The sequence below is a fragment of the Providencia sp. PROV261 genome, assembly GCF_028477945.1.
GTDB lineage: Bacteria > Pseudomonadota > Gammaproteobacteria > Enterobacterales > Enterobacteriaceae > Providencia > Providencia stuartii.
This window is the reverse complement of record NZ_JAMPMC010000023.1, coordinates 57,672-115,342: the sequence shown is the minus strand read 5'-3', so window position 1 is coordinate 115,342 and position 57,671 is coordinate 57,672. Positions and strand designations below refer to the sequence as shown.

The following is a 57,671-nucleotide window of genomic DNA, read 5'->3' as shown; positions in this document are numbered from 1 at the left end:
TGCTAATAAGCTTGGTAACACGATAGGTTGCAAGGCTCCCATAATGTCCATGCTCATGATCAGTGATAAACCATCTTCACCTAATGAAGGAAGCTTAAAGAAACCTTGGTACTTAACGGCAGGGTCAAAAATTAACCCTATGATTGAAATAGCAATAATCACCAACAGAACACCACCGGGCACGCGACGCTTCTCTAAGCCAAAAATAACCGCTAAACCCGCTAATGCCATTAATACAGGGAAAGAGGTAAAATCGCCAAGTGCAACAGGTAGCCCTTCATTTGGGTTTTTAACGACCAGCCCGACACCATTTGCGGCTATCAGTAATAAAAATAACCCAATACCAATCCCAGTACCGTGCGCAATCCCCATAGGCATATTACGCAGGATCCAGCTACGAATTCCTGTCACCGAAATAATAGTAAACAGGCACCCCATAAGAAACACGGCCCCTAAAGCAACAGGGATACTGATTTTCTGGCCTAACACCAAGCTAAAAGCCGTAAATGCGGTAAGTGAAATCGCACAACCAATCGCCATTGGCAGGTTAGCCCACAGCCCCATCAATAGTGAGCCAAAACCCGCCACTAAACAGGTCGCAATAAAGACAGCTGTAGGAGGGAACCCTGCCTGCCCTAACATTCCCGGAACGACAATGACGGAATACACCATCGCCAAAAATGTCGTTAACCCTGCAATAATTTCACGGCGAACCGAAGAGCCACGCGCAGAAATTTTAAAATATTTATCCAATTTGCAATTGGTTGAAGCCTGTTGGCCAGACATGGAAATACCCCTGCTAAATATGACAAAAAGCGCCTAATCTCACTGACGAAAACGATTACGTTTTTAGAAAAAACTGATTGAGCGAGTGATTTACTCACTCCCCACTCTCACGCAATCGTTTGGCTTTAACAATAGAGATGGCAGACTATGAAGCGGGCAATTATCAATCGAAATCGACGTATTGATCAAGTGTTTTCAAGTTACATGGGGCAATCGCACACAACAAAGCAAACTTAACATAAATTTTTAGATTTTATCCCTAGCGCAGTGAGGAGGTTTTACCGAATTTGGCATCCTTACTATCCGACTTATTAGCCCTCTCTATTGTGAATGGATTTTCTTTTCGTTTAGCTACAGTTAATAAATATTTTGTTAGAGTTAAGTGTTGCTTCGCTAAATAATAGTGAGGGGTATTAGCGAGAGGATGACAAATAACTTATTTTTTAAATCGCATTTATTACATAGAATATAATGCTGCAAAAATATAATCTGACAACGAGAATTTAAATAAAAATCAACTTTAATTTCATCATGTTAACAATTTTTATGTGTAAACATTAATTATATTTGATCTCGTTAAAATTAAATATCACATAAAATTATTAATTACTGACATATATTCACTGCAAGAACAATGCAAAAAAAATTAACACCTAATCAAAAGTCATTAATTTTATTTATTGGCTTTCTCGCCATCTATCTTTTACCTGGTATTTACGGGCACACTCCGTGGAAGCAAGATGAAAACTATAGCTTTGGTATTATCCAAACTATGTTCGAAACAGGTAATTGGCTCGTACCAACGAATGCTGGCGAACCGTTTATGGAGAAGCCACCACTGTACTATTGGGTCGCCACCATCAGTGCCCATTTGCTATCTGGCTTTATGCCGCTTTATGATGCGGCGCGCAGTGCGACATTGTTATTTTCAGTGATTAACTTTTCATTTTTTATTCTACTTGCTCGCCGAGCCTTCAATACAGACCATATTAGTGATAAACGCATTTGGATTGCATTCGCACTCTACCTTTGCGCCCCCGGCATTTTAAGGCATAGCCATGATATGTTTACGGATGTTGCACTCATTACAGGTGCTACTATCGGTTTGTACGGCATTCTTGGGCTAATACGCCAAGAAAAGGTTGCGATGTCCGCATTATGGCTAATGTTTGGCACAGTGATCACCATGCTATCAAAAGGGGTGTTTATTCCGGGTGTGTTATGGTTAAGCTTACTGCTAGCCCCGATTTTTCTACCACACTGCCGCCAAAAGCTTTTTTGGCTACCTGCAATCATCGCCGGTCTCGCTGCTCTTATCTTGATTTTACCTTGGCCTATTTTACTCTATCGCCAACATCCCGATCTGTTTATGACTTGGTTTTGGGAAAATAATATCGGTCGTTTTCTAGGCTTCTCTGTTGAAAAATTAGGTGCCAAAGCGAACTTAACACGTGTTCCAGCATCCGTACTGCTATTTGCACTGCCAGCAGGCATACTGGCTACCCTCTATTTTATTAGAAATCCGTTAAAACGATTACGTAGCCGTAACGAGTACTTAGTCACCATTTTCCCGCTACTTGGGATTGTATTTTTACAAATTTCAGCAACAGGTAGAGCGCTCTATTTGCTCCCTTTCATCGCCCCACTTGCAATCTTAGGGACCCAAACCGTGCTTGCGCTTCCTGAAAAAGTGCTACGCGGTTTCTCATGCTTTGCGGCTACGCTATGGTCACTACTTATTATTTTCCTGTGGGTTTGCTATTTTATCGCCCTTTCGGGTCAGACGCAGGTGTGGCTTACACCTTTTAGTAAATGGCTACCGATGAGTTACCAAATGCCATTTTCGATAGTTGCTTTGCTAGTCGCGACAATCCTCACCGCCATCTGGTTTTTACGCAGAGCGTTATTGAGCCGACAGATTACCTTACGTGCCATGCAAAACTGGACGCTAGGCATGTGTATCGTATGGGGGATCACATTCAGCTTATTTTTGGGCTGGATAGACTATACCAAAGGGTTTAAAGATGTCTTTGTCGATTTAGAACAACATCTAAAAGGCCATTATCATGCTAATGACTGTATGGCATCCGATAATATCGGTGAATCCGAAGCCCCTATGCTGTACTACTACACAAAGATCTTACATCAACGGCAAGATCGCTTTGAAAAACCAGAGCAGTGCCGCTGGTTAATTGTGTTATCAAAACAGATCAAGCCAGCTCCCGCGGGTATGACGCTATTTTGGAGCAACCACCGCCCCGATGAATTCACCGAAAACTTAGTTGTTTATAAAAGCATTGAGTAGAGAAATGAAAAATCTGTGCCAGTTTATCACCACTGGCACACTATTTTTTAGTTAAGCTTGTTGCGTGCTTTGGGCGCTATATTTTTCACGCGTAAACCACAAAAACGCTGTAGCAATAAAAATGAGTAATACGGGTAACCCCGCCAGCGAAAGAGATGTCGCGACGCCAGCTAATAACGGCCCGGACAAATTACCAATTCCCCATAACATAGCCGCAGCGGCATTCGCAATAATTAGGTCATTGCCTTTAAAATATTGACCAATTTGCACAAGCGCAATGGTGTAAATAGCACCGGCTGTTGCCCCCAAAACAAATAACAAGACCCAAATTAAATAATGGTGAGTTATCAAGAAAGGTAATAAACAACTCGCTCCTAATGTGACAACGCCGCAAATCCGATACAGTTTTTCACGGTTCATATGGTCCGCTAACCATCCAAATGGCATTTGCATCACCGCATCCCCCGCTAAAATTGCACTGATCATCATCGCGGCAATCGCCTCAGTATGCCCCATTCCCATACCATAAATAGGGAACATCGATAAAATCGTGCCATCAAAAAAAGCGAAAAATAGAATACCAGCACAAATACCCGGAGCGACTTTAACAAACTGAATAATTGAAAAACGTGATTCACTGGCTGTCGCGGAAATACGGTCACCCACCTTTTGTTCCATAATTAAAAATAGTGCTATAGATATCAGGTGAAGTAAGGTGCAAATCAATAATGGAGATTTATCTTCTACGCCATAGTAAGCAATAAAAGAGGGGCCGAGTAGTTGGCTCACGGTAAAAACAGTGGTGTAGATGGCGAGGATACGGCCTCGCTTGCTTTCCGGGCTAAGTTCATTAATCCATGTTTCCCCTAAACAAATCAGTACACCGCTGGCTAACCCTGTAATCAAACGTAATGGAAAGAGCAGCCACAATGGTAACGAACTCAGTAACGGTAGCAAACTTATTGCAGAAATAATGGTTGCGATAAGCATTGCTTGTCGTTTCCCACACCAACGAACAATCCGTTGCACCATAGGGGCAATTAAAAGCATCCCTAAAGCAGGTGCAGCTGAAATAATGCCAATATAGAGTTCGCTAACACCATAGTTATTTAATCGCAAAGCGACCATTGGGATACTTAAACCAATAACGATACCAATGACAGCAATACTGGTTGTAATGGTAAAAATAGCGAACGAAAGGGTACGACGAAAATGCTGTAAACGCTGATTATCAGAGCTCATTTTGATATTAATCTGCTTTCATTAATGAAAGCTTCCATTTTAAATTCTATTTATTAACGTTAAACACAATATAAAAACCCTTCATCATCTGGAATTACCGAAGATGACGAAAGGTAATTGTATCATGCTTTATATTTTATACTGATAAATCTTTAACAGTGACGTGAGTTACAAAATAAAAAAATAACGATATAGCAAGGCAATACCTGAAATTAAAATAATAATATTGATAATTTTCAGGAAAGATTCTCGCGATATTTTCAAGGTAATATGGCGCCCAGCCCAAATACCAATCAACATTGCGGGTGAGAACGCTAATGCCATCAGCAGAATATCGACATTCACATAGACACCCATCACTAAAAAGATTGTGACACGCGTTAACGTGCTAAAGCCTATTAATGTCATTTGGGTGATGCGAAAGCGCTGTTTATCGGCTATGCGGCTTGATAAGTACATAGCATAAATAAAGCCACCGCTACCAAATAACGCACTAAAAATACCGCCGATCAAGCTGAAAGGAACAACTAATATCTTAGAAAAATGCGATTGGCCTTTCTTTGAAAAAAAGGCGTTCATAACATAAAAAATCACAAATATACCAAGTAATAAAATCAGAATATCTGGGCGTGTTTTTAGTAAGATAGCCGCACCAATTAAACTCCCCACAACCATGAGTGGAATAATCCATTTTATTTCTTGATAATCCGCGTTTTTACCATCTTTTACTAGATTGATCAGCGCCGCCGTTAAATCAATCAGTGCTAATATAGGCACGATCATATTTAAAGGAAGATACATTGCTAATACAGGCGTGGCTATCAAAGCGGATCCAAACCCAGCCATCCCAAAAACTAAATAAGCGCACAGTAGTGTAAAAAAACAGATCGCCATTTCTAGCGAGAAAAAATCAAACGGCATAATTAGCCCTTACAGGGAGTATTTTTGTTCACTATAATTTTTTCTGAATAAATAAAAAAGCCCTGTTTTTATTACCTAAGTGAACGGATTGATTATTAAATCAGGTTGCCATCTTCATTTTCTTCCATTGTCAAAATATTATGCCTTTATCAGTACGTTTCTGACATAACGTTGTTATGATGGTAGAATTAGCAGCATAATTTAACTTTCAAGGAAGACACAGGGTGGATAAAAAAATCAACATTAAAATTGGTCAAAAAGTACGCTTACTCCGGCAAGCAAGGAACCTCTCCTTGAATGAACTAGCACGTTTATCAGGGATCTCAAAAGCGGCTCTTTCTAAACTGGAGTCTGGCGATTCAAACCCAAGAGTTGATACCTTAGAAGCCATCGCCATCGCATTACGCTTCCCATTGAGTGATCTATTTACATTACAGCATGAAGCCTACCCCTACTTTGTGAAGTCAGCTCCTCAGCAAGGGGATTATTCACAACAATTTAAATTTCGTATCAATATGGGCAATATTTCTGAAATATGGCAGTTGAATATGAAACGAGGCGCCATCATTAATAGCCCCGCACATATGAGCGGAACTCATGAACATATCATGCTGCATACTGGTTCATTGATGTTACGCTTAAAAGATGAACAAACCGTGTTATTAGAAGAAGGGGATTTTTATGCCTTTAGTTGTGATTTTCCCCACTCCTATCTCTGCATGGAGGGGGAATTAAATGCAACAGTCGTGATGACGTACTCGCATCTTAGTGACAGTATCTAAACTTCGACATGCTTCGCATCATAACTGATCCGCAAGATCCCTTTTTTATATTTCATCGACTTAATCACAAACTGGCAAATTTTACCGAGTGAATCAACATGAGTGCCGCCACAAGGCACCTCATCACCTTCAGAAACGCGACAAAGGCGTAACTCTCCTCGTTGTTCAACAGATACAGGATAGTCACTGTGCAAGCGTTGATTGACTAAAGCTTCTATTTCCCTTTCATCTAGTTGTTCAATGGGGGTGGGGTTATCACTAATTGCACTAAACTCTACTCGTGACTCATTCGGAAAATGGTGCCCTTTTTGCCCCTTCCATCCAAAACAAGCCATTTCCCAACTTAATAAGTGCCCCGTCGTATGCAAAGCCGCATGATATTGGCGCTGTGCCTTATCAATTTTCGCACTGACAGCATCACCAACATTCAAATTCTGATCCGGCGCTAAATAAGCAATTATCCAGCCATTTGGGTGTTTCTTAATACGAACAGGCTGATCATTGATCCACCCGGCATCGGCTGGTTGACCTCCGCCTTGTGGATGAAAAATATTATCCCTTAGCGCAACCCATTGCCCCTCATCATCTTGGCCTTTTTCAAGTACAGTTGTTTGAATTTCATAGCGATAAGTATCAGTCAGATAAATATTATTCTGCATAAAATGCCCCACTTATTTGTTGATGCTTTACAGCGTAATGCTGAGTTTGTTATACCACCATTGTTCACTTTAAGAAACAATAGAACATTAAAACAAACAAATGTGCTTAAATTGTGCGTTCAAACCAAATAAAAAATTCAACCTACAGGATAAATGTAGGTTGAATATAGAGAGCCAGTGGCGATGCAATGTTATTGCAAATAGTTTTGCATTGTCTCAAATAGTCTTAGGTCATCACTAAAACGGACTTCCCTAACATCTTCTAGTTTTTCAACTTGATTCACCATTTGTGACAAGCGCTCATCTTTTTGTACTAATAGCCAAATTCGGCTTTCATCTTTATCTTTTATTGGCATACATAAAATGCCGTCCACATTAAAAGCACGACGCGCAAACAGGCCACAAATATGCGACATAACACCAGGATGGTTGCGGACAATAAGTTCTAATGCAATTGGGTGATGTTCAAAAACCATAATTACGCTCCGATCATATCAATATTTGCTGCACCCGGTGGAACCATTGGATAAACCTTTTGATTCACATCGATCAGGGCATGAATTAAGCAAGGACCTTTCGTGTTCATAATCGCTTCTAATGCCATTTCAGGATCCGCTTCCGTATTTAAATCACAGGTTTTCAAACCAAACCCCGCCGCAATTTTAATAAAATCTGTTTGATATGGATAAGCTGCGGCATATATGCGGTTATCAAAAAACAGCTCTTGTTGCTGATACACCATACCCAATGCTTGGTTATTCATCAGAACAATTTTGATATTTAATTGGTGCTCAACTGCGGTGGCAAGCTCTTGAATATTCATCATCAAGCTGCCGTCACCAGAGAAACATACGATGGTTTGCTCTGGGTTCGCCAATGCCGCACCAATCGCGGCAGGAAGGCCAAAGCCCATCGTGCCTAAACCGCCAGATGTTAACCACTGGCGAGGACGTGATAGCGGATAAACCTGTGCCGCCCACATTTGATGCTGCCCAACGTCAGTGGTCACTATCGCTTCTTCGCCCGCGGCTCTTGCAGCAGCAAGCACTAAGCCGTAATGGCTTAATGGATTATCGGCTTCGCTTAAATTTAATGGGTAGTCCTGCTTTAATTGATTAACTCTTGTCATCCACTCTTCACGTTGATTTTTTTCAACTAACGGCAGTAATAACTCGAGAATTTGCCCTGCATCTGCATTGATAGCAATATCAGGTCGTTTAATTTTACTGATCTCTGCTTTATCAATATCTACATGAATAATTTTGGCATTAGGACAGAATTTTTCTGCACGACCTATCGCTCGGTCATCAAAGCGAGCACCGATAACAATTAGCAAATCAGCTTCTTCCATCACCATATTCGTGCTACGCGCCGCATGCATTCCTAACATTCCCAAGTAGAGCGGGTGGCGCATAGGAATAGTTCCTAATGCCATCAGCGTCATCGTCGTTGGTAATGTCGCTTTCTCTGCAAACGCAATCGCCGTCTCTGTGGAGCCTGAACTAATCACGCCGCCCCCAAAATAAAGTACAGGACGTTTCGACTGATTAATCATTTCCGCCGCTTGGATCACTTTTTCCATCTCAAAGTTCGGCGCCTTATCTTTTGGCTGAATATCTGGCAATGCGTCTAATTCGATCGTTGCCGTCTGCACATCTTTAGGAATATCAATCCATACTGGGCCGGGACGCCCGGACTCTGCGATTCGGAAGGCGTCACAAATTACTTGCGGTAATTCATTGATGTTACGAACTAAATAGTTGTGTTTTGTGACAGGAATAGAAATCCCATAAGTATCAACTTCCTGAAAAGCATCGGTGCCAATCATTGAAGAAGGAACTTGGCCTGTAATACAAACCAGTGGAATAGAGTCAAGCTTAGCGTCCGCAATGGCCGTGACTAAATTCGTTGCCCCTGGGCCACTCGATGAAATACACACTGCCGCTTTTCCGGTTGTACGCGCAATACCTTGTGCAATAAAGCCAGCACCTTGCTCATGACGCGCCAAAATATGGCGGATTTGCTTGCTTTTACCTAAAGCATCATAAAAAGGGAGGGCTGCACCGCCAGGGATCCCTGAAACAATGGTAATGCCATGTTTTTCTAACAAATGGACTATCAGTTCTGCACCTGTGTAGCAGGTTTTATCTGATGATGTTGTACCCGATTCGCTCATAATCTTATCCTTCACACTAGCCGGTGAGATTCGAGCGGCGATTCATAAAAAAACCCCGCTCGGTTTGCGCCGGCGGGGTTTTTAATCTGCGTTGATTGTTCCCGTTACGGCGCTAAGCCCACGACCACCACCACACGCACGACCACCGCGGCACGTGGCGCGGTTAGTAGTAGGTTTGAATGATGAAGAGTCATGTTCACGGGTTATTCCTGTCTGTCGATATTAATTTGGTTTAAATTATTAATCATTATTTTGTGTAAGTGCATTTAAGAAAACACATCTTGTTCACAATGACAATCATTTTTTCCATTTTTATTCATCTCACATTTAAAACGCGATCAATATCACACTACTAACTTACCAGAGCATTTAACTGGCAATTAGTTATTTTTTGGTTTTATCCACTCGTTAAACCGAGATAACAACCAGGCTCTTAAATTGACTGATATTCCCTCTTGACTTCAAGTTGGCTTGAAGTTGTAAGCTGCACATTTCCTGTATTTCACAACAATAAATTGGCAAAGCAAACTCAGCTTAACTGATTATTTCTATTAGTTTATTTTATTTTTAGAGGGTATTATGCCTAAAAATGTTTGGTGGTTAGCTATCGCATTAGCACTGTTTACAACGGGGAATGCTATTGTACTTTCAGTGGCAGTCGTGATCGGCGAGAAACTTTCCGTAGATCCGACTTACTCTACGGTTCCACTCCTGAGCCAATATATTGGTTTAATTATGGCAACCATTCCTATTGCATATTTAATGCAGAAATACTCAAGAAAACTCGGCTTTATACTGGGGAGTTTTTCTGGGATGATCGGAGCCATTCTATCCATTGTTGGTATTATTTATTACAACTTAACCTATTTCTCAATTGGCCTATTCTTTACAGGAATTGCCATTGGTACAGCACAACAATTTCGTTTTGCAGCGCTCGAAGAAGCTCCTAAAGCTTTACATGCTAAAGCGGTTGGGTTAGTGATGAGTGGAGGAATTGCAGCCGCCTTAATCGGCCCAACGTTGGCCGTTATGACACAGCGCTTTTTCACTGAATACCCTTTTGCTGGCCCCTTTAGTGCATTAACGCTCATCTATGTTATCGCTTTTATTTTATTATTAAGAGTGCCTTTGAAAAAAGTCGAACAACAAAGGCAAAACCATAGCAAAGCGAAACGTAGTTATAAACAACTGTATTCACAACCGATATTAAAATTAATTACTATCGTAAGTGCGGTTGGCTATGCGTTAGTGGTATTGACTTTCGCTTCCATTCCACTCTCTATGAAACAACACAATTTCCCCTTCTCTTTAATAGCTCTTGTATTCCAGTGCCATGTACTCGGTATGTTCGCACCCTCTTTTTTTACAGGGCACCTTATTCATCGTATTGGAACAAAAAAGATCATCGTTATCGGTATTTTGTTGCTGTTTCTCTCTGCCACAATAAACCTACTGGGAAGCCAATTTTATCACTATCTACTATCAGGCATATTCGTTGGTGTCGCGTGGAATTTTATTTTAATCAGTACCACCCAACTATTGCCTCTCGGCTATGAAGATCACGAAAGAGCAAAAGTGCAAGGTATGACAGATTTTCTTATTTATTCTTTTGGTGCTTTAGGTAGCCTTGCAGCCGGTGTGTTATTTTTCTCGCTCGGTTGGCAATTGATGAATGTCCTGTCAATGGTCATTTCAATTTTCATTCTTGTTTTTTGTATTGTTTTAAAAAAACATATTACGCAATGAATTAAACAATAAGATAGGTATTTAATTTTATATATACAGGTGTAATCGTCGTCTGCCATAGTGGAATACACTGTATTATAACCTGTTTAAGTTTTATTTATTCAAAAGCTATCCGATGAGTAATATGCTTATAATCTAACAAATAGGAAATGTATTATGTATAATAAATTACCCATTTCATATAGCAGAAAACATACTCAATTTCAGTCCTCTATTATCTCTGAAATCCTAGTTTGGATAGAAGGAAACCTTACTAATCGATTATCATTAGATGATATTGCACAACATTCTGGATATACCAAATGGCACTTGCAACGGGTATTTCGTAAAATTGTCGGTATGCCTTTAGGGGAATATATACGCCGTCGACGGATCTGTGAAGCGGCGAAAGAGCTACAAACCACAAACCTTCAAGTAATTGATATTGCATTGAAATACCAATTTGACTCCCAACAATCCTTTGCCAAAAGGTTTAAAGCTTATTTAGGTATTTCACCTTCTTTATATCGTCTTTCCGACACTGGTTATAATGACCTCTTGTTACTAGAGCCTAAGGTCGCTTAACCATTGAATATGAAAAGACATCGAAATTTGACGCATTACTGTATTACTGACTAATATGCTCCTAGTAATAATACTTACTGGAGCTTTATTTTTATTTAAATCCATTTGTTATCCTTTTTCCTTTTGATTGAATATTAAGAAACCCTTAATGTTCATCCTCGATAAATATTTTATAATTGATATAAAAAGACAAATTTTCATTATTAGGTTAAATAAAAAACCATACTAATTAGAAACTTTTTATATTTAGGTGTTTTTCTAGACCTATTGCATACGGTGATAATATTAGTGTCATTTTCTACATTCAAATCACAATAATATGATACTCAGTATTAATTTCCTATATTGTAATAGCTTCCCCCATTGGATCATCGGCATATTAAGCGATATTGTTTATCAATGCTATAAATCCCTAAAACCCCCTTACTCTGCCATCACTCGTTCAATTGTTACCAATTAAGTAAAACATCCTTGTTCCACTACGTGGTATTTAGCCCTGCTCTTTCTCAATTACCGCTTGATAACGGACTGGCCGTTTGAATTTTTTTACTAAGCCATCTTTTTCTGCGCGCTTCAACCACTCATTTAATTGTGATTTGTGTAATTCTGTCTTTGCAATAAGTTCATCAAGTGAAATTGGTTCTTTAGCCAACCCTTGAAGTTCCATTGTGAATAATTGATAAAAATCCACAGGGGTTGAACGCAGCTCCTCAATCTCTATAGACTGCTTTGAAACGGCCAAACTGTCTGTTTGCTCCACACCACTTGATACATTGCTCTCTATCTCTGGCAGGTTGGCTTCTAATATTGGATTAGGCTCTGCAAATAATTCTGGTTGTTCAGGAACGGCAGATGAAAAAAGATCAGGCTGTTCTTCTTTTACCTGCTCAACACTATTGACGTCATTTCTAATGAGTTCTGCAATATTAGAGTGTTGCACATCATCCGTTAACCAGCGCGCGCCTTTAGCGACCAAATCAGCATTAGCAGCACTTTTGTCAATTGTCGGCTTGACCCATAGAGGCACCCACATTTTTTTTAGATTTTCTTCAGCACCACTTAACGTGCCCCCTTTTTTACCTGAATGGATCACAAGAGCGCTATCTGCTAAACAGTAAATATACTTATTGCGAGCCATCGCATTACCGGTGCTAAAACCCGCTTCTGGATAAAAAGGTGATACTAATACCGCATGCCCCTCCATTAGCCCTTTACGCCATTTACTACTCGTTGCGGCTTTTAGTAAATTATCCGCCACCACACCAATAATTACGCCACCTTGCCGCATAGCGCCTAACATTGCCGTTTCATCGACACCACGTGCTGCCCCTGAAATAATCGCGACATTATCGGATGCTGCTTTAGCACCAATTTGATCTGTATAAGTGAGATCAGACACACTTGCATTACGTGAACCAATAACGGCTAATCCCCCCATATTCAATAACGCTTTATTCCCACAACCAAATAACACGGGGGGAGAATCTGTTTTTAACCGCTGTTTTAAACGTTTTGGGTATTCAGGATCAGAACGCGTAACCACCCACAAACCCGCCCGTTGCCATTTCTCTATGGCAAGAGCAAGGCTATGCCCACGGTTCAATAGCTCCACAATCCGTTCTGTACTAATACGAGCATCGTGCCACCCACTGAGTAGTGCCTTCGGATCAGAGACTAAAAGGTCTGCTGGTGTCGTTGATTTTTCTTTCAACCATAACGCAAACCGCCCCCACTCCGTATTAGTGAGCGGCTTGACGGCTTCACTACTCGCCTTGGAAAAATAGCTAGTTAGTAATAAAGTCGCTTGCGCTGTTGGTGACAATGAGCTAGATACATTCATGAGTCTTTTACCGAAGAAGAGGCAAGTGCAACTGGATATACCATACCACTACCTGCCTGCTGTAATAATGCCGCGATGACTGTTAGCGTCCAGCCGGAGTCCACAATGTCATCGACCAAAAGTACGGGCTGCCCACATAATAATTCTGTAATAGCAAATGCGCCATCCAAATTCTGGCACTGGTGGAAACGATTTTGCTGACTTTTTTGTGGCTGGTTATCTTTAATTTTGCTCACAGAATTCACAAATGGCAAGCCTAGTCGCGAGGCTAAACGGCGAGCAAAACTTGGTACTAATTCTGGATGGTTTCGCGATGGTACACAACAGACCCATTGTGGTGCAGGGGTTGGTTTCCAGCGGTTTTGGATCATTTCTGCCATCGCTTCGACTAATTCATCACTAAAATACCCAGCATATTTGTTGTTTGCAACTAAACGCCCCCAACCAGCATCCCCCCAACGTGATAAAACCCGTCCTTCTTGAGCACGGAGATTTTGTGGCAGACTACCTTTAAAGCCATACTCCAAGAAAGCATTAGCGGCAACCTGTGCTTTAGGTTTAATCGCCATCTCGGCGTGCTTAAGAAAAGTTCCCGCCCGATGAACCAAAGCGGGGTCGATGGCTTGGTTGACAACTGGGCGTGCTATACAGGATGCACACTTACCGCAAGGAGTCGGGTCATGGTCGTCTAGAGCTTTGCGCAGAAAGGTCATCTTGCATCCACTGTCTTTCAAATAGGCCTGTACTTCTTGCCACTCTTGAACACGCTGTCCTGTTAAATGTTCAATACGCGCATGATCCATTTGGTAATGTACAGGCGTCCTTACCCAGCGGCTACCATTTTTAATGACGGGCGCCGGGTTTTCCACGCTCAATAATTTAAGTACCTTCTCAATCTGCCCGTAGCGCAGGTTAGTTTTCTCCTCGATATTACGTATTGATAAACCATCACCCTGTTCTAGCGCCTGTAAAACCTCATTGACTTGCATTTCAGATGGAAACGCTGAGCCCCAGAAAAATTCATGAATGTCCCGATCCTCTACACCAGACATTAATACGCCTACTGCATGGTCAATACCACGGCCAGCACGCCCTACTTGCTGATAATAAGCGACAATAGACCCCGGAGCTTGATAGTGAATGACGAAACTTAGGTCGGGTTTATCATAACCCATGCCTAACGCGGTCGTCGCCACCAACACCTTTAATTGATTATTAAATAGTAATTCCTCTAAATGTTGACGGTAAACATTACTATTTTCAAAATCATCACTTTCAACGCTGCTATGATAAGCCTTCGCATCGATACCGTTACGATTTAGCCATTCAGCAACTTGTTCAGCATCACGTACTGTTAATGTGTAAACGATGCCTGTACCCGGCAAATTGGGAATTACCTGAGCTAGCCATGCTAGACGAGAACTTTGATCGGGCAGAACCATGGTTTGCAATGCAAGGCTCTCTCGGATCAATGAACCACGCTGGATCCGGATATGACCAAGTAAGGCCTGAATATCATCGACAACACGATTATTAGCCGTCGCAGTGGTGCCTAATACTGGGGTGTTTGCAGGTAACTGACGCAAAATATTCACAATGCGACGGTAGTCAGGGCGGAAATCATGCCCCCAATCGGAAATACAATGAGTTTCATCAATCACCATCAAAGCGATACGATCTGCAATAGGCTGAAGTACTGTTTCAATAAAACTATCATTAGCTAACCGTTCAGGTGAAATCAACAAACAATCAATTTGATTATTGTGAATACGCTGCGTAACACTTTGCCAATCATCTTGGTTAGTTGAGTTCATCGTCTCAGCCACAATCCCCAAACGTTCCGCTGATTCAATTTGGTTGCGCATCAAGGCCAACAATGGCGATACAATAATCGTTGGCCCCATACCTCTATCGCGGAAAATCTTCGTACTGATAAAATAAACCGAACTCTTCCCCCAACCTGTTCGCTGTACAACGAGTAACTTCTGTCGATGATTTACTAGTGTATCAATCGCTTCCCACTGACCATCTCGAAATTCGGCAGTAGGGCTAGCTAGAGCGGTTCTTAGTAGTTGTAGGGCTTCGGCACGGTTCATTATTACTCCTTAATTTATTCGGTAAGTTCACCGTTGATAAGTTTGGGTAGCAACAAGTCGTGAAATTGCATAATGTTCGCTATATTCAAACAGCCTGATAATTTAGAGCATCGATTTTCAACCTGAATATCACGTGTATTCATTCAAGCTAATAGGAAACAAAAAATATCAACTGCATTAATATTATTTATATTTAAAGGCAATAGCACGACTTCCATTATTATTTTCTCGCTTCATGAACTGCATAATAAAGCCACATTTTACCTTTTCCAGCCGGAGGTAAAAAACTGCGAACGTTCTCAAATTTCTGTTCAATTTATTGATATTAAAATGCTTCTGAAACAATAAATTCATTTGGTAAAAGCACAAACACTCTTTCCGTATTGTTAGCCATTACATATAGCTTCTTTTAGGGAATTATCTTTCAGTCTAATGGAATGATTCTGATTGGTGAAAAGAGAGGGAACGACCACTATTTACCTAAATAAAAAATAATATTTTTAGTATTTATTCAACACCCAACATTTGTCTAAAACAAAAAACCTTCTAAATGCTCTCACACTTAGAAGGCTGAAGTTTGTTTTCTGCACTTTGTAAATCAGACGGCTAAAAAAACCTCAGATCTACTTTAATTCGAATTTTTATTCCAATCAGAACGGAATATCGTCATCGAAGTCCATTGGTGGTTCGCTGCTTTGTGGCGCAGGTGCTGGTGAACGCGCTGGGGCGCCGCCACCACTGAATTGCTGAGCCGCTGGTTGCTGAGGCTGACCCCAACCGCTTTGACCACCTTGGCTTTGGCCTGATGATTCGCCACCACGACCGCCTAACATTTGCATTGAGCCACCGATGTTAACCACAACTTCAGTGGTGTAACGGTCTTGACCACTTTGGTCTTGCCATTTGCGAGTCTGCAAAGAACCTTCAATATAGACTTGAGAACCTTTTTTCAGATATTCACCAGCAACTTCAGCTAATTTGCCGAAAATCACGACACGATGCCATTCTGTTTTCTCACGCATTTCACCAGTTTGCTTATCGCGCCAGCTTTCAGAAGTTGCCAGAGTCAGGTTTGCAACAGCACCACCGTTAGGCATGTAACGGATTTCAGGATCTTGCCCTAAGTTACCGATAAGAATTACTTTATTTACGCCTCTGCTGGCCATTTAAACACTCCTGATCCATTAAATTTAATCTCTGTATTAGTCGTGAAGTTTAGCACGACCAACCCATAATGCATACGAATTGCATACTAAAATAGATGTAGCTTGCTCAAGTTGCGAGCAGCTTTGAAAATTTAAATTGTATCGTTCTTGAAGGTTCACAAACTGACAACCTGAATAATTTACTGTGCAGCTACGCGATACATTAATAATTCGACAATGCAAACACCAGCCTTGTTCAGTGCGAATGAATATAATCAACAACGCGACAACTCAATATCACATGATTATAATCTGTTTTTTAATAAAACACTGTATATTCATTCAGTCTGAATTGTGCGATAATGATTCACTTATGATTGTTCACTATCAAATCATCCGGGAAGTGGTAAATGGATAATATCGAAGTACGCGGTGCCCGCACTCATAATCTGAAAAACATCAATCTCATCATCCCCCGAGACAAACTGATAGTTATTACGGGGTTGTCAGGTTCAGGGAAATCATCATTAGCTTTTGACACACTCTATGCAGAAGGTCAACGGCGCTATGTAGAGTCCTTATCCGCCTATGCAAGGCAATTTCTCTCATTGATGGAGAAACCCGATGTTGATCATATAGAAGGGTTATCACCCGCTATTTCGATTGAACAAAAATCCACCTCTCATAACCCAAGGTCAACGGTGGGCACAATCACCGAAATCCATGACTACTTACGTTTATTATTTGCCCGTGTAGGTGAACCACGCTGCCCAGATCACGATATTCCGCTAGCGGCTCAAACCGTGAGTCAAATGGTCGATAACGTGCTAGCACAGCCTGTTGATCGTCGCATGATGTTATTAGCCCCTGTCGTGAAAGACCGCAAAGGTGAACATGTCAAATTGTTAGATAACTTGGCCTCTCAGGGCTATATTCGTGCACGTATCGACGGTGAAGTGTGTGATCTGTCCGATCCTCCAACGTTGGAGTTACAAAAGAAGCATACCATTGAAGTTGTGGTTGACCGCTTTAAGATCCGTGATGATATCGCACAGCGCCTCGCTGAATCTTTCGAAACCGCTCTTGAGCTATCCGGCGGTACCGCGATTGTTGCCGATATGGATGATCCCAACGCAGAAGAGCTAGTGTTTTCAGCCAATTTTGCCTGCTCGGTATGCGGCTATAGCATGGTGGAATTAGAGCCTCGCTTATTCTCCTTTAATAACCCCGCCGGGGCATGTCCGAGCTGTGATGGCCTTGGTGTTCAACAATTTTTTGATCCTGAAAGGGTGATCCAAAATACCGAGATATCACTCGCAGGTGGGGCTATTCGCGGCTGGGATCGCCGGAACTTCTACTACTTCCAAATGCTGCAATCCCTTGCTGAGCATTATAAATTTGATGTTGAAGCCCCTTATGATTCTCTGAGTCCTTCCATTCAGAAAATTATTCTGTACGGCTCAGGTAAAGAGACGATTGAGTTCAAATATCGTAATGATCGCGGCGATATTACGGTTCGTCACCACCCTTTTGAAGGGGTGCTCAATAACATGGAACGCCGCTATAAAGAAACGGAATCAACGGCGGTACGGGAAGAACTCGCCAAATACATTAGCAATCGCCCTTGTGTGACATGTCACGGAACACGTTTACGTAAAGAGGCGCGTTTTGTTTTTGTCGAAAATACCACGTTGCCTGAAATTTCTGACTACAGTATTGGTCATGCGATGGCGTTTTTCCAAAATCTTAAACTCAGCGGGCAACGGGCAAAAATTGCAGAAAAAGTCCTTAAAGAAATTAGTGACCGATTAAAATTTTTGGTGAATGTTGGTCTTAATTACTTAACGCTTTCTCGTTCGGCAGATACTTTATCGGGCGGTGAGGCGCAACGTATCCGTCTCGCTAGTCAAATTGGTGCAGGCCTTGTCGGGGTCATGTATGTTCTGGATGAACCGTCGATCGGTCTCCATCAACGCGATAATGATCGCTTGTTGGAAACCCTCATTCATCTACGCAATCTAGGTAATACCGTTATTGTGGTAGAGCACGATGAAGATGCTATTCGCGCCGCAGATCATATCATTGATATTGGTCCGGGGGCTGGCGTCCATGGTGGTCAAATCGTTGCACAAGGCACCTTAGAAGATATTGTCGCCAATACAGACTCTTTAACAGGCAAGTTCCTAAGTGGCGAACGGCGCATTGATATCCCTAAAAAACGGGTTCCCGTCAATAAAGACAAGATGCTCAAACTGTTTGGCGCTAAAGGGAATAACCTGAAAAATGTGACCTTAAAGCTTCCTGTTGGCCTATTTACCTGTATCACTGGGGTATCGGGTTCAGGGAAATCCACATTGATCAACGATACCTTATTCCCTATCGCACAACGTCAATTGAATGGTGCCACCACAATTACACCAGCACCTTATCTTGATGTTGAAGGGCTTGAACACTTTGACAAAGTCATCGATATCGACCAAAGCCCTATCGGGCGAACGCCTCGCTCAAATCCAGCGACTTATACAGGGGTGTTTACACCGATTCGTGAGTTATTTTCTGGTGTACCGGAATCTCGTACTCGTGGCTACAATCCAGGTCGTTTTAGCTTTAACGTTAAAGGGGGGCGCTGTGAAGCCTGCCAAGGTGATGGTGTTATCAAAGTTGAAATGCACTTCTTACCTGACGTTTATGTGCCCTGTGATCAATGTAAAGGTAAGCGCTATAACCGCGAAACATTAGAGATAAAATATAAAGGCAAAAGTATCCACGAAGTGCTTGATATGACTATCGAAGAGGCTCGTGATTTCTTTGATGCTGTGCCAGCACTGGCTCGTAAGCTGCAAACCTTGATGGATGTGGGGTTATCCTATATCCGCTTAGGCCAATCAGCGACGACCTTATCCGGTGGTGAAGCACAACGTGTGAAACTGGCTCGTGAGCTATCGAAACGCGGTACTGGGCAAACCATCTATATCCTTGATGAGCCAACCACTGGGCTGCATTTTGCCGATATTCAGCAGCTCTTGACGGTACTGCATCAATTACGTGACCAAGGCAATACGATTGTCGTCATTGAACATAACTTAGATGTGATCAAAACCGCTGATTGGATTGTTGATTTAGGCCCTGAAGGGGGAAGTGGTGGCGGTGAAATCTTGATTTCTGGTACACCTGAAGAAGTGGCTGAATGTGAAAAATCGCATACTGCTCGTTTCTTAAAACCCATCTTAGCACGGGGCTACTAACCACAAGCGTGACAGCGCCTTATTTTGAAATCGAAAAACGCGGGCAAAACCCTAATGCCGATCAGTCAGTTAAGAACTCAATAATAGGTTGAACGATCCTACAGTGCTGTAAAAATCCGTAATCATCCCAAGATTACGGATTTTTTTATGTTACTTAGTCAAGCTCTCAAGACTGTTCAGGCTTTCTCGCCAAAATAATTTACAGCCCTTTCTGAGCTCCTTTCCGCTGAACTCATTGACGAATGTCTCGTGGATACTGGGGCTGTTACAATAAGAAAACGCCGTCTTCCGATGGGAATGATGGTATGGGCTGTAATGGAAATCTCTCTTTTTCGTTCTCTTTCCATGGCTCAAGTCTAAGCCTACTTTCCGCAGTAGCTCCGGGGAAAATACCGAAATTCATCAATGAGATATTGGCTATGGTTGGAAGTTTTGTACTACCTAGTAGGCGACAAAGGCATTACCCCGAGCAGTAAAGAAAAAGCCGTAACGGTATCCGTTACGGCAATATTAATAACTCAACTGACAAGCATTACGGGCTAACCCCGGCTTTCTTTAATAAGGGGGTTCCAATGAAAGGCCAAGCAAAGAAAGGAGGGGAATTAGGCGTCAATGGCGAGTATTACAAAGGTGGTCAATTTATGCCGAGGAGTGCCAGTACCGTTAAAGGCGAGCACTGTTCAACGAGTCGTAAAACGGGAAAGAAACGACGTGTGCTGATCGAACCTGGCATTCTCGTCGAAGTTAACCATGACGAAAACGCCATTTTTGCACGTATCAGTGCATTCGTTGCTGTTGAGAACGGTTTTATGCGCCAGACCGCCAGTGCGCATACGGTCACCTATTATGGTTTGGAAACGTCCTTGCCAGATCTTATCCGCCATTATAATGCAGGTGAACGGTATTGTTGATTGTTCGATATTGATAAAAATAAGAACGGGTTTATACTAATAGTTAATAATAGTTGGTAACTAGTAGGGATTTTAACCATGTCAACGAGTGTAGCTTTAAGCCCTTACTTTGAGGAATTTATCCAAAGTCAGATTAAGAGCGGGCGATATAATAATACAAGTGAAGTGATCCGTGCAGGACTTCGCGCTTTAGAAGAGCAGGAAAATCAATTAAAACTTGCCGCACTTCAAACGGCAATAGTTGACGGTATTAATAGCGGTGAAAGTAAAGATGCGAGCGCGGTATTTAGCCGTTTATCAAGTAAGTATGCCACATTGGCTGAGGATAACGGTAGCAAATGAAATTGGGTATATCACCGCTGGCAGTACAGGATTTAGAATCGATCGGTGACTGGATAGCAAAGGATAATCCCATTAGGGCCCTGAGTTTTATTGAAGAGCTGTATCAAAAATGTCTTCTTATTGCAGACTCTCCGACCCTCTATGCTGAACGCCCAGAAATTTTGCCAGGCTTGAGAAGCTGTGCTTATGGCCGATACCTGTTATTTTTCCGCGTACTGGAAGCTGAAGTACGCATAGAGCGCATACTCCACGGCTCCAGAGATATTCCTGCGCATTTCAGTTAACGATATACGCGGAACAGTGGCTTTTCTCGTTGTGGAAAATGGGATAATGGGGAAGACTGCAAGTGAAAAGGCCATTGCCTATCATGGGCTTACTGAGTCGTTACCGGACCTGATCAAACGGTTCAATGCGGTCGAACGATACCGATGAGGGTGACCCCTCACCAAAGCTGTCATGACAGTTGCTATCTTATCTTTTTATGAATGAGAAATAACAATATTAGCAAAATAGGAGTGCCAAAAATAACATAAGCCATTGCAGTGTCATGATTCATTCGCAAACTCTCTACGAAAGCGCGCCAAACGGTAACTGGATCATCATTACCTATCACTGTGTAGTTGTATGTAAAGCTTGAACTAAACCCGAATTCAAAAATGCCCAAGCCTAAATAAAATAATAAAACCAACAAAATAGTCAAAAACCATCTTAAAAACGTTCTATTTATCATAAGTGCTACCCAAGACATCGCCACCCATTTCACCACCATCAAAACTTGTTGCCTCTCCGCCTATTTTCGCTGACGATGTGGCAAATTCAAAAAATAGAATCATAGTCCCTTTATCTGATGGCGTGAGATTGTCGATATTTGGATACTGTTTATGGAAATCACTTGTGACTTCAATGACATCAAACTTATTAAAATTATCCTTCTTACCATCCAAATAATTCAGGAATGAAACAGGCACCGTGAACGCCTCTTCTCGTTCGATCGGATACTGCGTTCTCATTGGTGTATAACTCTCTTCAAATATCCCTGTGCCAGATTGCTTTAACCCTTTTACACCCCAAGCACGCAAAAAGTGGGCTAACTCCCCAATGACATTGAAAGCCCGATTGATAACAAAAAATATCAATGGAAAGGGGGTTCAGATATTAACATCAATGAGTGAGCCACTTCGATACCCCAAAGCCGATATTGCAGACCTTTATAGGCATCGTTGGGAAATAGAGCATGGCTTCAGGGAAATGAAGCAGCATATGTTGAATAATGAACTCACATTGAGGAGCAAAAAGCCAGCATTGGTAAATCAAGAATTATGGGGAATAGTACTCGCGTATAACTTACTGCGATTTATGATGGCACAGATGGCATACAGCCTGAAAGATACAGAACCGTATCAGATAGGATTTAAACAAACTGCGCTATACCTGAGTGCTCAACTAAGCCTACTTCCCGCAGTCGCTCCGGGGAAAATACCGAAATTCATCAATGATGATATTGGCTATGGCTGGAAGTTTTGTACTACCTAGTAGGCGACAAAGGCATTACCCCGAGCAGTAAAGAAAAAGCCGCAACGGTATCCGTTACGGCGATATTAATGACTTAACTGGCAAGCATTAGGGCAAAACCCGCGTTTTTTAATCAATAATTCACGAATTATTTGCTTACAGCAGCGAACGCTTCAACAATACGTTGAACATTATGACGGTTTACACCAGCCATACAAACACGCCCCGTACCCACTAAGTAGACAGCAAACTCATCTTTCAAACGCGCAACCTGCTCTTTTGAGAAGCCTGTGTAACTAAACATACCGCGTTGTTTTAACAGATGGTCAAAGTTTTTTTCTGGTAGTGCTTTTTTCAGTTCATCCACCAGAACAGTACGCATTTCTAAAATACGTACGCGCATCTCTTCAACTTCCTTCAACCATTGTGCTTTCTGTTCACTGTTTGTGAGAACTTGCGCCACAATTTTAGCCCCATTTGACGGTGGGCTTGAGTATAGGCGACGTACCCCTGCTTTTAATTGGCCTAATACGCGGTCACGTTCTTCTTGGCTTTCACAAATAACTGACAAACCACCAGCACGTTCACCATAGATACCAAAAATTTTAGAGAATGAATTACTCACAAACACAGGCAAGCCTGCTTTTACCATCGCACGGATAGCATAAGCATCTTCTTCAATACCTTCCGCAAATCCTTGATATGCAATATCCAAGAATGGGATCAGTTTTTGTGCCTTAGCCACTTTAGTCACTTCATCCCACTGCTCTGGCGTGAGATCTGAACCGGTTGGGTTATGGCAGCAAGGGTGCATTAAAATGATGCTATTTTCTGGCAATGTCTTAAATGTTGCCAGCATTTCAGCAAATTTTACCCCTTTGCTCTTTTCATCAAAGTAAGGGTAATAGTGAACTTTAGTACCTGCTCCAGAGAAAATTGATGCATGGTTTTCCCATGTAGGGTCACTGCACCACACCTCTGATTTAGGGAAGTAATAGTTGAGGAAATCCGCACCCAATTTTAGTGCCCCTGAACCACCGATAGTTTGTACTGTCGCGATACGTTCTTGCGCAATAAGAGGACAATCAGCACCGAAGAGTAATTTTTGGATCTCTAGACGATAATCTTTGAGACCTTCCATCGGTAAATACAGTGACGCGCTTGCTGGTAACTTGTTTAATTCCGCTTTCGCATGACCAACAGTTTTCAGCTCAGGTGTTTTACCTTCCCCATCATAGTATAAGCCGATACTCAGGTTGATCTTGTTTTCACGAGTATCTTTATTAAATTCATCCATCAGCGATAAGATCGGATCGCCCGGGTAAGAATCAACATGTTGGTACACAGTACATCTCCATAATCAGATAAAAATAATATTTTTTTGTTTCGTCTTTTGAAAATAACCCTTTGTTTGCTATTCGTCTACATATTCCATGACAACTCTTGAGGTTAATTTAGTCAGTAACTCATAATTGATAATGCCTGTTTGTGCGGCGATTTCTTCAACTGGCAGAGATTTCCCCCATAAAATCACCTCATCACCCACTTTATCATTGGCATTTGGCCCAAGATCAACGGTGATCATATCCATTGAAACTCGTCCTACAATAGGCACTTTTCGCCCATTTACCAAAACTGGCGTACCTGAAGGCGCGCTTCGAGGATAACCATCACCATAACCTATCGCAACAACGCCCAACCGAGTGTCACGCTGGCTACACCATGTTGCACCATAACCCACACATTGCCCAGCAGCATGCTCCCTAACAGCAATCAATGTTGATTTTAGTGTCATCACACTTTGTAAGCCAAAATGCTCGGCGGATGTGCCTTCTTGAGGGGAGGCACCATACATGATGATCCCCGGCCTAACCCAGTCATAATGGGCATCTGGCCATAATAAGATCCCTGCCGATGCCGCAATCGATTTTTCTCCGGCCTTATTGGCAATAAACTGTTTAAAGCAGTGAATTTGATTTGCTGTTGTCGGTAATTCAGGCTCATCAGCCTGACAGAAATGGCTGATAATATTGATGGGGTGTTTGACGTTTTTACACGCTTGCAAGCGCTGATAGAATGCTTCCGCATCTTGAGGCAACACGCCTAAGCGGTGCATGCCTGTGTCGAGTTTCATCCAAACTTTAATCGGGTTCGCCAATTCGGTTGCTTCCAGCATTGCAAGCTGTTCAACACAGTGGATAACCGTATCGATTTGATGTTCCACTAACAAGGGGAGATCAGAATGTTCGAAAAAACCTTCAAGTAATACAATAGGAGCCGTTATCCCTCGTTCCCTCAGTGCCAGAGCTTCTTTAAGTCGGGCGACACCAAAACCATCAACGAGATCTTCAAGGGTGGTGCTGACTTCGGTTAATCCATGGCCATAAGCATTTGCTTTAACAATGGCAATTAAACGGCTGTGTGGTGCGAGTTCTCTAACTCGTTGCAGATTATGTCGCAGAGCGCGGCGGTTAATTAAAGCGGTTGCCGCTTTCATTATGTCCTCTTTTTACTTTCTTATAAATCATCCAAGATGCAGCTCAGCGCCAAAGATAGATAAGCCGCTTGCTGCATACATACGCATCTGACTAGCCCACATGAGCCAAGTCAACAACACTGCCGCTTTTAGTATGACAGATCACTCATCGTCATAGGCAGGCCCCGCATAGTTATCAAAGCGAGACCATTGACCATTGAACGTTAATCGAACCGTACCAATCGGACCGTTACGCTGTTTACCGATAATGATTTCCGCCACCCCTTTCAAGTCACTGTTATCGTGATAAACCTCATCACGATAGATAAACATAATAAGGTCAGCATCCTGCTCAATAGAGCCTGATTCACGTAAGTCTGAGTTGACTGGACGTTTATCCGCGCGTTGTTCCAAGCTCCGGTTAAGCTGTGATAGCGCCACAACAGGCACATTAAGTTCTTTAGCTAATGCCTTCAGTGACCGAGAAATTTCAGCAATTTCAAGTGTACGGTTATCCGATAATGCAGGGACTCTCATTAACTGTAAATAGTCAATCATAATCAGACTTAAACCACCATGCTCTCGATAGATACGACGCGCACGGGAACGTACTTCTGTTGGTGTTAAGCCAGAGGAGTCATCGATGTACATGTTGCGCTTTTCTGACAGAATCCCCATGGTGCTAGAAATACGCGCCCAGTCCTCGTCGTCAAGCTGGCCTGTACGAATACGTGTTTGATCAACACGCGATAAGGAGGCCAACATACGCATCATGATCTGGCTACCGGGCATCTCCAAACTGAAGATCAACACGGGTTTTTCTTCCGTCATCGCTGCATTTTCACACAAGTTCATCGCAAAAGTGGTTTTCCCCATTGATGGACGAGCTGCAACAATAATAAGGTCAGAGCCTTGTAGACCCGCCGTTTTCTTATCGAGATCTTGGTAACCTGTCGACACCCCTGTCACACCATCGTGAGGTTGCTGATACAGTTTTTCTATTTTTTCAATGGTTTCAGCCAAAATTGCTTCAATATCTTTTGGCCCTTCGTCCTTATTCGCTCTCGACTCTGCAATTTGGAACACCTTCGTTTCGGCAAAATCGAGTAAATCTTCACTGCTACGCCCCTGTGGGTCGTAACCCGCATCGGCGATATCATTCGCGACTTTGATCATGTCACGCACAACAGCACGTTCGCGGACGATGTCGGCGTAAGCATTGATATTCGCGGCACTTGGGGTATTTTTTGATAACTCGGCAAGGTAAGCAAACCCCCCGACATCATCCAATTTACCTTCCTGTTCAAGGGATTCGGATAATGTGATCAAATCGATGGGTTTACCCTGCTCAAGCAGAGTTTGCATTTGAGCAAAAATGGTACGATGCGGATGACTGTAAAAGTCTGCATGGGTGACACGCTCGGAAACAGTATCCCAACGGTCATTATCCAGCATCAACCCTCCCAATACAGACTGCTCGGCTTCGATAGAGTGTGGTGGAAGTTTTAAGCCTTCCATTTGCTGATCGCGCGGCGCACTGTACTTGTTTTCTGAAGGGTATTTCTTAGCCATACTTTCTTATCCACATCCATAATTAACTAGCACATTAGTATACGCCAAACTTGTTACTGACGTTGGCTTTCTTTGTGTTTTTCTAACGGGTATTGTGCCTTTCGTCGTTGTGGCACTAACCAATAATTCTATCATCAAACCATAGCGTTATTATTGCGTGATTGATATGGTAGGCAAATCAAACGTGAAATCATTTGTGTTGTTTGTTGAAGGCAAGTGAAATTATCCCTATTGAGCCAGCGATGAGAAAATGGGCGTTGTCTGCCCATCATCCAGCCGGTAATTTGATTATACGACAAGTACAAGCAGACTGTTCCTATCGGAGATGATCATGGTAAAACGTATTGAATTTGCACAACATGGTGGCCCAGAAGTTCTCAGCTATTCCGATTTCGACCTAAAAGAGCCTGCCGATAACGAAATTCAGATAGAAAATCATGCAATCGGCATCAACTATATTGATACTTATGTCCGTAGTGGGTTATACCCCGTCGCGAGTTTACCATCGGGGCTTGGTACTGAAGCTGCGGGCATTGTGGTAAAAACCGGCTCCCAAGTGACAGGTTTTCGCCCAGGTGACCGAGTGATGTATGCTCAAGGCCCGCTAGGTGCTTATAGTGAAGTTCATAATGTTCCTGAACATGCCGTTGCCCATCTTCCTGATGGAATTTCATTTCAACAGGCTGCCGCCTGTGGCCTGAAAGGTATGACTGTCTATTATCTGCTGAATCAAACCTATCAAATCAAACGAGATGAAATCTTTTTATTCCATGCGGCTGCGGGTGGTGTAGGCCTGATTGCTTGCCAATGGGCAAAAGCGCTTGGCGCTAAAATGATTGGTACCGTTGGCAGCGCTGAAAAAGCCGAGCGCGCTAAAGCGGCGGGGGCATGGGAAGTCATCAATTATCAAACAGAAGATATCGCGGCACGAGTCAAAGAGATCACTCAAGGTGAAAAGGTGAATGTCGTGTACGACTCAGTGGGCCAATCAACTTGGATTGCCTCATTAGATTCACTAAAACGCCGAGGTTTAATGGTGAGCTTTGGTAACGCATCCGGCCCTGTGACCGGCGTGAACTTAGGGATTTTAAACCAAAAAGGCGGCTTATACGTCACTCGCCCATCATTAGGGGTCTATGTCACTAATCGGGCGGAGTTAGATCAGGCAAGCCATGCGCTGTTTGATATGATCTTAAGTGGCAAATTGAATGTGGATGTCCCTGAAAAACAGATCTTTGCCTTGAAAGATGTGCAAACGGCCCACCGCACATTAGAGTCGAGAAAAACCCAAGGCTCTAGCCTGCTAATCCCATAATTTTGAGTGAGATGCCAACGACGGTTGGCACCTCACACTACATTATTGGTCGCGGGTGACGAATGCAAGAGCCTGCTCGACCACCGCCAGATCAGCCCCTTTCTTATGGGCATTTTCACTCAGATAGCGCCGCCATTGGCGAGCACCGGGTATTCCTTGAAATATCCCTAACATATGACGAGTGATATGACCAAGATAAGTGCCTTGTGATAACTCTTTTTCGATATACGGGAACATTTGGCGAACAGCATCCACCGCATTCACCACGGGTAATTGGCTATCGAATAATTGGTTATCTACCGCGGTCAAAATAGAAGGATTTTGATAGGCTTCACGCCCTACCATCACGCCATCAAGGTGACGTAAATGCTCTTTTGCCTCTTCCAGTGTTTTTATTCCCCCGTTAATCGCCATGGTTAAGTGGGGAAAATCCCGTTTTAGCTGATAAACGCGCGGATAGTCCAATGGAGGAATTTCACGGTTTTCTTTCGGACTTAGGCCGGATAACCACGCCTTACGCGCATGGATGATAAACATTTCACAACCGCCTTTAGTTGAGACGGTATCAATAAAATCACACAGGAATTCGTAGCTATCTTGCTCATCAATGCCAATGCGTGTTTTCACTGTGACAGGTATCGACACAACATCCTGCATCGCTTTCACGCAATCAGCCACAAGCTGAGCATCCGCCATTAGGCAAGCGCCAAAACGACCATTTTGTACGCGGTCTGAAGGGCAACCAACATTGAGGTTGATTTCATCATAACCACGCTCTTGCGCCAACTTTGCACATTGCGCTAATGCCTCAGGGTCGCTTCCCCCCAGCTGTAATGCTACTGGCTGCTCTTCTTCACTAAATGCCAGATAATCGCCCTTACCATGAATAATGGCACCTGTTGTAACCATTTCAGTATAGAGCAACGTATTTTTACTCAATAAGCGATGAAAATATCGGCAATGGCGGTCAGTCCAGTCGAGCATCGGCGCAACGGAAAATCGATTTATGTTTTTATAGCCTGTCATACCTTGAAAAACCTTGTTTTCAGTCATTTTTATATTTGACGTGTTTCGGTGTATCTTAACCTATTTAATCTGTTTTTGCTGTATTGGAAACACGACTAAGGACACCATGGCTTTGGTGTCCTCAACAAATGACGGCTCCCCGCCGTAAAACTGATTTGCTGCCATAAAGCACGCCGATTTTTTTAGAGTAGAAACTTTCATTACCTACGGTCGAGTTTACCCTATTTACGGATTCATTAACTTAACCAGTTGATCGGCAAGTTCAGGCGTTGAGGCACTCAATAGGCTGCCACTAAACATGACGTTATCGCGCTCACCACTTAACGAACACACATCACCCCCCGCTTCACGAATACATGGTATCAATGCTGCGCTATCCCACGGTTTCATAATCGTATCAATGGCCCCATGTAGACGCCCTGTTGCCACCATGGCATGCTGGTAAGCATCGTTGGCAAAAATAAAGTCGCGAGCGCAACTGACGACACGGTCAAGATGGTAAATCGTTGTACCTTCTCGTTGATTGTAAGTGCTACTGTGGATCCCCGATGCGGAAATGACGGCATTAGCGACCTCTTTAGGCGCATCAGTACCTAATGTTAGCCGCCGAGATAAACCGTTATGTGTTTCCAAGTAGCAACCTTGCCCTTTTGCTGCGTAAACTACCGTTGAAATGGCAGGGAAGCTGATCACCCCAACGATAGGCTCCCCCTTTTCAACATAAGCAATCAAAGTGCTAAAGAGTGGAATGCCATAAATAAAGGCGCGCGTGCCATCAATCGGGTCAATCACCCATCCAGATTCGAAAACAGTATCGCCTTCAAGGCCAAATTCTTCACCAAGGATCGGCACATCCGGTGTGTGTTGGGCAAAGTGCTCACGCAATGCCGACTCAACACGTAAATCTGTTTCCGTGACCACTGAACGGTCGGGCTTATAGTCAAAACTGCCCGCACCTTGAAATGCTTCTACGGTCATCGCTCTGACTGATTTTGCCGCTTCAAGCGCAATCGCCAGCATACTGTGGGCTCCTATTTAAAATATAACATTATGGCAATCATAACCCATGATTATGCTTGGGTTTTATGCAGTTTGACCTCACCAAAGGTCATAAAAATCAATGTGCTTCCTGCGACCCCACGATAAGCCCCTTGTTGCTGATTCAATTCGCAAGCAAGTGCCGTAAATAGCCATGCTTCATTTTCCGAGATGTCACACATCGCATCGGTAAGCTGCTCATAACCTTTGCGTTCAGCAAATTCTTGTACAGCCAATGCGTCTTGTAACAATGGCTCCTCAATCGAGCTATTTGCCCATCCCCACATCCAACTCCCTTGGTTTTGATCATAAGTACCAATGATTTGCACGGGAGCAACAGCAACGAGACCGTCTGGAGCATGAAAAACAATTGTGCCCTCTTCTTGATCGACTGACCAACTTGCCTGATCAAGATGCCAAGTATCACAGTGGAATTGGCTTTTATGCTGTAGAGCATTCATACTTCGCTCGATTAACGTATCGTAAGGTAAATCTTCAAGTTCTTGATTCATCCATATATTCCTTAAACTACAGCGTGATTATCGAACGTCAGTTTTTTATCTTATTTATCCTATAAACTGTCTTATTCACTAACCAATATTTTTTAATGCATCGACGACCAATTGCCAAAACTTAGCATGATCGAGTTTGACGGCAACCTGAGTATGGCAATCTTCAGGAGCCGGATGGCGGAAATCGGCCACAGTCATTCCAAGGGTGAGAGTTCCTGTCAGTTCAATATCTACAGGTACGCGCTGTGTCGTCATGACGGAAGGGTCGATAACATAGGCAACGGCACAGGGATCATGCACTGGTGGAGCATCAAATCCTTGTGCTTGTTTATACATTTTGCCAAAGAAATCGAGTAATTCGACGACAAATTTCGCGCAAGGTGTTCCCACGTCAGCAATGTTAGCAACGATATCTGTGGTGGCAAGCGCTTGATGGGTGAGATCTAAACCAACCATCGTTAGTGGCCATTTTTCATTAAAAACAATATGTGCCGCTTCTGGAACAATTTTGATATTAAACTCAGCCACAGGACTCCAATTCCCTACATGGTAGCCTCCGCCCATCAACACGACTTCTTTGACGCGTTCGACGATACGTGGCTCCAACCTTGCGGCTAATGCGATATTGGTTAGCGCCCCAGTAGGCACTAAAGTGATTGTTTTGGGTGGGTGCGACATGATCAATTTAATGATCAATTCTACCGCATGGCAGTTTTCCAAAGTCAACGATGGCTCAGGTAGTTGAGGACCATCTAACCCAGAGTCACCATGAATATCGGGGGCAATTTCAACTTCACGTACCAGTGGTCGTGAGGAGCCGGCAGCAAAAGGAATACCACGAATTTTTGCCATTTCAGCAACGGCTAAGGCATTGCGAGTCACTTTTTCAAGCGTTTGGTTACCAGCAACGGTCGTCACTGCCAGTAAGTCAATTTCAGGGTTGCCATAAGCTAATAGCATCGCAATTGCATCGTCATGTCCGGGGTCGCAATCAAGGATGATTTTCTTTGCCATACACCTTACCTTATTGAATTAAAAGGGAGCCTTTTATTAAAGCTCCCAATGTAACCAGCTAACAAAGTAAAATCTATGAGCTTTCGCCGATTTAAAAAATGTTTACTTCAAAACATGCGCATAGACACGTTTTTGTCCATCTTCTGTTTTCGGGATATATACCCCTTGTAGCTCAGGCGCAAATCCCGGAAGCAAGTTGATCCCCGCCTCCAAAGCTTGGAAGTAACGCAAGACAGGCCCTTCCCAAACTTCACCGGGCACCACACACAGTACGCCCGGAGGATAAGGCAGCGCCCCCTCAGCGGCAATACGCCCTTCTAGCTCACATAGAGGAAGCAGCTCCACGTTGCCGCGAATAAACTCAAGGTGCGCTTGTTGTGGGTTCATTTTCACTGTCGGAAAATGCTGCTTACGGAACATCTCTTTTTGCAATTGCTTAATATTGTACTGAACACTCAACTGGTGCATTTCTTGGCACAAACGACGTAATGTGTAGCCTTGATAATGCTCTTGGTAGCGTTGATAAACGGACGGTAACACTTCTTCCAGTGAAGCATCTTCATCCAGTAATTGTTCAAAACGAACCAAATGGGTAACTAGTAGCTCTAATTTCTCTTTACTCTCTGCGGGGGTGAGTAAAAATAAGATGGAATTTAAGTCACATTTCTCGGGGATCACACCATGTTCACGTAAGAAATGCGCCAATATAGTCGCCGGAACGCCAAAGGATTCGTATTCACCACTTTGAGCATCGATACCCGGCGTTGTTAGCATCAACTTACAAGGGTCAACAAAATATTGATTTTCCGCATACCCTTCAAACGCATGCCAACGTTCATTAGGAATAAAATTAAAGAAGCGCTGTTCAGAAGCAATTTGCGCCGTTGGGTACTCTTGCCATGGTTTTCCGTCGACAAATTCAGGCACAAAGGGTCTAAAATAATGGCAGTGGTTGATAATGGCTTTTCTAACCTCAATGCCAAGTCTTACGCACTCCATCCACATCATTTCCCCTGCATCCCCTTGATGCATACGCGCATTGACATCTAACGAGGCAAACAGCGGATAAAATGGACTGGTAGACGCGTGCATCATAAAAGCGTTATTCAGCTTTTTATGCGAGACAAAGCGCTCTTGCCCTTTAATATGGTTATCTTTTTTATGGATTTGCGACGCTTGCGAGAACCCTGCCAATTGTTTATGCACCGATTGAGTCACCATAATACCAGGATCATTTTCATTTAATTCAAGTAATAGTGGCGAACATTGGCGCATCATAGGGATAAATTGTTCGTAGCCAACCCACGCAGAATCGAACAAAATATACTCACATAAATGACCAATTTTATCGACAACCTGCCTTGCATTGTAAACCGTGCCGTCATAAGTACCGAGCTGGATCACCGCTAAGCGGAATGGACGTTCACGCGTATTTTTTTCAGGCATGACGTCATTAATCAATGAACGCAAGTAGTCCTCTTCAAAACAATGCGCATCGATTCCCCCGATAAAACCAAATGGGTTACGTGCCGTTTCAAGGTAAACCGGTGTTGCGCCCGCTTGGATCAGGGCGCCATGGTGGTTTGATTTATGATTATTGCGATCGAATAAAACCAAGTCTCCCGGTGTTAGCAAGGCATTTAACACGACTTTATTGGAAGAAGAGGTGCCGTTTAGTACAAAATAGGTTTTATCTGCATTAAATACGCGAGCCGCAAATTTCTGTGCTTCTTTCGCAGCCCCTTCATGGATCAGCAGGTCTCCCATCGCGACATCAGCATTACACAAGTCGGTACGAAACAGGTTTTCGCCATAAAATTGGTAAAACTGTTCGCCAGTTGGATGGCGGCGAAAAAATTGTCCACCTTGATGGCCCGGACAAGCAAAAGTGACATTATGCCCCGCAGCATAATCCATCATTCGCGCAAAAAATGGCGGTAATAGCTGTTCAAGATAGTGATTTGCCGCTGCAAATAATTGACGACTATTTTCACTACGCTCAGCCGGTGCAGGCGGTAAAATTCCCGTTAAATAAGGAGGATGAGGGATATCATCTGGAAGCTGTTTATCACTAATGATAAACAGCGGAATACTGAGTTTACTCTCTGCAACCCTTTTCCACAGCCCTTGATTGGCATCCAACTCGGATAGCACAACAGCAGCAATATTGTTTAACTGTGCATCGCGAATATCTACCCATTGGAATTCTCCCGTAAAGTAGATAGCGACCCCCTGGCTACATGCCACATTGATTTTTTTCATAACAGTCTGGCTCTTAGTTAGCTGAGGAAAAGAGGCCGACAATATACTTGATAGGAAATCAGATTGGAATTGCCATAAAGTGCGGGAATAATTCTAATTTTTCGGGAGGAGATAATATTTGATAACCTACTGTTTAATAGCATAAAAAATTTCTATGCCATTTTTAAGTTATCAGCATTAAACAAGGAAAAATGGGTGCGAAATTCATTAACCGACTAACATTAAGCCTATTAGCAGAATATTAGTCGGCCAATTTCTCTAAACTGGGAGCTTAGTTGTTTTTTTCCATATACAGTGTCTGTGTAGGATAAGCGAAGTCCGCACCATGCTGTTTGACGATTGCAATTATTTTTAAATAGACTTCTTGTTGTGCGGCTAACCATTCGGCCCACACGGTAGTTTTCGTAAAACAATACACCATAATATTCAGTGACGAATCCGCAAACTCATCAAAATAAACTAATAATGTTTGCCCAGTATCAATACTTGGCTCTTGTTGCAACATAGTCCGAATATCACTCACAATAGCGCCGATTTTATCGGCATCTTCATAGCGCAGACCTAATGACGTTTTGATTCGGCGGTTAGTCATACGCCCAGGGTTTTCAACGCTTATCGACGAAAAGAGTGAGTTAGGGATATACAAGGGTCGATGGTCAAAGGTGATAATTTTAGTAATTCGCCAACCAATCTCAACCACCGTACCTTCAATGTTTCTGTCGGGTGAGCTAACCCAATCGCCGATATTAAAAGGCCTATCAAAGTAAAGCATGATCCCTGAGAAGAAGTTACTCAGAATATCTTTACCGGCCATACCGATAGCAATGCCGCCAATCCCGCCGAAGGCCATCAACCCCGATAGGCTCATGCCGAAATGTTCGCCAAATAGTAAAACCATTACGACAAAAATGGTGGTTTTAAAGACTCGAGCGATAATACGTGCAGAGGTTGGATCACTTCCTCTTTTTATTTGCGTTTTTTCAAGTCTATTGACGAGCTGAAACAGCTTACGCACGAGAATGATCGCAATGATGGCAACAGTGATGAAATTAATCAGCGGAGTTGAAATAAAGGTTAAATTAAAATCCGTTGCCGCCATATCCAAATATTGAGCGGCAACCATCACCATACTACACAGCACAGCGGTCTGAATAACATGAATAAAAATACTTTTATTCTTATGCTTATGCCTACGTTTTTTACTTATCATCTCGAAAATAATAGCCACGGCTAAACACACCGCAACGATAGTAACGCCAATGGCATATTTTTCGAGTAATGAATCAATCATATCTCACCGCTCCAAGCTGCCCATTTTACTTTTTAATAAAACTTATATGTCTACTACGCTATTTTCGATAAACTCTTGATGGATCAAACGCAGCAATAAAAAAACCTCACTAAGATAGCAACTTTAAACGTGATTTTCTCAACAATTATCAACTGTTTTTTTAGACTATCTAATATGGATATAACGCATAATGTTTACCCCTGATCCCAAAGAAATTGATACTGTACTTCGATTAAATCTACAACAAAAATACCGCTATTTTGTCAGTAAAGTTGCCGATTGGGAGGAAGTTTGGGTGATTTTCTGCCAAGAGGAGCTTGTTACCATGCGAGATAATAATAGACGCTTATTATTACCTGTTTGGCCTGCTCAAGCCTATGCACAGCGTAATCTTAATGGTCAATGGACCAAGTGTACGGCAACCAAGCTAACACTGACCCACTTTATGACAGAAATATTGCCAGATATGGATGGCGCAAATATGACAGTTGCCATGATGGTGGACAGTCAATGCCAAACTTATGTGATTGCCGAAGCGAAGTCGCTATTACAAGATTTAATTGAAGCGTGTAAGCACCGCAGCTCATCGATTTAGGCTGATAATTAACCATAAGGAATAAAACTTTCTCACATGAGTCAGCCTTATGAGCTTATCAGCCTAATTGCCACTCTCGCTCTTAGCGATTCACGATTTAAGCTGCACGAATTCAGCAAACTCTTCAATACTTGGATAAGAGGATTGCGTTCCTTTACCTGTCACACTAAATGCAGAAAACATGACAGCCTTTTTCAAAGCTTCCGCGATATTGCCTGTATGCACATAATAATGAGAGAAACAGCCAATAAAAGCATCTCCTGCACCACTGGTATCCACCGCATTCACTTTAATGGCAGGGATCAACAACTCGTTATCGCGAGTCATCCAGAGTGCACCTTTATCACCCAACGTGACGATAAGATTTTTCAACCCTTTATCGAGCAAAGACTTGGCTGCACGGCGGATGTTTTCCATCGAATCAACAGGCATATTAGTGAGGATCTCAAGCTCAGTTTCATTCGGCACAAAGAAATCACAACGACAAGCAAAATCAAGATCTAACGTACGCTGTGCTGGTGCAGGATTCAGCAATACAGGAATGTTATGTTTGTTACCAAAAGCAATCGCGTGATAAACCGTTTCTAATTGAACCTCAAGCTGCAATACGATCAATTTGCATTTTTTCAAATCGTCAGCCGCACGCTCAATATCTTCAGGGGATAAAAATTTATTTGCTCCTTTCACAATGAGAATGCGATTAGCAGAATTCGGATTAACAAAAATCGGTGCTACACCGCTAGAAGTACATGGCACTTTTTCCACATAACGGGTATTAATACCATAAGACTCAAGATTACGAATGGTGTTATCAGCAAAAATATCATCACCGACTTTTGTTAACATAATCACTTTTGAATTAAGTTTTGCCGCAGCAACCGCTTGATTGGCACCTTTACCACCACAGCCGATTTTAAATGCAGGCGCCTCCAAGGTCTCACCCTCTTTTGGCATCTGATCCGTATAAGTGATCAGATCGACCATATTTGAACCTATAACTGCTATATCCATAACGCCTCTCATGTTAAATAAATCACATTATGATACTATATTAACATTATCATGTTGCATAAATATCATTCGTGATTAAGATCGCGAATAACGAATGAGCAAGTGTCATATCCGCCACATTTTTTCATTCCTTATTATTGACTCTCTCTATTCTCAATAGGAAAAATTTACATGAAAAATATAGCACAATATATCGATCATACTCTGTTGGCCGCCAATGCAACCGTCAATGACATCAAACAGCTTTGTGCCGAAGCCGCAGAGCACCACTTTGCTTCTGTCTGCGTGAACACAGGTTATGTTCCTTTAGCCAGCGAATGTCTGAAAAACAGCGATGTTATGGTCTGTTGTGTGGTAGGCTTTCCGCTCGGTGCATGCTTAACTGAGGCCAAAGCATTTGAAGCCGCAGAAGCCGTACGCCGTGGTGCTAATGAAGTTGATATGGTGATTAACGTTGGTATGCTAAAAAGTGGTGACCTTGAGTTCGTTCGCCAAGATATTGCCGCCGTTTTAGCGGCTTGTGGTGAGGCAACTTTAAAAGTTATTTTGGAAACTTGCCTATTAACCGATGATGAAATCACCCAAGTTTGTGAAATTTGCCGCACATTAAACGTTGGTTTTGTGAAAACTTCAACAGGTTTCAGTACAATGGGCGCTACAGAGCACCATGTCGCGTTAATGCGTAAAGTCGTTGGTGATAAAATCGGCGTTAAAGCATCAGGTGGTGTGCGTGATCGCGAAACCGCAGAAAAAATGATCAAAGCCGGAGCTAATCGCGTTGGGGCAAGTGCCAGTGTAGCGATTGTTTCGGGAAACAGTGTAACCTCTAATGGCTACTAAATGTTGGGGCGCGGTTAGCCCGCGCCAATAAAGAAAGGATTGCTCGGTGATAGAAACGAAACAAAAAGAACGCCTTCGTCGTTTGAGTGAATGTATTAAACGCTCAGGAAGAATTCACCTTAAAGATGCCGCAAGAATACTTGAAGTCTCTGAAATGACGATCCGCCGTGATCTGAATGCCGAGACCGAAGGGCCTATTCCAATGTCTCTGCTTGGTGGTTATATCGTTTCTGTCACCCAACCTTCCTCACTGGCACAAAATGATCCTCAAGCCGACATTTTTACCCCCGATCAAACCGAAGAGCTACATATCCCCAATTTAGCGGCGAGTATGGTGTCAGAAGACGATGTGATCTTTTTCGATAATGGGATCGAAATGGCCACCTTAATCGCCTTGATCCCAGAAGAGATAAGCTTTACAGGGATTTGTTATTCACATAACGTTTTTTTGGCTCTAAGCCAGAAAAAAAATGCCACCGCATTACTCTGTGGGGGGGAATATCGCCCTAAAAGCGACTCATTTTATAACCCGACCCAACCTTCTCTCCTTGATTCGATTAACCCGAAAAAAGCCTTTATCTCGGCTGCCGGTATTCATAGTCACTATGGCGTCACATGCTATAACTTAGACGATTTAGCAATGAAGAAAAAAGCGATGGAAAAATCAATCCGCAAAATTTTGCTCGCCAAATACAACCTGTTTGATGAAGTCGCCACGGCCAATATGGGGGAACTTTCGCAATTTGATGTCATTATTACCAATCGGCAACTCGCTGATGAATATGAAACCTATTGCCGCAATGGGTTTGTGAAAGTCATTTACTGACAGCAGTGATATCCAATTTACTGCCTATTTTTTCGACACGCATGATAACGTGCCGAGTTCATCTATTAGCGAACAAGAGGCCATGCCATCGCTCTAGATTTTAATGGTTAAATAGTCGCTCGCTATCTCGGTATTAGGGAAAATGGCTTGGCACTCCGCCAGCAGCATTGGCATATCTTCAGCGCTATAACGACCACTGATATGCGTCGCAATAAAACGTTTCACACCCGCGTCTCGCGCTAACTGCGCCGCTTGCCCTGTGGTACTGTGCCCCCGATCATTGGCTTTTTCATGATACGCATTTTCCAGCGTCGTTTCATGCACCATAACATCGGCATTCTTTGCCAAGAAAAGAGCCTGTTCCGTTGGTTTGGTATCCCCAAAAATCGCAATGACTTTGCCAGGCTTTGGCTTACCTAAATAATCAGCACCATTAACACGGCGACCGTCGGCTAACATAATAGTTTCACCGGCCTTTAACGCTTGCATCCACGGGCCGCGTGGAATGTTATCTTGCGCTAATTTATCAACATCTAATGAACCTCGTTTAGGATGTTCTTCAATACGGTAACCATAGCATTCAACGCGATGGTCAAGCGGGTAGGCTGTCACGATTAACTCACCATCATCAAACAACTGCCCTGGCTCTATTTCGATCATTTCAAGAGGATAAGTCATATAAGAGCTGCTCAGGGTCAGTACTGTTTCGACATACTGTTTTAAACCTTTTGGACCATATAACGTTAATGGATCAGTTGATCCCCCCATTGAGCGGCTACATAACAGCCCCGGTAATCCAAAAATATGATCTCCATGTAGATGGGTAATAAAAATTTTTTCAATTCTTGGCGCCTTAAATACGCTATTTAAAATGCGATGTTGAGTTCCTTCACCACAATCAAACATCCAGTATGTTTTACGTATGCCTGTTAGGTTTAATAGCATACTGGTGACGTTACGCTCTTTGGTCGGCACACCGGCACTCGTTCCTAAAAAGGTTAACTCCATCTTTTCACACTCCATACTTAACTGTATTTATTATTTTTATAATAAATAAACTTAATGTTTCTAATAGATTACTGAGTATCTTATCAATTTCGCCAAGCACTAAGCCTTTTTCACCTTATCCCAATCTAATCCAAAACGCGCCAAATACTTACGTAACCTATCTGCATCATTCGGCTGCTTTTTCTGCTGTCTTGAAACAGCAAACAGTACTCTACCCGCTTCTGAGAGACTTGATGAGCGACGGCATACATCTAATACTGTGGCTAATTGTTGCTGTTCAAATAGGTCAATTTCGCCAACTTCTGGCGGCAACGTGTCTTTTGCTTTTGTGACCCACTGTGATTGCAATCTCATGATCTCTTCATCAACGACCGCTTTTGTCACACGACCACGTTCAGCAAAGGTTGCCATGCGGCTGATTGATGCTCCGAGTTCACGGAAGTTACCCCGCCACAACGCTTGCGCTGAACAGGCAAACGTTAAGTAAGCTTGGCGAGCTTCACTATCAAAGCGGATTTGGCTTTGTGCATCCTGACTAAATTTAGCCAACTCATAATCGATATTAGGCTCAATATCCTCACGTCTTTCCGCCAGCCCAGGTAAGGTGAAAGTCCACATATTGATACGCGCAAATAAATCTTCGCGAAATTTACCCTCTTCAACCCATTGCGCCAAATTACGATGTGTACCCGCTATCAATTGAAAGTCACTTTGCACTTCCTCATCGGAACCGTACGGAAAAAAACTTTTTTCTTCAATGGCTTTTAGTAGCATGGCTTGTTCGTCCAGCCCTAATTCAGCAATTTCATCTAAAAATAAGATACCACCGTCAGCCTCTTTAAGCAGGCCACGACGTGGGTTAATCGCGCCTGTAAACGCGCCTTTAATATGCCCAAATAGCGTTGACATCGCGTTATCACCGCGTAACGTGGCACAGTTAACCTCAACAAAGCGCCCTTTAATATGATGGCGACTTTCTCGCAATTGATAAATTCTACGCGCCAAAAAGGATTTACCCGCCCCTGTAGGGCCATTTAATAAGATAGGCGCTTTTGAACGTAAAGCGACTCGCTCGATCCGCTCAATCATCGCGTTAAAATTCGCGTTACGAGTTGCGATACCTGATTTTAAAAAAGACACTTGAGCCTGTTGCTCTTTTTGAAAACGGCTCGTGATGTGCGTATAGCGACTGAGGTCGAGATCAATCACCGTATAGATACCCGCGGGATCTTTTTCTCTTCCCGCTTCTGTCGGTGAGGTTTGCAATAATTTAGCGGGTAAATAGTGTGCTTCTGTTAACAAGAACCAGCAGATTTGCACCACGTGAGTACCCGTCGTGATATGAACCAAATACTCTTCATTCTCAGTGTCAAAAGGGTAATTTGAAGAAAAATCCAGTAACGAGGTATAAACCTCTTCAAAATCCCACGGATCAGCAATATCCACCTCGCGTAATATGACCTCCGTCTGTGGTGAGACTTGCTCAATATCCTCTTTCACATGATGAGCCATATTATAATTATTTACCTGATGGATTAATTCAAAGCGATGAATATCCAGATCAGGTTGCTGACATAGCCCAACTGAAGGGCGCCATTTCGTCCACCGATTCGTTCTTTTTCCACGTCGATCCAGTGCCGTACCTAATACGCCAATAACAACCTTACGCTTCTTATTCATTTTATATAAATTTATAAATCACGATAATTAAAGATAAAAAATAGCATAGGTTATTTTTTATCTGAATCATACCAGAATAATTCCAAAAAAATTAAGTTATTATATATCAATAAGATAAATATTTTTTTGTTATTTTAAACAAAGTTGGCACGCTTATCGCAATATTAAAATCATCCACTGCCGGATATTGTCAGAACTTCGGTTCTACCGGTGCAGACATGGTGGCGAAATGATGTCACTACATGGTCTGTATTCCGCCGTCAGTAAGATAATAACTTAATGATAGTTAATCTGTTCCTTCCAGAACAAAAAACTTGATATAACAACGGGTTATAAAAATTAGGCAACACACCACCCTCCGAGATCTTTATCGGGTCATGGGCAGAACCTTAGACAGCCAGTTTGACGGCACTCTAACTTTCCCCCCATCACTCCATACCTTTCTTCGATGGTGGCTCATAATAATAAAGGAATAAATAATGAAAAAAATAATTGTGGCACAAGGACAAATTGCGCTGACCGAGAAAAACGGTAATTTTCAGCATCTTTTGCTAGCAGGTGAACACCGTATCAATGATTGGTTTAATAAACTCACCGTTAGCCTGTTCACACTTAATCATGAACCTATTGATGCAAAGTTGGCTGATCATTTGCGCCAATATCACCCTGATTGGGTGGAAGCGCATTGTATAGATATTAATTTATCGGATAACGAGATCGCTTTTTTATATCTTCATAATAATTTGACTGAAATTTTAGCGCCGGCAACGCGACGCCTGTATTGGAAAATTGCAGAAACATTACGTGTAGATATTCAACAAACTGGTGATATTGCTATCCCACAAACATTAGTCAACCGCCTAAATAGCAAAAAATGGATTAAGGGTCGAGATATCAGCTTAGTGGTCCAAGTTCCAGCGTGGCATGTTGGGGTATTAAAGGTTGATGGTGAAGTCAAAACATTATTGCAACCCGGAAATTATGGTTACTGGTGTATTGAACACCAGCCTCAGGTAGACGTTATTGATACCCGTTTACTGGCGATTGAGGTCAGTGGTCAAGAGATCCTAACCAAAGACAAAGTGACATTGCGTATCAATTTGTCAGCCAACTGGCGCTACCGTGATATTTTGTTGGCCTTCTCAAAGTTGAGCCAACCCGTCGATTATCTCTACCGTGAGCTACAGTTTGCCTTACGAGAAATTATCGGCACACGCTCATTAGATGAGTTACTGGAAAACAAGCAACTCATTGATGAATTGATGCTAGAACAAATTACCCAATGTGTCGCTGAATTTGGCTTGGATGTCGATAGCATTGGCGTAAAAGACATTATTTTGCCGGGTGATATGCGAACTATTTTATCGCAAGTGGTAGAAGCGGAAAAGGCCGCCCAAGCAAACGTGATCCGCCGTCGAGAAGAAACCGCGGCAACACGCTCATTATTAAACACGGCAAAAGTCATGGAAAACAACCCCATTGCTTTACGTTTAAAAGAGCTGGAAACACTAGAAAGCATTGCGCATCGAATCGACCAAATATCCGTTTATGGTGGATTGGATCAAGTATTAAACGGACTGGTAAAAATTAAGGAATAAAGAATGAACAATAACGCTGTTAACGAACTTATTTTGGAAAATAGCGCACCTGTAAAAATGTGGACTAACGGTGTACCGGTTGATCCTAAAGCCGTAGTACAACTGCAAAACACCGCTAAAATGCCTTTTATTTTTAAACATTTAGCAGTAATGCCTGATGTACATGTCGGTAAAGGTTCCACTATTGGTAGTGTGATCCCAACCAAAGGCGCCATTATTCCGGCTGCCGTTGGCGTTGATATCGGTTGTGGGATGATAGCAGTGCGAACTTCACTAACCGCCTCTGATTTACCGGATAGCCTGCAAAATATCCGTTTTGCAATTGAAGCGGCTGTTCCACATGGACGTACAACTCAACGCCATGGTCGTGATAAAGGAGCCTGGCATCGAGCACCCGAAATTGTTGATCAGCATTGGGCGCATTTAGATGAAGAATTTAAACGTATTTGTGATAAATACCCAAAACTACGTGGAACAAACCACTACAACCATTTAGGAACATTAGGAACAGGTAACCACTTTATTGAACTGTGTTTAGATGAACAAGATCGTGTATGGGTGATGCTACATAGTGGTTCTCGCGGTGTCGGTAACGCGATTGGTAACTTATTTATTTCATTAGCACATAAAGATATGCAACAGCATATTGCCAATCTGCCTGATCGCGATTTGGCGTACTTTGAAGAAGGGAGCCAACACTTTAATGATTACATGGAAGCCGTAGGTTGGGCACAAGATTTCGCTCGCCATAACCGTGAAGTCATGATGCACCGAGTACTAGAAGCACTATCAAAAACGATCACGAAGCCATTCACCACACAACAAGAAGCGGTGAATTGCCACCATAACTATGTACAAAAAGAGCACCATTTTGGTGAAGAGATACTGGTAACCCGTAAAGGTGCCGTATCTGCGAGAAAAGGGCAAATGGGGATCATTCCCGGCTCTATGGGGGCTAAAAGCTTTATCGTACGCGGTTTAGGGAATGAAGAAAGTTTCTGCTCTTGCAGCCATGGTGCAGGCCGTGTGATGAGTCGAACAGAAGCGAAAAAGCGCTATTCTGTGGCAGATCAAAAACTAGCAACAGCCCATGTAGAGTGTCGAAAAGATAGTGACGTCATTGATGAGATCCCAATGGCATACAAAGATATTGATGCCGTGATGGCCGCACAATCGTCATTAGTAGAAATCGTACATACACTGCGTCAGGTCGTGTGTGTGAAAGGATAGGAGAATGGCATGGAGAGTGAAAGCATAACGCCATTAATGCGAGAGCGCATACAAAAAACATTAGCTGAAATAGAAACAGCCCATCGGGTAAAAATCCTGTTTGCGTGCGAGTCTGGAAGCCGCGGTTGGGGTTTTGCTTCTTGTGATAGCGATTATGATGTGAGGTTTATTTATGTTCATCAATTAGATTGGTATTTAACACTCGATAGAAAACGCGATGTGATTGAAAAACCCATTGATAATGAACTGGATGTTTCCGGTTGGGAATTATCAAAAGCTTTAAAATTGATGCGTAATTCTAACCCTGCGTTAATTGAATGGCTGCATTCGCCAATTGTTTACCACAAGGATGCGTCATTTATTCAACAATTTGAATTATTAGCGTCAAAATTCTATTCACCGCTAAAGGCACGTTATCACTATTTATCCATAGCAAAACGTAACTTGCGGGAAGATTTTAAAGGGGAAACAGTACGCCTAAAAAAATATTTTTATATCTTAAGGGCAATACTGGCGTTGCGTTGGATTGAACACTCAAAAATCATGCCACCAATGGCTTTTTCACAATTGGTCAGTGCAACAGTCACCGATCACGCCGTTTTGGCGGAAATCAATGAACTGTTAGTGATCAAACAAAATGTAGATGAAAGCGAATATGGTTCACGGCGCCCTGCTATCGACAGGTTGATTATTGAGACGATTGAAAAATCAGAAAAACTCAATCTTCCAGAGCCTTATTGCCGTGATAGCGCTTTATTAGATAAGTTTTTACAAAAAGCTATCTTAGCAAACGATAGATAGCCACCATCAATCCAGTCATTTTTAATTAGCGGTGAGGCCATTCTCGCCGCTATTTTTTATTCTCGCCTTAAGCACCAATGTTATAATACGATTTCCAGCCAACGCACAGAGTAACCAATGACCCGCACTCAACGTTTATTGACTTTATTACAGATATTAAAAGAAAGTCGCTATCCCATTACGGCAGAGTCTCTCGCGTCACAATTGCACATCAGTATTCGGTCTGTTTACCGTGATATTGATGAACTACGCTGCCAAGGTGCCGAAATTACAGGTGAAGCAGGTATCGGCTATCAGCTAAAATCCGGTTTGTTACTTCCCCCTTTAATGTTCGATGATAACGAACTCGAAGCGCTGATCTTAGGTTTACGCTGGGTACAAAGTAATGCCGATGAAGAGCTGAAATTATCCGCCATGCGCGCAATCAATAAAATCAATGCGGTTGTCAAACAGGGGTCACAAAACCTTATCAACCAAACAACATTATTTGCACCTAGCACACAAATTGCACCGATTAATAATGTGATTGCGAAAAACCTAAGACTGAGTTTACGAAAAGAAATAAAAGCTAAAATTGACTATCAAGATGAAAGTGGGAAATTTAGCAGTAGAGTTATCTGGCCAATCGCAATTGGCTATATGAAAGATACCCAAGTCTTAGCCGCTTGGTGCGAACTCAGAGAAAGTTATCGCCATTTTCGCTTAGATCGGATCCAATCCTATATTGCTCTGGAGGATAAATTACCCTATCCCAAACATTATTTATTTGAGCAATGGCGAAAAGAGACTTTATGTGTGACTACTGACAGAATCTGACACACCGCTACCTTATGATAGCGACTCAACTTAATCATAAGGAAAAGGCGATGAGCTCACTTACCCTATATACAAATTCGATGTCACGCGGCAATACGGTCGACCTGCTATTTAAACTGTTAGATGTACCTTATCAGCGAATTGAGCTTGAATATGGCGAGCAAATGCATACTGCCGAATATCTTGCTATTAATCCGATGGGAAAAGTTCCCGCTTTAGTCGATGGTGAACATATTATCACTGAAACTGCGGCTATCTGTGTCTATTTAGCCGATAAATTTATAGAAAAAGGGTTAGCGCCTGCGTTTAATTCCCCACAACGAGCAGCCTATTATCGCTGGTTCTTTTTTACCGCAGGCCCTATTGAAGCGGCATTTACAACGCATGCAATGGGCTTACAGTTAGATGAAGCACAGCAAAAAATGTCAGGTTTTGGCTCATTTAAACGCGTTATGGATTGTCTAGAAACAGGACTTAGTAACGCTGCACCTTATATTTGCGGCCAACAACTAACCGCAATCGATGTGTATGTCGGGGCTTTTCTTCTATTTATGGAAAAGATAAATTTTATCGAAAACTCCGCGGTCATTAATCATTATCTCGACACATTAAAATCTCATCCAAAGTTCGCCAAAAGCATTGCATCATAAGCTTTTAAAGATACAGGCCACCATTTATGATGGCCTGATATTCATCGTATTGAGCCTTAACGCCACGTTGCACTCTTCATAACAGAAAAGCGCCCTGCTCCCATTAACGCAAGTGCAATTGATCCCACAAAGAAATAAACAATACTTTCAATTGCCCATGCCCCCGTTTTATCCAATAAAAACGTTTTATCAAGCCCTACCATTAACCAAGCAATAAACATGGTAAAAGCGACAAGCAGCGCGGCTGGGCGAGTGAGTATTCCTAATATAATGAAAATCGGTGCGACAACTTCCCCCAAAATAGTTCCATAAGCAATAAATTCGGGTAAACCATATGCAGCAAGCATAGCTTTAATGCCACTAGCGCCTGTTAACAATTTACTCATGCCATGGAATAACATTAATCCGCCAATAGTAATACGTAATAACAATTTTCCAGCATCGTCATGTGCCAATAACCGATTTACTGTGCCTATCATTGTGTGCTTCTCCAAGAAAAATATACTGCAACCTATGACGCGTTTACGACCAATACAATAAGAGTGACTTTTATTTATTATTGTTATAGCAGCATTGTAGTTATTTAATAGCTTTTACTCTTACTTTGGTGACACCAATAGCATTTATTCATAAAACTAAGGTATGAACTAAAAAATAAAAGGTCAATCAACAACAATTAAGTCAAATTTAAAAAAAACAAAAAATACTAAATAAGAGCATTCTAAAAAGAGCGTTAATGAATTAAGATAATTGATGTTCAAAATAATTGTTATTTATTTAAGATTTCAATCAAAAATAAAGAATATAACGATATATTTATATCATCAATATAAAATAATAATGATATAAATTCATTGCTATTTTGTTACTAACATGTAATTTTGTCATATCAAAGAATGTGCGGTTAATGAATTCAAGCAAAATAGCATCTCATTAATACGAGGCATAAAAATGAAACCTGAAACTAACGCCCATCATTCATATAACTCTTATATACATCAGCTAAAAATATCCGAGATCATGAGTTATTTACAGTCACTGGATATTCCTTTTTCATATAGATCAAAAATTTTATATAATAAATTTAAATTACTAAAATTAACAGAAGTTGCCCCCATACAAGCTTATAACGAGTTTCTACGTTTAATTGCTCATGAAACAAAAGATCAGCATTGGTGTGCGAAAGCGGGTATCGCAGCACCCTATCATAGTTACTCACCGATCAGTGAAATTTTTATGTCGGCAAAAACATTACATGCCGCTTTAATCGAACTCAACCAATATACCGATCTATTTCAAGGCAAAACACACACTAATATTGTCATAGAAAACAAAAAGGTTTTAATCAATTATGAAGTGAGTATATTTAAGCCTGAATACTATAAGTTTGACATTGAGTACAGTTTATTTAGGTTAGTGAGTCAAATAAGAGAGCGACTTGGTAAAGATTGGATACCTGATACATTTTATTTCCAATATGCATTAAGTCGAAAAGATAAAGATAATTTGAAAAAAATCATTCCAACTCACTATGAAGACAATGCTAAATTCAATGGTATTTCATTTGATGAAGAGTGGCTAAATGCTGGTATTAATAAAAAAGAGCATGATGAAACGTTCATTTTTTTCTTAAAAAATCATCTAAATAAACTTAAACACTCAAGTTGTATGCCCGAATCCATGAGTATGAAAGTGCAAGATATTATGTACCAACATATTTTATCACAAAAAGATATTTCATTATCTTGGGTAGCGGCAAAGCTGTATATCTCACCAAGGACATTACAACGTAAATTAGCAAAAGAAAATATTAATTATTCAAATATTCTGGATAAAATTCGCTGTGATATTTCTATCGATAAACTCGTTGAAGAGAAGATTAGAATAGATAGCCTAGCTGAACTACTAGGCTATACGGACAGCGCCGCTTTTTCAAAAGCATTTAAACGCTGGACTGGCTCACCGCCACTTCAATACATCAAAAAACAGGGCTATCATAAAGCGTGAAAATTGTGCTCTTCAAGCCGTTTATTAATCCGCTTCATATAGGCTCCAATAGGGATGCTAAACCATTGCTCATCCGTATAGCCAACGGCAAACCCGGTGTTGCGCATTGACTTTAAGTCTAAGAGCAAAATAATCGCGACATCGACCGCTAACTCTCTAAAACCAAGTAAATACACATCATCTTTAATTTTTAGGTAAGTTGCTTGGTCACAATCACATTCACCATGCCTTACCCCTCCATAAATATGATACGCATACCATTGGCTATTAATATAAATATGTTCAACGGCGGTACTTTCACTGTATTCATTCAGAATATGTAAGCCAATAAGATCTCGTGTTTCTGCGGGGAGAAGCGTATTATCGTTATCGCCAATAATCTTTCCAACATGATAATGCTGTTCGAATCTCGGCGTCGTTTTCTTACTTGGCTGGTATTGAGAGCTAAACAGGACAACATGACTATTATTGAGATCTAGTACTAAAATTGAGTGAGCAAAATCAATGCTCCCTTTTGATAATTCAATTAAAAATACTTTATCCGCAACTTCGGTCATATCGCTGATTTTTCTTTTTTTCTTATCAAAATAAGAGCTTAAAAAAACACTATTCGTTATAATATGGTCATGTTCATCAATACGAAAATAAAAACTTTCATTGTTTAAATAAAGATTAAATTCAATATTAATAATGTCATAACTTCTCTTTATTCGATTCTTTTTTAACTCATTCGTAAACATATCAAATGATGTATCAGAAATTATTTGCTCTGTCATGTTATCACCTGTGATATAAATTAAAATGAATGAATGCTTATTTCTAAAAATGACTTGTTATTCATGAGTTTTTTGACTGGCAATGTCTCTACAATATAATTTTCCACATGGGCGCTTGTTAACTTCGTCATTAGCTCATCATGTATAATATCAATATAAGCCTCACTACTGTTTTTACTCTTAACATATTTTATTGTGATTCTAATACTGGATGAAAAATTATTTTCCAATATATTATCTATATGTTTTTTTGCATGTATAAAGCTATCATATAAATCTAGGTTAAGTTGAAAGCAAGCATAGTGAATAGGTGCAGCCAACTGTGATAATGGGCTTTTTACAAAACCGTCTATTTCTATTAAAAATTCATCAACGGCCATCCCATCACAATAGGTGACATTGAGTTCACAATTAATAGCTTGAATATTTCCAGTATATTTAGCAATCTCGTCTTTTATCAGATCTATTACTGGCTGATATGCGACATCACTACGAAGATAAACATTTAATAAAATAAGATCATCCATTGAGTAATCTAACTCAATTATTGAACGATTAATTTTATCAAAAATCACCGCAACTTGCTCTTCAAGGGTATCATTGATGTAATAAGCATGGCTATTATCATCGGAAACAATCAACGCTTCCGTGCCTGTAATATAAAGTAGCTCCTCATAAATTAAAGAGCGGCTAACGTCCATTTCCATATTATAGAAAGGTAAGCATTGAACCGCCTTGTTATGACGAGGAAAAATAAACTCAATGGCTACCAGAGCATTATCATTGCTAAAATTCGGAAGCCGAATAATTGTTCCAACAGGTTTTTTATTACCGTAGCCTTGTACTATTTCGTGGCTAACTTTATGAAATTGATTAATCGCATAGATGGGATCAACTTTATCACTTTTAATCGCTATTGTATGTTTTAGCATATCCGCATAACTAATCCCCATTTTTATTAATGCATTATTTACTTCAGAGATAATTATTGCTAATTGAGTATCAAAATCGCCTCCCGAAAAAGAAGAGTGCCACCCAATAATGACATTATCATTGGTTTTTAGTATATTCATTATGTCTCACCCAATTAATAGATCAATTTAATGTGTAACGCTTGCTCTAATAGAATATTGTTACAAACCCAATTTAATCGCTTGGTGATTTATTAAATTTTCTTGTAACTCTTTGAGTTCTTGAGGAATCGTTTGTTGTTGGATAAAAGAAATAAAAGGGTCGACAACCTGAGTATTTATGCCACTTAACCCTTCTAGTAGTGCTAATGCACAAAAGGGAACATAATGCTCAGAATAGCCTCCTTCATGTATGACAACCACTTTTCCATGGCAAACGTCCTGAGCGACCGCGACAATACTTTCTATCATTTCTCGATAACTCTGGCTATGGAGTTGCATATGTCCTAGAGGATCAAAGGTACTTGCATCATAACCACTGCCAATAATAATGAGATCCGGTTTGTAGGTCCTAAGAGCAGGGATTGCTATTGTTCTTAATGCATATAAATATTCATCATGGCCACATCCCGGTAATAACGGAATATTAATATTGAATCCTAAACCTTCTCGGTTACCTTGTTCTTCGATACCTCCTGAGTTAATTGGGAAGCAGTTATCTTGATGCATAGAGATGGTAAGCACTTTATTATCGTTATAAAAAATAGCTTGAGTTCCATTTCCATGATGAACATCCCAATCCAATATAGCGACTTTTTTTGCCCCTAAATTCTCAAGGGCATATTTAGCGGCAATACTGCTGTTCGCTAAATAGGTCGCCCCCATCGCTTTATCTGGCAAAGCATGATGGCCTGCTGGCACACATACGGCATAAGCCCTATTTAAAGAACCGTCCATCACTTGATGAACAGCGGCTTTTGCTTGGCCTGCGGATAATAGCGCTATTTGATACCCCCCCGGTCCAAATGGTGCCTGTAAACCTAATTCCCCCCCTTCATTTTTACTCAGTTCAATAAAATCATTCAAATACTCTTGGGTATGAACACGCGCCGCATCATTATAAGTAATGGGGGGTGCACTGTATGAAAATAAAAATTCATTCATGCCACTCACATCAATTAAGGATTTAAAACGACGTACGCAACTTGCAGAGCTAGCCCCAAATTCATTATTCGCGAAAGGTTGCATCCAATTCATTTGATTATAAGCTAGCGGTGATGATTTATAACTCCGCCCCCATAAACAATATTCATGATAAAAAAGACCAGTTTTAATCGTGGAGTCTTTCATGCTGCAAAACATATTATTCCCCTAAGTAGATAATCTGGTGTAGCTTCAATAATCGCGAGCACATCTGGTATTCCATTACCGTTGATACACAACTTTTCCATTACAAATGGTCATAATGACATTGGTTTTCCCTATTTGCTCAGCCGGAATAGTAAATAGGTCATGACTTAATATTTGTAAGTCAGCCAATTTCCCTACTTCTATCGAACCTCTTTCATGTTCAAGATGTTCCTGAATGGCACCATTAATGGTGTACATGCGAATGGCATCCTCAATCTTACAACCTAGGTCAGATTGATAAATTTGATTGTTTTTAGCTTTTCTAGTCAGCGTAAATTCAAGTCCTTTTAACCAATTAAATGGGAAGCAACAGGCATCAGAGCCAGCAGCAACCACAACGCCTTCATTAATATAAGACTGCCAGTCAAATAACTTAGCGTTGTACTCATCGGGTATAATCTGCTTAATATCATTGATCATGCTATAGCCTGCGATTGGTTGGCAGGATAGCAAAATATTATTTTTTGCCATTGTTTTCGCATTCTCAATCGTGAGATCATCACCATGAATAATAAAATGGCGTAAGTCTTTATTTGGCATGACCTTTTCTGCATAAGAAAAGGCATCTATTGCTGCATCAATCGTTTTTCCACCAATTGCATGAATACCAACCTGCCAACCTAAGCGGTGTAATTCAACAATGGTTTTATTAAGTTCGGCAATTTGTTCTTCAACACTATGACCAGCAAAGGTTAGCTCTCCTTGATAACCATTGCATGATCTTCGAATACAAGGTGAACTATCACCAAATAACTTTATCGTATCGACTTTTAACCATGATTTATCGGTATGAAGTGGATATGAAAACGCTTCGGCACCAGAAATAATATTTTTAAAACTGTGCACACCTTCTTTTGCCGCAAATAAATTAACACTAACCCGAGTTAATAACTTATTTTCATCATAAAGCGCCTTATAGAGCTTTATGACTCTGCTACTCCAAGCACCATGAAATAGATTATCGCCTCCTGGCCCTAAAATATCGGTGTAACTTGTGATGCCATTTTGCAGTAAATGATATTGGATAAGTAAAATATAGCTTTTAAGTTCTTCATCAGATAGCTGAGGTAAATATTTCCCAACAAGGTTCATGGCTCCCCATTCAGAAATAATACCGTTAGGCTCACCTTGCTGATCAATACCTATCCGTCCGACCTCTTTCGGTAGCTCTATGGATTTAGAATTTAACCCTGATAATTCTATAACCTCCTGATTAACAATTAGGTTATGTAAACTAAAATCGCTAAAGCTTGCTAATTTCCCATTCGTTTTTTGGGATAAGTAAGCTTGGTTAACCGCGATTTTTTCGTCGTTATCATCAAGGAGTTCAAAGGGGCATCCAATGCCGTAGATCCAGTCCCTGTTTTTTTTAGCGGTTAAATGAGTCTCCAACTGACTTTCAAACTCATTTTTTAATTTACTCTCAAACAAATTTAGGAAATCACCAGAAATCAGCATGCCCGTGTGTGTCGCATGGATATGCGCGTCATGTGCAGCAGGTAACACAAGCTTATTTTTTGCATCAATTATCTGAGTATGAAAACCTATTTTTTTAAAAATATCATCATTATCACCAACAGCAATAATTCTCTCTTTTGCAATCGCTATCGCCTCATAGAAAGAGAAGTTTTTATCTACCGTTGCAACCTTGGCATTAATAATGACTAAATCAGCATCTTGACTCATTATAAACACCTTATGTTGGAATATAATTTAATGGGTAATTTAATGAGTTAAGAGAAATAATATTTGCACCGGCTGGAATATTAATCATTTTATTCACTTCAGACAGATTTCCCCAGCCTTTCCCTGTTGTCGTCTTATTCTCCAAGTCATAAACAAAAACAAAGGATAGGTCGATTAATAGCTCTCGCCAAGTCACCACATAAGTAGAATCGTCAAACTTATAATAACTCACTTGATCGCATCCCCCATCACCTTTTCTGATACCATTAATGACGTTATAGCAATACCAATGTGAATTGATATAAATATGCTCATACACTGTCGGTGGTAAATTCGAATAACAATATAACGCCCGACTGCCAATCAAATCACTCGTAATAAAAGGATACCGGCATTCATTAACTTTATGGTTTCCAGTCAGTATTATTGCTGGTGTAAAATATTGCTGATAATTAGACGCTAACTTTAATGGTATTGGCTTGCTGTGATCAGGCAAACTTTTAGGCTGATATTGTGTAAGAATAAATAGCGCTTTATTTGTGGTAAAATCGAGTGCAATAGATAGCGTAATTTCCGTATGCTCTGGAAATAAAAGATCCACAAAAAACAGATTATTTCTCACCTCAACCGCTTCATAATTTGCCTCTTTCGGGATAAAAATACCTTGTTGGTGATAACCTTCTATCGTGCAGCTCTTTTGATCGAAAAAGATCTCAATCACTGCGTTTTCTGTTTTAAATTCTATCCCTGTCAGGCTAATTTTTTTGCTTTGAGGTAAACGATTATGGGCCAACTCCCCATAACTCACTTCAGATTTCAGTTTGGCGTATTCTGTGAATGTTTCATTCACCATTTCTTCCGAGAGGTGCCATAATTTTTGACCGAAAGCGACATCCAGTACCCATGGAATAACCCCCGTTCCCTGCCGCGTATCCTCATTAATTTGAGAATAACTGCAATGTTCTAAAAAAATTCCCCCTTTATCCGCAAATTCAGGGTGACACAATGCCATAATCTGTGTTGCAACACCGGCTGATAATGATTTTACAGGCACTTTATTGGTGTCCTGTTTCTCTGCTAACTCTTTAAAATCATCGTGCTGCAAATGCAGATGTAGGTTTGTATCAAGAACAATGCCGGGAGCTACCGCAAAAGCTCGAATATTATAATCTTTCCAGCGCCTATCAAACTCAAATGCAAATAATACATTTGCTGATTTAGATTGCCCGTATGCAGTCCAACGGCTGTATGGTCGATGATTGAAATTTGGATCATCTAAATCGACATTACTTAAGCGATGCGCCCCCGATGTCATCATAACAACCCTTGCACCTTTTAATAAGCAAGGTGTCAGCTTGTTAATTAATAGAAAATGCCCTAAATGATTAATGCCAAACTGCTGTTCAAATCCATCGACGGTTAATTTAAAATCAGTGGCCATTACCCCGGCATTAGCCAATATCCCATCAAGTTTCACATCTTCTAGAATAATTTGCTTTACGAAACGCCGAATATCATTTAACGATGACAAATCAAGCAATTTAATTTCAAATAAAGCATCATCAAATTGTGAAGAAAGCTCCGTATAAAGTTGTTGTTTTTTTTCCTCTGTCCTGACGGTAAGAACAACATATCCTTCATGGCTTAATATTGCCTTAGCAGACTCTTTGCCTAATCCAATATTAGCGCCTGTGATTAGATACTTTTTATTCTTCAACGATATTCCGTCTAGTACTTCATTCCACGTAGTATGCACATGATAATGATTTAAATTTTTTGTCATTATTAAGCCTTATCTTTATTATTTTTAAAAATTATTTTCATAATGATTACCATGGAGGCAACAAGTAATAATAAATTGAATAAAAACATTGCAGAAAAACTAACACGCTCAATTAACATTCCGCTAAACATCGGCCCTAACGCGATACCCAGCCCCAATGTAAGTGATGTAAGGTTCATAACATTTCCATCGACCTCATATTCAGCAGCAATACTCATCGTAAATGGTAATATTAGTGTCCATATATATTTAAAAGCGTAACAACTGATAATCACAAGCATGATGCTAGTATTTAAGTACATTGCTAGCACAGATGCGATTAAAAATATAAAGCAAGTAACAAAAACTAAATTTACTTTTTTACTAAATAGAATTGAAGTTCCCGCGCCCAATATACCGACCATACTTGCCGAACCTAAAATGTTATACACGACTGAAAGATCGACTTGTAACGCGCTAAGATAACCTCCAATAAATGTCCAAACACCAGCAACCACGACATTAAATAAGAAGATACCTGCTAAGCATAGATACATCTCATTTTTTACTGTACGATTTTTTACCGCTCCTTGGGCTTGTTCTTTAAAAATATTTTCCTCTTTCATTCGCCAAATAGCATCTATACCTTTAGTTAGCGGTAAAACACAAACTAACAGTATGGACACGAAAACATAAACTGAAAATATGCCATAACTTTCAAGGAATAGCGGTAAAATAAACAGCCCTAAACTCCCTAATATAATTTGGCTAAATAGGGAAATACTGAACGCTCGATACGAGTTTGGCAATAACGCCATACACGAATTGGTTATGATAAAAATAGTCGATCCTGATATTGCAGAGAGGATTCTGATAGCAATATAAAGATTAAAATGATCTTTAATTAAAAAACCTGAGATAATGTTTAATACCGCGGTAAGTAGGATCATAGCCACATAAATATGATACCAGTTTATCTTTGTTTTTAACCAAAAGAAGGCAATAACGTTTGCTAACATCCCGGTTAAAATTTCTATCATATAGATAAAACCTACTTTTTCTGGCGAAAAACCAAGTTCCTTATCCATTTGAATAGTAATTAATGGTGCCCACAAGAACATCATCGGAATAAATATTCCACCTATAATAGGTGAAAGATAAACTCGCCATGTTGATAACTGCATTTTTTGAGACTTCATAGATCCGACTGATTCACTCATATCAAACCCTCTTATTTTCCATTTTTCATAATATAAATATAAATTTAAAAAACTTTTAATAGCTAAAGGTGACATTTTTTTGTTTTTATACGTCACATAATAAAATACTGGATAATGCATTAAAGGTTTTCACTTTTAAAAACAGCATTTAGAAATCCAGCGCCGCAATTTAATCCAAAAAAAACAAGATCACTCAGTATAAAAACCCAACCTTATATAATATCTCGATATCAACAGCTACCATGGTCCCTATTGGCAAATGACATTCTCTTAAATTCATAAAACCCTACTTTTCAGATTGCTTAATATTAATCACAAAATATAAATGTTATTGGCTTAGTGTTTTATTTATCACTTTGCCCTTCATTATTTATAAAAAATAAAAATCAATTAATTAATTCAATCAATATTGAGGAATAAAGAATGGCTAATTCCATGATTAAGCATACTAAAAAACTATTAGCATTAGAGATATTTTCTATATTAACCGCAAGTTGTTATATTCCTAAAATCAATGCTCAACCATTTTTTGATGATGCAACATTAAAAGGTGGTATCTATTATTGGCAAAGGGATAGATCAAGAAAAGAATTAACACCCGGCAGTGATAAATATGGTCAATATACAGATAATCTTAAACACTCATCATTAAATATAGCTCTCGACTTTTCTTCTGGTTATATTCAAGATTTTATTGGCTTTGATTTTGCCGGGTATACTGCTGTCGAATTATCAAACGGCGGCCCTGCCGCACCGAATGAAATTGGCTTTAGTGATGCCAAAAATGTTTGGGATGAGAAAGGTACAGGCGACCGTAATGGGTTTACCTTCACGACCGCTGCAACAAAATTAAAATTAGGGCCATTTTGGGGTAAAGCAGGCTATATACAACCAAGTGGTCAAACTTTGTTAGCCACCAACTGGAGCTTTTTACCCGGTACTTACCGTGGTGCCGAAGTGGGGGCTGAATTTGATACCGAGGACAGTGGGAAATTTAATATTTCCTATATGTGGACGGATCAATATAAAGCGCCATGGTATCGTGAAATGTATGAATTCCGCGAAGCCGACTCAACAACCACGATTGATTATTTACACTCACTGGGTGTGAAATATGATGCCAAAAACAAGCTGGTGCTAGAGGGTGCAGTTGGTCAAGCTGAAGGTTATATGGATCAATATCTTGCCAAGATCTCTTACGCATTCCCGCTTGCTGGACGTGATTTAAGAGTATCGTATCAATTCTACGGCGCACAAGATAAAGACAATAGTGGTGGTGTTAATGATGTCTATGATGGATTAGCTTGGTTACAGGCGTTCACTTTAGGCTATACCTACGATGCTTTAGACTTCCAAGTTGAAGGAACGATGGTGCACTCTCCTGGTCAACAAGGTTACTTCTTACAGCGCATGACCTCAGCTTACGGCACTTCAAATGGTCGTATAGATGTTTGGTGGGATGCCCGTTCAGATTTCAACTCCGACAATGAAAAAGCGCTATTTGCTGGTGTGACCTATGATTTATCCAGTTGGGATCTCGCAGGTTGGAAAATCGGCACCTCTTATGTTTATGCTTGGGATGCAAAACCGAGTAATAATCCAATTTATGACCAAAGCCAACGCGTCAGAGAAAGTGCATGGAATTTTGATATTCTCTACACCATTCAAACTGGTAAAGCTAAGGATACTACCTTTAAATTACATTACACTCGTTTTGATAACCACAGCGATATCCCAAGCTGGGGTGGAGGATTTAATAACATTTTCCAAGATGAAAAAGATATCAAATTTATTGTGACTGCCCCATTTACGATTTTTTAATTAACACAATAATTTATTAAATTTATTTTTCTTGGATGCTTAGGTTTTTTAATAGCAAATGATCGTTATCTTTTCATTTATGCCGGTCATAATTATGACCGGTATTTCACTCATAACTACGGATAGCCCCTATCCATTATCGCTAAAAATGGCAATAGCAAACAAACAAGGCTAGCCAAGCTGCCAAAAATAGAAATGATATTTCCATCTGAGTTAATGCGAGCCATTATGCGAAATATCCCTCT

50 protein-coding genes and 1 pseudogene (1 of these 51 only partly in view) are annotated in these 57,671 nt (G+C 41.1%); 21 read left to right on the top strand and 30 right to left on the bottom strand.

Features of this window, described 5'->3' with window-relative positions:
* A protein-coding gene (locus PR675_RS13790) for an NCS2 family permease (RefSeq protein WP_004924678.1) crosses the window boundary here: on the bottom strand, positions 1-786 show its 5' portion. Its footprint begins 561 nt before the window's first position; the window shows 786 of its 1,347 coding nt (coding positions 1-786); its start codon is at positions 784-786; its stop codon lies off the left edge, out of view.
* Positions 787-1,420: 634 nt separating this feature from the next.
* Here PR675_RS13790 and PR675_RS13785 point away from each other — a divergent pair.
* Complete coding sequence (locus PR675_RS13785; RefSeq protein WP_060560928.1) at positions 1,421-3,091, top strand: ArnT family glycosyltransferase; 1,671 nt, start codon at positions 1,421-1,423, stop codon at positions 3,089-3,091.
* Positions 3,092-3,142: 51 nt separating this feature from the next.
* Here PR675_RS13785 and PR675_RS13780 read toward each other — a convergent pair whose 3' ends face one another.
* Positions 3,143-4,333: an MFS transporter gene (locus tag PR675_RS13780; protein ID WP_272582766.1), complete on the bottom strand. Its 1,191-nt coding sequence runs from the start codon at positions 4,331-4,333 to the stop codon at positions 3,143-3,145.
* A 168-nt stretch (positions 4,334-4,501) separates the two neighbouring features.
* Positions 4,502-5,254: a sulfite exporter TauE/SafE family protein gene (locus PR675_RS13775; RefSeq protein WP_014656867.1), complete on the bottom strand. Its 753-nt coding sequence runs from the start codon at positions 5,252-5,254 to the stop codon at positions 4,502-4,504.
* A gap of 224 nt (positions 5,255-5,478) precedes the next feature.
* Between PR675_RS13775 and PR675_RS13770 the strand changes: the two genes are divergently transcribed.
* Complete coding sequence (locus tag PR675_RS13770) at positions 5,479-6,036, top strand: helix-turn-helix domain-containing protein (RefSeq protein WP_004924471.1); 558 nt, start codon at positions 5,479-5,481, stop codon at positions 6,034-6,036.
* Here PR675_RS13770 and PR675_RS13765 read toward each other — a convergent pair.
* The 4 genes from PR675_RS13765 to ivbL all read right to left on the bottom strand — a co-directional run bounded on the left by PR675_RS13765 (position 6,033) and on the right by ivbL (position 9,065).
* Positions 6,033-6,695 carry a hypothetical protein gene (locus PR675_RS13765; RefSeq protein ID WP_060560926.1) on the bottom strand — a complete coding sequence of 221 codons (663 nt, stop codon included), beginning with the start codon at positions 6,693-6,695 and terminating at the stop codon, positions 6,033-6,035. The genes PR675_RS13770 and PR675_RS13765 overlap by 4 nt on opposite strands.
* A gap of 191 nt (positions 6,696-6,886) precedes the next feature.
* Positions 6,887-7,171 (bottom strand): acetolactate synthase small subunit, encoded by a 285-nt coding sequence (ilvN, locus tag PR675_RS13760; RefSeq protein WP_004924476.1) that lies wholly within the window; start codon positions 7,169-7,171, stop codon positions 6,887-6,889.
* A gap of 2 nt (positions 7,172-7,173) precedes the next feature.
* Complete coding sequence (gene ilvB / locus PR675_RS13755) at positions 7,174-8,871, bottom strand: acetolactate synthase large subunit (RefSeq protein WP_014656869.1); 1,698 nt, start codon at positions 8,869-8,871, stop codon at positions 7,174-7,176.
* Between the two features lie 104 nt (positions 8,872-8,975).
* Positions 8,976-9,065 carry an ilvB operon leader peptide IvbL gene (ivbL, locus tag PR675_RS13750; protein WP_154598840.1) on the bottom strand — a complete coding sequence of 30 codons (90 nt, stop codon included), beginning with the start codon at positions 9,063-9,065 and terminating at the stop codon, positions 8,976-8,978.
* Positions 9,066-9,450: 385 nt separating this feature from the next.
* Here ivbL and PR675_RS13745 point away from each other — a divergent pair, with 385 nt between their 5' ends.
* Both PR675_RS13745 and aarP read left to right on the top strand, forming a co-directional pair.
* Complete coding sequence (locus PR675_RS13745) at positions 9,451-10,617, top strand: MFS transporter (RefSeq protein WP_060560925.1); 1,167 nt, start codon at positions 9,451-9,453, stop codon at positions 10,615-10,617.
* Between the two features lie 156 nt (positions 10,618-10,773).
* Complete coding sequence (gene aarP, locus PR675_RS13740) at positions 10,774-11,181, top strand: HTH-type transcriptional activator AarP (RefSeq protein ID WP_004924490.1); 408 nt, start codon at positions 10,774-10,776, stop codon at positions 11,179-11,181.
* A gap of 490 nt (positions 11,182-11,671) precedes the next feature.
* On the opposite strand, the gene PR675_RS13735 is transcribed toward aarP, so the two are convergent.
* The 3 genes from PR675_RS13735 to PR675_RS13725 form a co-directional block, all read right to left on the bottom strand.
* Positions 11,672-13,021: a DNA-processing protein DprA gene (locus PR675_RS13735; protein WP_060560924.1), complete on the bottom strand. Its 1,350-nt coding sequence runs from the start codon at positions 13,019-13,021 to the stop codon at positions 11,672-11,674.
* Positions 13,018-15,117: a RecQ family ATP-dependent DNA helicase gene (locus tag PR675_RS13730; protein ID WP_004924500.1), complete on the bottom strand. Its 2,100-nt coding sequence runs from the start codon at positions 15,115-15,117 to the stop codon at positions 13,018-13,020. Before PR675_RS13730 ends, PR675_RS13735 begins: the two co-directional genes overlap by 4 nt.
* A 650-nt stretch (positions 15,118-15,767) precedes the next feature.
* A complete protein-coding gene (locus PR675_RS13725; protein WP_004924506.1) occupies positions 15,768-16,283 on the bottom strand; it encodes a single-stranded DNA-binding protein in 516 nt (171 codons plus the stop codon).
* A 389-nt stretch (positions 16,284-16,672) separates the two neighbouring features.
* Between PR675_RS13725 and uvrA the strand changes: the two genes are divergently transcribed.
* From uvrA to PR675_RS13705, 5 genes are all read left to right on the top strand, one after another.
* On the top strand, positions 16,673-19,507 hold the full coding sequence (gene uvrA, locus PR675_RS13720; protein ID WP_060560923.1) for an excinuclease ABC subunit UvrA: 2,835 nt from the start codon (positions 16,673-16,675) through the stop codon (positions 19,505-19,507).
* 249 nt (positions 19,508-19,756) lie between these two features.
* Positions 19,757-19,867 (top strand): transposase domain-containing protein, encoded by a 111-nt coding sequence (locus tag PR675_RS21020; RefSeq protein ID WP_350244674.1) that lies wholly within the window; start codon positions 19,757-19,759, stop codon positions 19,865-19,867.
* Positions 19,868-20,148: 281 nt separating this feature from the next.
* Positions 20,149-20,418 (top strand): hypothetical protein, encoded by a 270-nt coding sequence (locus tag PR675_RS13715; protein ID WP_239686457.1) that lies wholly within the window; start codon positions 20,149-20,151, stop codon positions 20,416-20,418.
* Positions 20,419-20,496: 78 nt separating this feature from the next.
* Positions 20,497-20,760 (top strand): type II toxin-antitoxin system ParD family antitoxin, encoded by a 264-nt coding sequence (locus tag PR675_RS13710; RefSeq protein WP_004924521.1) that lies wholly within the window; start codon positions 20,497-20,499, stop codon positions 20,758-20,760.
* Positions 20,757-21,044: a type II toxin-antitoxin system RelE/ParE family toxin gene (locus tag PR675_RS13705; RefSeq protein WP_014656874.1), complete on the top strand. Its 288-nt coding sequence runs from the start codon at positions 20,757-20,759 to the stop codon at positions 21,042-21,044. Before PR675_RS13710 ends, PR675_RS13705 begins: the two co-directional genes overlap by 4 nt.
* Before the next feature lie 435 nt (positions 21,045-21,479).
* Here the strand turns inward: PR675_RS13705 and PR675_RS13700 are convergent, their stop codons facing one another.
* Complete coding sequence (locus PR675_RS13700; RefSeq protein WP_060560920.1) at positions 21,480-21,839, bottom strand: hypothetical protein; 360 nt, start codon at positions 21,837-21,839, stop codon at positions 21,480-21,482.
* Between PR675_RS13700 and PR675_RS13695 the strand changes: the two are divergent.
* A pseudogene (locus tag PR675_RS13695) lies at positions 21,823-22,362 on the top strand (transposase); the annotation flags it as partial. The gene PR675_RS13700 and the pseudogene PR675_RS13695 overlap by 17 nt on opposite strands.
* A 58-nt stretch (positions 22,363-22,420) precedes the next feature.
* Here PR675_RS13695 and PR675_RS13690 read toward each other — a convergent pair.
* From PR675_RS13690 to dnaB, 3 genes are all read right to left on the bottom strand, one after another.
* Positions 22,421-23,617 carry an amino acid aminotransferase gene (locus PR675_RS13690; RefSeq protein ID WP_060560918.1) on the bottom strand — a complete coding sequence of 399 codons (1,197 nt, stop codon included), beginning with the start codon at positions 23,615-23,617 and terminating at the stop codon, positions 22,421-22,423.
* Positions 23,618-23,686: 69 nt separating this feature from the next.
* Complete coding sequence (gene alr, locus PR675_RS13685) at positions 23,687-24,769, bottom strand: alanine racemase (protein WP_060560917.1); 1,083 nt, start codon at positions 24,767-24,769, stop codon at positions 23,687-23,689.
* Positions 24,770-24,910: 141 nt separating this feature from the next.
* The gene (gene dnaB, locus PR675_RS13680; RefSeq protein WP_004924545.1) at positions 24,911-26,320 is read right to left on the bottom strand and encodes a replicative DNA helicase; all 1,410 of its coding nucleotides are present in this window, start codon (positions 26,318-26,320) and stop codon (positions 24,911-24,913) included.
* Positions 26,321-26,651: 331 nt separating this feature from the next.
* Here dnaB and PR675_RS13675 point away from each other — a divergent pair, with 331 nt between their 5' ends.
* The gene (locus PR675_RS13675; RefSeq protein ID WP_036942008.1) at positions 26,652-27,635 is read left to right on the top strand and encodes an NADPH:quinone reductase; all 984 of its coding nucleotides are present in this window, start codon (positions 26,652-26,654) and stop codon (positions 27,633-27,635) included.
* A 42-nt stretch (positions 27,636-27,677) separates the two neighbouring features.
* Here the strand turns inward: PR675_RS13675 and dusA are convergent, their stop codons facing one another.
* The 6 genes from dusA to PR675_RS13645 form a co-directional block, all read right to left on the bottom strand.
* On the bottom strand, positions 27,678-28,688 hold the full coding sequence (dusA, locus tag PR675_RS13670) for a tRNA dihydrouridine(20/20a) synthase DusA (RefSeq protein WP_004924554.1): 1,011 nt from the start codon (positions 28,686-28,688) through the stop codon (positions 27,678-27,680).
* A 198-nt stretch (positions 28,689-28,886) separates the two neighbouring features.
* Positions 28,887-29,681, bottom strand: a complete 795-nt coding sequence (locus PR675_RS13665) for an inositol monophosphatase family protein (RefSeq protein ID WP_014656881.1) — start codon at positions 29,679-29,681, stop codon at positions 28,887-28,889.
* 50 nt (positions 29,682-29,731) lie between these two features.
* The gene (locus PR675_RS13660; RefSeq protein ID WP_036942011.1) at positions 29,732-30,211 is read right to left on the bottom strand and encodes a DUF6882 domain-containing protein; all 480 of its coding nucleotides are present in this window, start codon (positions 30,209-30,211) and stop codon (positions 29,732-29,734) included.
* 78 nt (positions 30,212-30,289) lie between these two features.
* Positions 30,290-31,225, bottom strand: a complete 936-nt coding sequence (gene uriH / locus PR675_RS13655) for a uridine-preferring nucleoside hydrolase UriH (RefSeq protein WP_272582765.1) — start codon at positions 31,223-31,225, stop codon at positions 30,290-30,292.
* A 102-nt stretch (positions 31,226-31,327) separates the two neighbouring features.
* Complete coding sequence (locus PR675_RS13650) at positions 31,328-33,487, bottom strand: ornithine decarboxylase (protein WP_014656883.1); 2,160 nt, start codon at positions 33,485-33,487, stop codon at positions 31,328-31,330.
* A 271-nt stretch (positions 33,488-33,758) separates the two neighbouring features.
* Positions 33,759-34,778 (bottom strand): mechanosensitive ion channel family protein, encoded by a 1,020-nt coding sequence (locus PR675_RS13645; protein ID WP_004926073.1) that lies wholly within the window; start codon positions 34,776-34,778, stop codon positions 33,759-33,761.
* Between the two features lie 190 nt (positions 34,779-34,968).
* On the opposite strand from PR675_RS13645, the gene PR675_RS13640 reads away from it, so the two are divergent.
* Entirely contained in the window at positions 34,969-35,373 is a 405-nt protein-coding gene (locus tag PR675_RS13640; protein ID WP_060560915.1) for a DUF2750 domain-containing protein, read from the top strand.
* A gap of 90 nt (positions 35,374-35,463) precedes the next feature.
* Here PR675_RS13640 and rbsK read toward each other — a convergent pair whose 3' ends face one another.
* On the bottom strand, positions 35,464-36,384 hold the full coding sequence (gene rbsK, locus PR675_RS13635) for a ribokinase (protein ID WP_036942016.1): 921 nt from the start codon (positions 36,382-36,384) through the stop codon (positions 35,464-35,466).
* 171 nt (positions 36,385-36,555) lie between these two features.
* Here rbsK and deoC point away from each other — a divergent pair, with 171 nt between their 5' ends.
* Together deoC and deoR are read left to right on the top strand one after the other, a co-directional pair.
* Positions 36,556-37,224 (top strand): deoxyribose-phosphate aldolase, encoded by a 669-nt coding sequence (gene deoC, locus PR675_RS13630; RefSeq protein WP_014656886.1) that lies wholly within the window; start codon positions 36,556-36,558, stop codon positions 37,222-37,224.
* A 46-nt stretch (positions 37,225-37,270) separates the two neighbouring features.
* Positions 37,271-38,050 (top strand): DNA-binding transcriptional repressor DeoR, encoded by a 780-nt coding sequence (gene deoR / locus PR675_RS13625; RefSeq protein ID WP_014656887.1) that lies wholly within the window; start codon positions 37,271-37,273, stop codon positions 38,048-38,050.
* Positions 38,051-38,143: 93 nt separating this feature from the next.
* Here the strand turns inward: deoR and rnz are convergent, their stop codons facing one another.
* Positions 38,144-39,058, bottom strand: coding sequence for a ribonuclease Z (gene rnz / locus PR675_RS13620; protein WP_040132740.1), 915 nt, complete (start codon positions 39,056-39,058; stop codon positions 38,144-38,146).
* 99 nt (positions 39,059-39,157) lie between these two features.
* Positions 39,158-40,738 (bottom strand): RNA repair transcriptional activator RtcR, encoded by a 1,581-nt coding sequence (gene rtcR, locus PR675_RS13615; RefSeq protein WP_004926065.1) that lies wholly within the window; start codon positions 40,736-40,738, stop codon positions 39,158-39,160.
* A gap of 476 nt (positions 40,739-41,214) precedes the next feature.
* On the opposite strand from rtcR, the gene PR675_RS13610 reads away from it, so the two are divergent.
* From PR675_RS13610 to PR675_RS13590, 5 genes are all read left to right on the top strand, one after another.
* Positions 41,215-42,336, top strand: a complete 1,122-nt coding sequence (locus PR675_RS13610) for a slipin family protein (RefSeq protein ID WP_169342296.1) — start codon at positions 41,215-41,217, stop codon at positions 42,334-42,336.
* Between the two features lie 3 nt (positions 42,337-42,339).
* Positions 42,340-43,566: an RtcB family protein gene (locus PR675_RS13605; protein ID WP_004926062.1), complete on the top strand. Its 1,227-nt coding sequence runs from the start codon at positions 42,340-42,342 to the stop codon at positions 43,564-43,566.
* 9 nt (positions 43,567-43,575) lie between these two features.
* On the top strand, positions 43,576-44,367 hold the full coding sequence (locus PR675_RS13600; RefSeq protein WP_004926060.1) for a nucleotidyltransferase domain-containing protein: 792 nt from the start codon (positions 43,576-43,578) through the stop codon (positions 44,365-44,367).
* Between the two features lie 117 nt (positions 44,368-44,484).
* Positions 44,485-45,183 carry a helix-turn-helix transcriptional regulator gene (locus PR675_RS13595; RefSeq protein WP_004926059.1) on the top strand — a complete coding sequence of 233 codons (699 nt, stop codon included), beginning with the start codon at positions 44,485-44,487 and terminating at the stop codon, positions 45,181-45,183.
* Positions 45,184-45,233: 50 nt separating this feature from the next.
* Positions 45,234-45,833, top strand: coding sequence for a glutathione S-transferase family protein (locus PR675_RS13590; RefSeq protein ID WP_014656891.1), 600 nt, complete (start codon positions 45,234-45,236; stop codon positions 45,831-45,833).
* Between the two features lie 56 nt (positions 45,834-45,889).
* Here the strand turns inward: PR675_RS13590 and PR675_RS13585 are convergent, their stop codons facing one another.
* Positions 45,890-46,312, bottom strand: coding sequence for a DoxX family protein (locus PR675_RS13585; protein WP_014656892.1), 423 nt, complete (start codon positions 46,310-46,312; stop codon positions 45,890-45,892).
* A 472-nt stretch (positions 46,313-46,784) separates the two neighbouring features.
* Here PR675_RS13585 and PR675_RS13580 point away from each other — a divergent pair, with 472 nt between their 5' ends.
* Positions 46,785-47,840: an AraC family transcriptional regulator gene (locus PR675_RS13580; RefSeq protein WP_060560914.1), complete on the top strand. Its 1,056-nt coding sequence runs from the start codon at positions 46,785-46,787 to the stop codon at positions 47,838-47,840.
* Here PR675_RS13580 and PR675_RS13575 read toward each other — a convergent pair.
* The 6 genes from PR675_RS13575 to PR675_RS13550 all read right to left on the bottom strand — a co-directional run bounded on the left by PR675_RS13575 (position 47,828) and on the right by PR675_RS13550 (position 55,605).
* Positions 47,828-48,616, bottom strand: a complete 789-nt coding sequence (locus tag PR675_RS13575; RefSeq protein WP_004926053.1) for a MoaF C-terminal domain-containing protein — start codon at positions 48,614-48,616, stop codon at positions 47,828-47,830. The genes PR675_RS13580 and PR675_RS13575 overlap by 13 nt on opposite strands.
* Positions 48,617-48,636: 20 nt before the next feature.
* Complete coding sequence (locus PR675_RS13570) at positions 48,637-49,689, bottom strand: RidA family protein (RefSeq protein WP_272582764.1); 1,053 nt, start codon at positions 49,687-49,689, stop codon at positions 48,637-48,639.
* Between the two features lie 60 nt (positions 49,690-49,749).
* Positions 49,750-50,889 carry a class II histone deacetylase gene (locus PR675_RS13565; RefSeq protein WP_053110147.1) on the bottom strand — a complete coding sequence of 380 codons (1,140 nt, stop codon included), beginning with the start codon at positions 50,887-50,889 and terminating at the stop codon, positions 49,750-49,752.
* Positions 50,890-50,952: 63 nt separating this feature from the next.
* Positions 50,953-52,623: an amidohydrolase gene (locus tag PR675_RS13560; RefSeq protein WP_060560913.1), complete on the bottom strand. Its 1,671-nt coding sequence runs from the start codon at positions 52,621-52,623 to the stop codon at positions 50,953-50,955.
* 10 nt (positions 52,624-52,633) lie between these two features.
* Complete coding sequence (locus PR675_RS13555; protein WP_004926047.1) at positions 52,634-54,406, bottom strand: SDR family NAD(P)-dependent oxidoreductase; 1,773 nt, start codon at positions 54,404-54,406, stop codon at positions 52,634-52,636.
* Positions 54,407-54,408: 2 nt separating this feature from the next.
* Entirely contained in the window at positions 54,409-55,605 is a 1,197-nt protein-coding gene (locus PR675_RS13550; protein ID WP_014656899.1) for an MFS transporter, read from the bottom strand.
* Positions 55,606-56,040: 435 nt separating this feature from the next.
* Between PR675_RS13550 and chiP the strand changes: the two genes are divergently transcribed.
* Complete coding sequence (gene chiP / locus PR675_RS13545) at positions 56,041-57,426, top strand: chitoporin ChiP (protein ID WP_169342291.1); 1,386 nt, start codon at positions 56,041-56,043, stop codon at positions 57,424-57,426.
* Positions 57,427-57,671: the final 245 nt, after the last annotated feature.

Excerpts from the sequence above, each read along its gene's own strand:
- PR675_RS13785 (WP_060560928.1), top strand. The coding sequence starts at position 1,421 with ATGCAAAAAAAATTAACACCTAATCAAAAGTCATTAATTTTATTTATT.
- PR675_RS13780 (WP_272582766.1), bottom strand. The coding sequence starts at position 4,333 with ATGAGCTCTGATAATCAGCGTTTACAGCATTTTCGTCGTACCCTTTCG.
- PR675_RS13775 (WP_014656867.1), bottom strand. The coding sequence starts at position 5,254 with ATGCCGTTTGATTTTTTCTCGCTAGAAATGGCGATCTGTTTTTTTACA.
- PR675_RS13765 (WP_060560926.1), bottom strand. The coding sequence starts at position 6,695 with ATGCAGAATAATATTTATCTGACTGATACTTATCGCTATGAAATTCAA.
- ilvN (WP_004924476.1), bottom strand. The coding sequence starts at position 7,171 with ATGGTTTTTGAACATCACCCAATTGCATTAGAACTTATTGTCCGCAAC.
- ilvB (WP_014656869.1), bottom strand. The coding sequence starts at position 8,871 with ATGAGCGAATCGGGTACAACATCATCAGATAAAACCTGCTACACAGGT.
- ivbL (WP_154598840.1), bottom strand. The coding sequence starts at position 9,065 with ATGACTCTTCATCATTCAAACCTACTACTAACCGCGCCACGTGCCGCG.
- PR675_RS13745 (WP_060560925.1), top strand. The coding sequence starts at position 9,451 with ATGCCTAAAAATGTTTGGTGGTTAGCTATCGCATTAGCACTGTTTACA.
- aarP (WP_004924490.1), top strand. The coding sequence starts at position 10,774 with ATGTATAATAAATTACCCATTTCATATAGCAGAAAACATACTCAATTT.
- PR675_RS13735 (WP_060560924.1), bottom strand. The coding sequence starts at position 13,021 with ATGAATGTATCTAGCTCATTGTCACCAACAGCGCAAGCGACTTTATTA.
- PR675_RS13730 (WP_004924500.1), bottom strand. The coding sequence starts at position 15,117 with ATGAACCGTGCCGAAGCCCTACAACTACTAAGAACCGCTCTAGCTAGC.
- PR675_RS13725 (WP_004924506.1), bottom strand. The coding sequence starts at position 16,283 with ATGGCCAGCAGAGGCGTAAATAAAGTAATTCTTATCGGTAACTTAGGG.
- uvrA (WP_060560923.1), top strand. The coding sequence starts at position 16,673 with ATGGATAATATCGAAGTACGCGGTGCCCGCACTCATAATCTGAAAAAC.
- PR675_RS13715 (WP_239686457.1), top strand. The coding sequence starts at position 20,149 with ATGCCGAGGAGTGCCAGTACCGTTAAAGGCGAGCACTGTTCAACGAGT.
- PR675_RS13710 (WP_004924521.1), top strand. The coding sequence starts at position 20,497 with ATGTCAACGAGTGTAGCTTTAAGCCCTTACTTTGAGGAATTTATCCAA.
- PR675_RS13705 (WP_014656874.1), top strand. The coding sequence starts at position 20,757 with ATGAAATTGGGTATATCACCGCTGGCAGTACAGGATTTAGAATCGATC.
- alr (WP_060560917.1), bottom strand. The coding sequence starts at position 24,769 with ATGAAAGCGGCAACCGCTTTAATTAACCGCCGCGCTCTGCGACATAAT.
- dnaB (WP_004924545.1), bottom strand. The coding sequence starts at position 26,320 with ATGGCTAAGAAATACCCTTCAGAAAACAAGTACAGTGCGCCGCGCGAT.
- PR675_RS13675 (WP_036942008.1), top strand. The coding sequence starts at position 26,652 with ATGGTAAAACGTATTGAATTTGCACAACATGGTGGCCCAGAAGTTCTC.
- dusA (WP_004924554.1), bottom strand. The coding sequence starts at position 28,688 with ATGACTGAAAACAAGGTTTTTCAAGGTATGACAGGCTATAAAAACATA.
- PR675_RS13665 (WP_014656881.1), bottom strand. The coding sequence starts at position 29,681 with ATGCTGGCGATTGCGCTTGAAGCGGCAAAATCAGTCAGAGCGATGACC.
- PR675_RS13660 (WP_036942011.1), bottom strand. The coding sequence starts at position 30,211 with ATGAATCAAGAACTTGAAGATTTACCTTACGATACGTTAATCGAGCGA.
- uriH (WP_272582765.1), bottom strand. The coding sequence starts at position 31,225 with ATGGCAAAGAAAATCATCCTTGATTGCGACCCCGGACATGACGATGCA.
- PR675_RS13650 (WP_014656883.1), bottom strand. The coding sequence starts at position 33,487 with ATGAAAAAAATCAATGTGGCATGTAGCCAGGGGGTCGCTATCTACTTT.
- PR675_RS13645 (WP_004926073.1), bottom strand. The coding sequence starts at position 34,778 with ATGATTGATTCATTACTCGAAAAATATGCCATTGGCGTTACTATCGTT.
- PR675_RS13640 (WP_060560915.1), top strand. The coding sequence starts at position 34,969 with ATGTTTACCCCTGATCCCAAAGAAATTGATACTGTACTTCGATTAAAT.
- rbsK (WP_036942016.1), bottom strand. The coding sequence starts at position 36,384 with ATGGATATAGCAGTTATAGGTTCAAATATGGTCGATCTGATCACTTAT.
- deoC (WP_014656886.1), top strand. The coding sequence starts at position 36,556 with ATGAAAAATATAGCACAATATATCGATCATACTCTGTTGGCCGCCAAT.
- rnz (WP_040132740.1), bottom strand. The coding sequence starts at position 39,058 with ATGGAGTTAACCTTTTTAGGAACGAGTGCCGGTGTGCCGACCAAAGAG.
- rtcR (WP_004926065.1), bottom strand. The coding sequence starts at position 40,738 with ATGAATAAGAAGCGTAAGGTTGTTATTGGCGTATTAGGTACGGCACTG.
- PR675_RS13605 (WP_004926062.1), top strand. The coding sequence starts at position 42,340 with ATGAACAATAACGCTGTTAACGAACTTATTTTGGAAAATAGCGCACCT.
- PR675_RS13600 (WP_004926060.1), top strand. The coding sequence starts at position 43,576 with ATGGAGAGTGAAAGCATAACGCCATTAATGCGAGAGCGCATACAAAAA.
- PR675_RS13595 (WP_004926059.1), top strand. The coding sequence starts at position 44,485 with ATGACCCGCACTCAACGTTTATTGACTTTATTACAGATATTAAAAGAA.
- PR675_RS13590 (WP_014656891.1), top strand. The coding sequence starts at position 45,234 with ATGAGCTCACTTACCCTATATACAAATTCGATGTCACGCGGCAATACG.
- PR675_RS13585 (WP_014656892.1), bottom strand. The coding sequence starts at position 46,312 with ATGATAGGCACAGTAAATCGGTTATTGGCACATGACGATGCTGGAAAA.
- PR675_RS13580 (WP_060560914.1), top strand. The coding sequence starts at position 46,785 with ATGAAACCTGAAACTAACGCCCATCATTCATATAACTCTTATATACAT.
- PR675_RS13575 (WP_004926053.1), bottom strand. The coding sequence starts at position 48,616 with ATGACAGAGCAAATAATTTCTGATACATCATTTGATATGTTTACGAAT.
- PR675_RS13570 (WP_272582764.1), bottom strand. The coding sequence starts at position 49,689 with ATGAATATACTAAAAACCAATGATAATGTCATTATTGGGTGGCACTCT.
- PR675_RS13565 (WP_053110147.1), bottom strand. The coding sequence starts at position 50,889 with ATGTTTTGCAGCATGAAAGACTCCACGATTAAAACTGGTCTTTTTTAT.
- PR675_RS13560 (WP_060560913.1), bottom strand. The coding sequence starts at position 52,623 with ATGAGTCAAGATGCTGATTTAGTCATTATTAATGCCAAGGTTGCAACG.
- PR675_RS13555 (WP_004926047.1), bottom strand. The coding sequence starts at position 54,406 with ATGACAAAAAATTTAAATCATTATCATGTGCATACTACGTGGAATGAA.
- PR675_RS13550 (WP_014656899.1), bottom strand. The coding sequence starts at position 55,605 with ATGAGTGAATCAGTCGGATCTATGAAGTCTCAAAAAATGCAGTTATCA.
- chiP (WP_169342291.1), top strand. The coding sequence starts at position 56,041 with ATGATTAAGCATACTAAAAAACTATTAGCATTAGAGATATTTTCTATA.